This window comes from Pantoea sp. CTOTU50773, from assembly GCF_032082325.1.
GTDB lineage: Bacteria > Pseudomonadota > Gammaproteobacteria > Enterobacterales > Enterobacteriaceae > Pantoea > Pantoea communis.
In genome coordinates, this window is sequence record NZ_DAMDQC010000020.1 from 1 (window position 1) to 44,602 (window position 44,602).

Annotated in this window: 45 protein-coding genes and 1 pseudogene; 16 read left to right on the plus strand and 30 right to left on the minus strand. The window is 54.5% G+C overall.

Going from position 1 to position 44,602, the window contains the following annotated elements; translation table 11 throughout:
- The first annotated feature begins 23 nt into the window (after nt 1-23).
- Nucleotides 24-851: an ABC transporter ATP-binding protein gene (locus RT340_RS05165; protein WP_409566109.1), complete on the plus strand. Its 828-nt coding sequence runs from the start codon at nt 24-26 to the stop codon at nt 849-851.
- A gap of 18 nt (nt 852-869) precedes the next feature.
- Entirely contained in the window at nt 870-1,607 is a 738-nt protein-coding gene (locus RT340_RS05170; protein WP_160832985.1) for an ABC transporter ATP-binding protein, read from the plus strand.
- Nucleotides 1,608-1,713: 106 nt separating this feature from the next.
- On the opposite strand, the gene RT340_RS05175 is transcribed toward RT340_RS05170, so the two are convergent.
- The gene (locus RT340_RS05175) at nt 1,714-2,349 is read right to left on the minus strand and encodes an RpiB/LacA/LacB family sugar-phosphate isomerase (protein WP_313374567.1); all 636 of its coding nucleotides are present in this window, start codon (nt 2,347-2,349) and stop codon (nt 1,714-1,716) included.
- 128 nt (nt 2,350-2,477) lie between these two features.
- On the opposite strand from RT340_RS05175, the gene RT340_RS05180 reads away from it, so the two are divergent.
- On the plus strand, nt 2,478-2,807 hold the full coding sequence (locus RT340_RS05180; protein WP_313374569.1) for a cupin domain-containing protein: 330 nt from the start codon (nt 2,478-2,480) through the stop codon (nt 2,805-2,807).
- Nucleotides 2,808-3,072: 265 nt separating this feature from the next.
- Here the strand turns inward: RT340_RS05180 and RT340_RS05185 are convergent, their stop codons facing one another.
- From RT340_RS05185 to RT340_RS05205, 5 genes are all read right to left on the minus strand, one after another.
- Nucleotides 3,073-3,576 carry a protein disulfide oxidoreductase gene (locus RT340_RS05185; RefSeq protein WP_097117190.1) on the minus strand — a complete coding sequence of 168 codons (504 nt, stop codon included), beginning with the start codon at nt 3,574-3,576 and terminating at the stop codon, nt 3,073-3,075.
- Complete coding sequence (locus tag RT340_RS05190; protein WP_160832881.1) at nt 3,573-4,298, minus strand: DsbA family protein; 726 nt, start codon at nt 4,296-4,298, stop codon at nt 3,573-3,575. Before RT340_RS05190 ends, RT340_RS05185 begins: the two co-directional genes overlap by 4 nt.
- On the minus strand, nt 4,295-6,295 hold the full coding sequence (locus RT340_RS05195) for a protein-disulfide reductase DsbD family protein (protein WP_313374572.1): 2,001 nt from the start codon (nt 6,293-6,295) through the stop codon (nt 4,295-4,297). The genes RT340_RS05190 and RT340_RS05195 overlap by 4 nt, the downstream gene beginning before the upstream one ends.
- 49 nt (nt 6,296-6,344) lie before the next feature.
- A complete protein-coding gene (locus RT340_RS05200; protein ID WP_313374574.1) occupies nt 6,345-6,695 on the minus strand; it encodes a hypothetical protein in 351 nt (116 codons plus the stop codon).
- Nucleotides 6,696-6,885: 190 nt separating this feature from the next.
- Nucleotides 6,886-7,680 (minus strand): SDR family oxidoreductase, encoded by a 795-nt coding sequence (locus tag RT340_RS05205; RefSeq protein WP_313374576.1) that lies wholly within the window; start codon nt 7,678-7,680, stop codon nt 6,886-6,888.
- Nucleotides 7,681-7,974: 294 nt separating this feature from the next.
- Between RT340_RS05205 and RT340_RS05210 the strand changes: the two genes are divergently transcribed.
- Nucleotides 7,975-8,832 carry an NAD(P)-dependent oxidoreductase gene (locus RT340_RS05210; RefSeq protein WP_097117193.1) on the plus strand — a complete coding sequence of 286 codons (858 nt, stop codon included), beginning with the start codon at nt 7,975-7,977 and terminating at the stop codon, nt 8,830-8,832.
- Here the strand turns inward: RT340_RS05210 and RT340_RS05215 are convergent.
- The 7 genes from RT340_RS05215 to RT340_RS05245 all read right to left on the minus strand — a co-directional run bounded on the left by RT340_RS05215 (nt 8,805) and on the right by RT340_RS05245 (nt 13,661).
- Complete coding sequence (locus RT340_RS05215; RefSeq protein WP_097117194.1) at nt 8,805-9,389, minus strand: AAA family ATPase; 585 nt, start codon at nt 9,387-9,389, stop codon at nt 8,805-8,807. The genes RT340_RS05210 and RT340_RS05215 overlap by 28 nt on opposite strands.
- Nucleotides 9,386-9,823, minus strand: a complete 438-nt coding sequence (locus RT340_RS05220; RefSeq protein WP_097117195.1) for a PTS sugar transporter subunit IIA — start codon at nt 9,821-9,823, stop codon at nt 9,386-9,388. Before RT340_RS05220 ends, RT340_RS05215 begins: the two co-directional genes overlap by 4 nt.
- A gap of 9 nt (nt 9,824-9,832) precedes the next feature.
- Complete coding sequence (locus tag RT340_RS05225; protein ID WP_034827286.1) at nt 9,833-10,102, minus strand: hypothetical protein; 270 nt, start codon at nt 10,100-10,102, stop codon at nt 9,833-9,835.
- A 64-nt stretch (nt 10,103-10,166) separates the two neighbouring features.
- Nucleotides 10,167-11,009: a ketose-bisphosphate aldolase gene (locus RT340_RS05230; RefSeq protein ID WP_034827288.1), complete on the minus strand. Its 843-nt coding sequence runs from the start codon at nt 11,007-11,009 to the stop codon at nt 10,167-10,169.
- Nucleotides 10,996-12,363: a PTS sugar transporter subunit IIC gene (locus RT340_RS05235; protein WP_313374580.1), complete on the minus strand. Its 1,368-nt coding sequence runs from the start codon at nt 12,361-12,363 to the stop codon at nt 10,996-10,998. Before RT340_RS05235 ends, RT340_RS05230 begins: the two co-directional genes overlap by 14 nt.
- Nucleotides 12,356-12,670: a PTS sugar transporter subunit IIB gene (locus RT340_RS05240; protein WP_034827292.1), complete on the minus strand. Its 315-nt coding sequence runs from the start codon at nt 12,668-12,670 to the stop codon at nt 12,356-12,358. The genes RT340_RS05235 and RT340_RS05240 overlap by 8 nt, the downstream gene beginning before the upstream one ends.
- A 10-nt stretch (nt 12,671-12,680) precedes the next feature.
- Nucleotides 12,681-13,661 (minus strand): 6-phosphofructokinase, encoded by a 981-nt coding sequence (locus RT340_RS05245; protein WP_313374583.1) that lies wholly within the window; start codon nt 13,659-13,661, stop codon nt 12,681-12,683.
- Nucleotides 13,662-14,096: 435 nt separating this feature from the next.
- Here RT340_RS05245 and dld point away from each other — a divergent pair, with 435 nt between their 5' ends.
- A complete protein-coding gene (dld, locus tag RT340_RS05250; protein WP_313374585.1) occupies nt 14,097-15,791 on the plus strand; it encodes a D-lactate dehydrogenase in 1,695 nt (564 codons plus the stop codon).
- Nucleotides 15,792-15,899: 108 nt separating this feature from the next.
- On the opposite strand, the gene RT340_RS05255 is transcribed toward dld, so the two are convergent.
- A complete protein-coding gene (locus RT340_RS05255) occupies nt 15,900-16,454 on the minus strand; it encodes a YceI family protein (RefSeq protein ID WP_249221605.1) in 555 nt (184 codons plus the stop codon).
- Nucleotides 16,455-16,827: 373 nt separating this feature from the next.
- On the opposite strand from RT340_RS05255, the gene RT340_RS05260 reads away from it, so the two are divergent.
- Together RT340_RS05260 and RT340_RS05265 are read left to right on the plus strand one after the other, a co-directional pair.
- A complete protein-coding gene (locus RT340_RS05260; RefSeq protein WP_097117199.1) occupies nt 16,828-17,517 on the plus strand; it encodes a hypothetical protein in 690 nt (229 codons plus the stop codon).
- Nucleotides 17,518-17,716: 199 nt separating this feature from the next.
- Nucleotides 17,717-17,812 (plus strand): annotated as a pseudogene (locus tag RT340_RS05265) (transcriptional regulator); the annotation flags it as partial.
- On the opposite strand, the gene pqqF reads toward RT340_RS05265, so the two are convergent.
- The 8 genes from pqqF to RT340_RS05305 all read right to left on the minus strand — a co-directional run bounded on the left by pqqF (nt 17,803) and on the right by RT340_RS05305 (nt 25,522).
- The gene (gene pqqF / locus RT340_RS05270; protein ID WP_313374588.1) at nt 17,803-20,121 is read right to left on the minus strand and encodes a pyrroloquinoline quinone biosynthesis protein PqqF; all 2,319 of its coding nucleotides are present in this window, start codon (nt 20,119-20,121) and stop codon (nt 17,803-17,805) included. The pseudogene RT340_RS05265 and the gene pqqF overlap by 10 nt on opposite strands.
- Nucleotides 20,121-21,260: a pyrroloquinoline quinone biosynthesis protein PqqE gene (gene pqqE / locus RT340_RS05275; RefSeq protein ID WP_211727873.1), complete on the minus strand. Its 1,140-nt coding sequence runs from the start codon at nt 21,258-21,260 to the stop codon at nt 20,121-20,123. The genes pqqF and pqqE overlap by 1 nt, the downstream gene beginning before the upstream one ends.
- Nucleotides 21,247-21,525: a pyrroloquinoline quinone biosynthesis peptide chaperone PqqD gene (gene pqqD / locus RT340_RS05280; RefSeq protein ID WP_058960028.1), complete on the minus strand. Its 279-nt coding sequence runs from the start codon at nt 21,523-21,525 to the stop codon at nt 21,247-21,249. Before pqqD ends, pqqE begins: the two co-directional genes overlap by 14 nt.
- 4 nt (nt 21,526-21,529) lie before the next feature.
- Nucleotides 21,530-22,285, minus strand: coding sequence for a pyrroloquinoline-quinone synthase PqqC (gene pqqC / locus RT340_RS05285; RefSeq protein ID WP_097117203.1), 756 nt, complete (start codon nt 22,283-22,285; stop codon nt 21,530-21,532).
- Nucleotides 22,282-23,208, minus strand: coding sequence for a pyrroloquinoline quinone biosynthesis protein PqqB (gene pqqB, locus RT340_RS05290; RefSeq protein ID WP_211727872.1), 927 nt, complete (start codon nt 23,206-23,208; stop codon nt 22,282-22,284). Before pqqB ends, pqqC begins: the two co-directional genes overlap by 4 nt.
- 55 nt (nt 23,209-23,263) lie before the next feature.
- A complete protein-coding gene (gene pqqA, locus RT340_RS05295; protein ID WP_010617686.1) occupies nt 23,264-23,335 on the minus strand; it encodes a pyrroloquinoline quinone precursor peptide PqqA in 72 nt (23 codons plus the stop codon).
- Between the two features lie 150 nt (nt 23,336-23,485).
- A complete protein-coding gene (locus RT340_RS05300) occupies nt 23,486-24,511 on the minus strand; it encodes a dipeptidase (RefSeq protein ID WP_097117205.1) in 1,026 nt (341 codons plus the stop codon).
- Nucleotides 24,512-24,589: 78 nt separating this feature from the next.
- Nucleotides 24,590-25,522 carry an ABC transporter substrate-binding protein gene (locus RT340_RS05305; protein ID WP_160832872.1) on the minus strand — a complete coding sequence of 311 codons (933 nt, stop codon included), beginning with the start codon at nt 25,520-25,522 and terminating at the stop codon, nt 24,590-24,592.
- Between the two features lie 299 nt (nt 25,523-25,821).
- Here RT340_RS05305 and leuA point away from each other — a divergent pair, with 299 nt between their 5' ends.
- A complete protein-coding gene (leuA, locus tag RT340_RS05310; protein ID WP_313374593.1) occupies nt 25,822-27,507 on the plus strand; it encodes a 2-isopropylmalate synthase in 1,686 nt (561 codons plus the stop codon).
- Here the strand turns inward: leuA and RT340_RS05315 are convergent.
- Together RT340_RS05315 and RT340_RS05320 are read right to left on the minus strand one after the other, a co-directional pair.
- Complete coding sequence (locus RT340_RS05315) at nt 27,458-28,240, minus strand: AraC family transcriptional regulator (protein ID WP_097117208.1); 783 nt, start codon at nt 28,238-28,240, stop codon at nt 27,458-27,460. The two genes, leuA and RT340_RS05315, sit on opposite strands and share 50 nt — an antisense overlap.
- Nucleotides 28,241-29,104 carry an NAD(P)-dependent oxidoreductase gene (locus tag RT340_RS05320; RefSeq protein ID WP_313374595.1) on the minus strand — a complete coding sequence of 288 codons (864 nt, stop codon included), beginning with the start codon at nt 29,102-29,104 and terminating at the stop codon, nt 28,241-28,243.
- A gap of 299 nt (nt 29,105-29,403) precedes the next feature.
- Between RT340_RS05320 and RT340_RS05325 the strand changes: the two genes are divergently transcribed.
- The 4 genes from RT340_RS05325 (at nt 29,404) to pqqU (ending at nt 33,294) form a co-directional block, all read left to right on the plus strand.
- Entirely contained in the window at nt 29,404-30,021 is a 618-nt protein-coding gene (locus tag RT340_RS05325) for a TetR/AcrR family transcriptional regulator (RefSeq protein ID WP_097117210.1), read from the plus strand.
- Between the two features lie 89 nt (nt 30,022-30,110).
- Complete coding sequence (locus RT340_RS05330; protein WP_097117211.1) at nt 30,111-30,350, plus strand: hypothetical protein; 240 nt, start codon at nt 30,111-30,113, stop codon at nt 30,348-30,350.
- Nucleotides 30,351-30,628: 278 nt separating this feature from the next.
- A complete protein-coding gene (locus tag RT340_RS05335; protein ID WP_072017020.1) occupies nt 30,629-30,835 on the plus strand; it encodes a DUF3606 domain-containing protein in 207 nt (68 codons plus the stop codon).
- Between the two features lie 335 nt (nt 30,836-31,170).
- Nucleotides 31,171-33,294 carry a TonB-dependent receptor PqqU gene (gene pqqU, locus RT340_RS05340; protein WP_211727869.1) on the plus strand — a complete coding sequence of 708 codons (2,124 nt, stop codon included), beginning with the start codon at nt 31,171-31,173 and terminating at the stop codon, nt 33,292-33,294.
- 110 nt (nt 33,295-33,404) lie between these two features.
- Here the strand turns inward: pqqU and RT340_RS05345 are convergent, their stop codons facing one another.
- From RT340_RS05345 to RT340_RS05355, 3 genes are all read right to left on the minus strand, one after another.
- The gene (locus tag RT340_RS05345; protein ID WP_097117212.1) at nt 33,405-33,959 is read right to left on the minus strand and encodes an isochorismatase family protein; all 555 of its coding nucleotides are present in this window, start codon (nt 33,957-33,959) and stop codon (nt 33,405-33,407) included.
- Between the two features lie 17 nt (nt 33,960-33,976).
- Nucleotides 33,977-34,402 carry a MarR family winged helix-turn-helix transcriptional regulator gene (locus RT340_RS05350; protein ID WP_097117213.1) on the minus strand — a complete coding sequence of 142 codons (426 nt, stop codon included), beginning with the start codon at nt 34,400-34,402 and terminating at the stop codon, nt 33,977-33,979.
- An 88-nt stretch (nt 34,403-34,490) separates the two neighbouring features.
- The gene (locus RT340_RS05355) at nt 34,491-35,036 is read right to left on the minus strand and encodes a helix-turn-helix domain-containing protein (protein WP_034827330.1); all 546 of its coding nucleotides are present in this window, start codon (nt 35,034-35,036) and stop codon (nt 34,491-34,493) included.
- Between the two features lie 97 nt (nt 35,037-35,133).
- Here RT340_RS05355 and RT340_RS05360 point away from each other — a divergent pair, with 97 nt between their 5' ends.
- From RT340_RS05360 to RT340_RS05375, 4 genes are all read left to right on the plus strand, one after another.
- Nucleotides 35,134-36,312: a benzoate/H(+) symporter BenE family transporter gene (locus RT340_RS05360; protein WP_313374607.1), complete on the plus strand. Its 1,179-nt coding sequence runs from the start codon at nt 35,134-35,136 to the stop codon at nt 36,310-36,312.
- 153 nt (nt 36,313-36,465) lie between these two features.
- Nucleotides 36,466-37,809 (plus strand): SrfA family protein, encoded by a 1,344-nt coding sequence (locus tag RT340_RS05365; RefSeq protein ID WP_313374609.1) that lies wholly within the window; start codon nt 36,466-36,468, stop codon nt 37,807-37,809.
- 2 nt (nt 37,810-37,811) lie between these two features.
- A complete protein-coding gene (locus tag RT340_RS05370; protein ID WP_211727867.1) occupies nt 37,812-40,784 on the plus strand; it encodes a virulence factor SrfB in 2,973 nt (990 codons plus the stop codon).
- On the plus strand, nt 40,781-43,153 hold the full coding sequence (locus tag RT340_RS05375) for a virulence factor SrfC family protein (protein ID WP_313374612.1): 2,373 nt from the start codon (nt 40,781-40,783) through the stop codon (nt 43,151-43,153). Before RT340_RS05370 ends, RT340_RS05375 begins: the two co-directional genes overlap by 4 nt.
- Here the strand turns inward: RT340_RS05375 and RT340_RS05380 are convergent, their stop codons facing one another.
- The 3 genes from RT340_RS05380 to RT340_RS05390 form a co-directional block, all read right to left on the minus strand.
- Nucleotides 43,154-43,420 (minus strand): barstar family protein, encoded by a 267-nt coding sequence (locus RT340_RS05380; protein ID WP_058959999.1) that lies wholly within the window; start codon nt 43,418-43,420, stop codon nt 43,154-43,156.
- Nucleotides 43,421-43,422: 2 nt separating this feature from the next.
- Nucleotides 43,423-43,857 (minus strand): ribonuclease domain-containing protein, encoded by a 435-nt coding sequence (locus tag RT340_RS05385; protein WP_058960000.1) that lies wholly within the window; start codon nt 43,855-43,857, stop codon nt 43,423-43,425.
- A gap of 88 nt (nt 43,858-43,945) precedes the next feature.
- Nucleotides 43,946-44,293: a helix-turn-helix domain-containing protein gene (locus RT340_RS05390; protein ID WP_034827340.1), complete on the minus strand. Its 348-nt coding sequence runs from the start codon at nt 44,291-44,293 to the stop codon at nt 43,946-43,948.
- Between the last annotated feature and the right edge of the window lie 309 nt (nt 44,294-44,602).

The following is a 44,602-nucleotide window of genomic DNA, read 5'->3' on the forward strand; positions in this document are numbered from 1 at the left end:
CCGCAGCGAATAGCGTTGCTCCCCTGCTCGACGTGCAGGATCTTCAGGTTAATTTCGTTAACGGACGCCAGATTACCCCAGCAGTGCGCGGCATCTCTTTTCAGTTAGGCAAAGAGAAACTGGCCATCGTTGGCGAATCAGGCTCAGGTAAATCCACGGTGGGCCGCGCACTGTTGCAACTGCATCCGCGCAGCGCGCAGGTTACCGCCCAGCGCATGCAATTTGCTGATGTCGATCTGCTGCGGGCTTCTCCTGCACAAATGCGTGCCGTGCGCGGCAAGCGTATTTCGATGATCATGCAGGACCCCAAATACTCGTTGAATCCGTTGGTACGCGTGGGCGAACAAATTGCCGAAGCCTGGCGCAGTCACCATCCGGGGCAGTGTGAGGTGGCACGCCAGCGGGCGCTGGAGATGCTGGAGGTGGTGCAGATCCGCGATCCTCAGCGCGTCTATCAGTGCTACCCACATGAGATCTCCGGCGGACAAGGTCAGCGTGTGATGATCGCCATGATGCTGATTACCGACCCGGAACTGCTGATCGCCGATGAACCGACCTCGGCGCTGGATGTTTCCGTTCGCTTGCAGGTATTGACGCTGCTGGATGAACTGGTGCAACAGCGCGGACTGGGCCTGATCTTTATCAGTCACGACCTCAATCTGGTGCGGCGCTTTTGCGATCGCGTATTGGTGATGTATGCCGGTCGCGTGGTCGAATCGCTGTCTGCCGATCAACTCGACCACGCCCAGCATCCTTATACCCAGGGATTACTGGCCGCGCTGCCGGATATGGATGCGCGCCGTTCTCGGTTGCCAGTGCTACAGCGCCAGGCCAGCTGGTTACAACCTTAAGGAGTGAGCATGAACGAGATGATCCGTGTGAGTCACCTTAACCTCAGCTTTGGCGAGGACGAGCAGCGCAATCAGGTGCTATATGACGTCAATTTGTCGGTGCGTGAAGGAGAAATTTTTGGTCTGGTCGGCGAGTCTGGATCGGGGAAAACCACGGTGCTGAAATGTCTTGCCGGACTGTTTACCCATTGGGATGGAGATCTCGCCATTGCAGGACGAAAACTGGAGCATCGCATTGATCGTGCCCTCTGCCGCCAGGTGCAGATGGTGTTCCAGGATCCTTATGGCTCGTTGCATCCGCGCCATACTATTGGCGACATTCTTGAAGAGCCGCTGCATATTCACGGTATCGGACAACGTTCCCAGCGCGTGATTACCATGCTGGAAAAAGTGGGCCTCAACCGCGCCTGGCAAACTCGTTATCCGCATCAGCTTTCGGGCGGTCAGCGTCAGCGTGTGGCGATTGCACGTGCGTTAATCCTCGAACCGCGCGTGCTGTTACTGGATGAGCCGACCTCGGCGCTGGATGTTTCCGTACAGGCAGAGATCCTGAACCTGTTGAGTGATTTACAGCAGCAGGAGAATCTTACTTATTTAATGGTGACACACGATCTCGGTGTGGTGGCGCATCTGTGCCATCGGGTTGCCGTCATGCAGCACGGGAAAATGCTGGAGACGCTGGATGTCGATGCATTGGTGGGGAATCGCGCGCAAGTGGCGTATACACAGATGTTGGTGGAGTCGAGTAGGGCTTAAACGGTACGGGTTGCCATTAACGGGGATGGCGCTGAGGTGAGTTCTGATCAGGTGCGCAAGGGTGCGCACCTGATTTGAGTAGCAAGATCCGCTTAACAGCAGCGCATTAAAGCAATTCACGCACGTATCGCACGATATCCTGATTCTGTCCGTGTTCGAACAGGCACTCCTGCAAACGCGCCCCGCTCACTGCGGTTTTTACCAACTCAGGGTCCAGCGCGCGCAGTGAATCGAGGTAATTGTCTTTCATCAGCGCGGCTTTGACTTCATTGAGAATGCCCGCATTGCGCACCTGCGGCTCTTTGCGCTCTGGCGGGTAACCCAGACCTTTTTCGCCGGTAAAGGCCTTCTCAAAGATAAAGCGCAGATTCAGTTCAGCACCCCAGCCAAAACCTTTGGCGAACGGCAGCGAAAGCGCGTTGCCATTGTTGATCTGAGCAAACAGATAGGCATCAGCGGGATCGATACAATAGCCACACACCACGCCAGGATGCAGGTTGAGCGATACCAAGGCGCCCTGTCCGGTGCCACAACCGGCGACCACAAAGTCCACCGCTTTGCTGTTAAGCAGGACGCTGGCCATGATGCCGAGGTGAATATAAGTCAGATGGTGATCCTGCTCGTCGCTCATGCCGACGTTGAATACCTGATGGCCGAGCGGTTGCGCGACGGTTTGCAGCTCCTTCCATACGGTTGCGTTCTTAGCGGCCTGGCTATTTTCCATCATCAAAGCGATTATCATGATCCATCCTCAAATTAAATTGAAACACTGTTTCATTTTAATCAAGGTGCGCTAAAATGCAGCCCTGAAATGCCCTTTTCGGTGTGATTTACGTCACACATTGATGAAGTCACTGGTGAGGAGAACCCATGTTTATTTATAAAAGCGCAACCACTCAGGAAGACCTCGGTAACGGCGTGAAGAGGCGAGTCATGGCCCACGGGGGACGGATGATGGCGGTCGAAGTGACCTTTGAGAAGGATGCGGTTGGACCGTTGCATCATCATCCACATGAACAACTAACCTACGTGTTGTCGGGCCGTTTCGCTTTTACGATTGATGGGCTTACGCAGGAGGTCGGCGCTGGAGATACGTTGTATAAAGCGCCCAATGTGGTGCACGGCTGCGTTTGTTTGGAAGCGGGTACCCTGCTGGATACCTTTACACCGCATCGCGAGGATTTCCTCGGAGCGCGGTAGATAGCGGATACACATGCAGTTGCATCTCTGGATAGTGCATGCGTTCCTGCTGGATTGCCGCTTGTCTGTTAAACGATCAGCGTTAACGCAGTCTGGGGCCGCTTTGGGGCTGGCGGTCCTCGCGCCGCTAACACGGTGCCTTCATGTCATTCGTTTGCCTTAGCACGAAAAAAGCTGCCACTCCGAGAAGTGACAGCCTGGCTAAGCAGTAATCTTATCTGTCAGTCAATACGCTGTTTAGCGCGATCTGACATTCACTTACGCGCTAGCTAAATTTTTCCGCCCACCAGAGCCGCAATTTCAATCCCCAACTGCTGCTCCAGCCGGTGGTGGTGCTCACCACTTTGCCCTGCTGCAATACGATAAAGGTCGGTGTCACGCTGATATCCCAGCGTTGACTCACTGCACCGTTTTCATCGTTCACCGCTGGGCCTTGCAGCCCTTTCTTCTCCAACCAGGTCGCAACACGCGAGTCATCACCCGACCGCAATGCCACGCTCACCACCTGCGTACCGCTCTGGCTGAGCGCGGCTACCGTTGGCGTGGTGAGTTTGCACACCCCGCACCAGGTGGCCCACACATACACCAGCACCGGCTTGTCCTGGCTTAATGTGGCCAGATTGACTTCGCCTTGCAGCGTCGTTAGCGGCTGTTGTGCCAGATCGGCTGGCAGCTGCGGGGCGCGCAGCCAATCCATCCCCCAAATGACAGCAGCGGCGATCAGCACCAGCCAGAGCGCTTCACGCAGCCAGCGCTTAATGCGCATCATGGCTTCGCCTGCAACGCGCCCTTCACTGCCGCTTCGAGTTGCGCATACGGCACCGCGCCGCTGATCAGCTCATTGCCCACCAGCGTGGCGGGTGTGCCCTGAACACCTAACTGCTGCGCCAGCGTCAGGTTCTCGTTGATGGTATCGAGGCTGGCTTTGCTGGGTTCTTTCAGCTTAATGCCGGTTTTATCCAGCGCCGCGGCAATGCTCGCTTCGTCGTGGTTGCCCTTTTTCGCCATCAACCGCTCGTGGAGTTTCAGGAAGTTTTTAGGTTGCTGTTCCCAAACCGTTAACGCCAGACGCGCGGATGTCAAAGAGGTTTCGGCACGATACGGCAGCGGTTTTAATACCACCGCCACCTGTGGATAGGTTTTCAGCAGCTTCTCAATATCCGCATCGAATTTCTTACAGAACACGCAGTTGTAGTCAGTGAAGTACACCAGCGTCAGCGCGGGTTTTTCAGCGCCGATGCGTGGTGAACCCGCATCGTTGAACAAGGCATCGTGGTTTTTCTTCACCATCTGCGCGACAACGCTCTGCTGCTGTTTCGCCGCTTCTTTATCAAAGGCATCCGCTGCTTCGGCCAGAATCGCCGGATTCTGCACCAGCGTTTCTCGAATCAGCTGTTTGATGCGTGCCTCTTGTTCAGGTGTAAAAGGTGCCGCCGCCAGTACAGGCATAGCCAGGAACATCAGTGACAGTAACAGGGATTTCTTGATCATTTTTTGGCCTCAGAGAGAGTAGAAATCACCGCTTCACGACTCAGCAACGGTGACAAAATGTGGCCATGCGGCAGTGCCGGGCCATAAATTTGGTTAAAAGGGATGGCGACACGGTCGCGTTTACACAGGAATTCACCGATCGCCGGATCGGGCTGGGTCCAGTCACCGCGCAGCAGCACCACATCGTCGGCTTTCAGCGCGGCGTGCACGTCAGGTTGATTCAGCACGCGGGATTTATTCACCTTGCAGGTAATGCACCAGTCGGCGGTGACATCGACAAACACGCGTTTATCTTGCTCCAGCGCCTGATTGATTGCCGCTTCGGTCAGCGGCTGCCAGTAGAGCGTTTCCTCCTCTGGCTCAATGCGCGTCATCAGGAATACCGCCCCCACCAACGTCAGGGTGATAAATACCACACCGGCTTGTTGCAGCGCCCGACGCTGAATTAACCAGCCACACAGCACCAGCAGCAATACGCCACCCAGTACCGTGGCAACGGTGCTACCCCAATGCGGGATCAACAGCGTGACCAGCCAGAAGGTGGCGAGCAGCATTAACAGACCAAGCAGAGTACGCAGATGAATCATCCAGCGCCCCGGACGCGGCAGACAGCGCGCCAAACCTGGCAATGCCGCCACCAACAGCCATGGCAAGCTCATACCGATACCGAGTGCCGCAAACAGCAACCACAGCTGCGGCAAGGGTGCGGTTAGCGCATAGGCTACTGCGGTGCCCAGAAACGGCGCGCTGCACGGCGTCGCCAGTAAGGTGGCAAATGCCCCCTGACCAAAATGGCCCAGCAGTCCATTACCACCCTGCGTTGCCAGTCGGGTGTTAAGACCGGAAGGTAAACGAAAATGCAGCAAATCGAACAGACTGGCGGTGAACAGGAACATCACCAGTACCATCAATAGCAGGAAACCACTGCTCTGGAACTGGATGCCCCAGCCAAGTGCCTGGCCGCTAAGCCGCAGGCCAGTCATTAACGCCGCGAGCAGCAGGAACGAGAACAGGATTCCGGCGCTGGAGGCGAGGAACTGCTGGCGAGTCTGACGGCGTGATTGCCCCTGTTGCTGCACGAGACTACTGAGTTTGATCGCCAGTACCGGCAGCACACAAGGCATGAGATTGAGGATTAAGCCGCCCAGCAGCGCCAGCAATATCACCGACCATAGGGTTTGTGGGCTTCCGCCTGTGAAAAGTGGCTGCGCGCCGATGACCACCGAACTCTGCTGGGCAATTCCCGCGTCAACGACCACCAGCGACAAGGTTTTACCGCGCAAATCGGGTGCTGCTTCGCCCCACTCATCGGTGACCGCGACCCGAGCGCGGAGTATGTCGCCCTTCACCGTGATCTGCGGTGCAGCCAGCATGATGCCTTGTGGATAGTCGAAGAACAGCTCAGGTTTAGTCCATCCACCCTGACGCTGAGCGCGGATTTGCAGTTCGCCATTGACGTTGCTGACGTCCAGTTGATCGGTCAAACCGCTTTCAGCGGGGATCTGCCCCATCGCCTGGGCGTAATCGCGGGCAAAGTCGGGGTCAGCCTGCTGGTCGAGATCCAGCGTGAAAGGGAAATCGGTCAGAATGCAGACATCGCTACAGGTCGACAGCGTGAGCGTGCCGGCGAGGTGTTTATCTGACACCTTAGCCAACTCGATCGGCAGCGTGATATCGCCTTTATAGCCTTGGGTGGTAAGTCCGCTCACGTCAAAACGAGCAGGTGCTGGCCAATACCACGTGGCATTGACATCGGGCGTTTGCCAGCGAATTTCAGGGGCCACGCCGCCTTCGCCCGGCGACCGCCAGTAGGTTTTCCAACCCTTTTCCAGGCGGATATCCAGCAATATTTGCGCATCGGCGCCATTGTTTGCGTTGCGTAAGCGCACTTCTGCATGGCTGTTTTGTGCATTACGCAGCCAGCCTGTGTCGGCAGCGTGCACAATACTCGTGCAACTGACCAACAGGAGCAATAGGCTCCTGATAAAGAGATTCATTCATTTTTCTCCGGTGAATAACAAGGTTTACGCGATGGACAGCGTGGTGTTATTCCCGGAAGACACAGAAGGTAAGATGCCGCCGCTGTATCGGCGGAAAGAGGGGTTCGCGACGATAGCCGCTAACAGCATTGGACGGACATAGCGTGGTAAGCAGAGCCACGACCATCAATAAAACCGGCATGACGCTGTCGATAATCGGGGCAGCCGCGTGCAGTGATTTTCCGCTGATGGAGCAGAGTTTTTCGCCACCGAACGTTTCATGATCGCTGAACGACGAGGCGCTGATCTGCGCCTGAGGGGCACTCGGCAGATTAAAGCTACGCTGGGCGAGACAGAACGCCAGCACCAGACAAAGCAGTGCCAGAATCCATTTTGCGCGTTGTGCTGATTTGGTCATGCCATCGCCCCAGAGTAAAGTGCGGGCATTTTATGCACATGCAGCAGAAACACCAAGCTTTGCTGTGTAAACTTTTGTCTTGGTGTTTTGCGTGTCGATAGCGTAGCGGCGCAATACTTTCTGGCAGCTTGATTGCTGTCAGAAGGCGCGATAGATCTCGCCGCTACGGTTTTGTGCTTACCATTAAGGGTTAAACAATGTCATCCACCACACCGCCATCGACGCGCAATGCCGCGCCGGAGGTGGCCGAAGCTTGTTGCGAGCACACATACACCACCATATTCGCCACTTCCTCTACTGTGGCGGCGCGCTGGATCACCGAACTCGGACGCTGTGCCATCACGAACTCTTTTGCCAGCACCTCTAACGATTTTCCGGTACGTTTTACCTCGTCTTCCATCATCGCGGCAAAACCATCGGAGATCGTAGGGCCAGGCAGCACACTGTTTACCGTCACGCCGCTCCCTGCCGCGACTTTCGCCAGCCCACGCGCCAGGGAGAGTTGCGCGGTTTTGGTCACACCGTAATGCACCATATCCGCGGGGATATTGCGCGCCGATTCAGAAGAGATAAACACCACACGCCCCCAACCGCGTTTCACCATCTCCGGCAACAAAGCGCGAGACAGACGTACGCCCGACATCACATTGGTCTGCCAGTACGCTTCCCAGGTTTCATCATCGATGGCGTAAAAGTCCTGCGGACCATAAATCCCCGCATTGTTGACCAGAATATCGATGGGCGGTAACCCGTTAAGCAACTGCTTCACGCCCTGCGCGCTACCCAGATCGGCGATAAAAGTATGAATTTTGGCCCCCGCCACCAATCCATTCAGCTTCTCACGCGCGCGGCTTACCGAGGCTTCACTGCGACCGTTAAGCACCACTTCGGCCCCACTCTCAGCCAATCCCTGAGCGATGGCGAAGCCAATGCCGCCCGTTGAGGCAGTGACTAATGCGGTTTTACCGTGCAAATCAATTTTCATACAGGTCTCCTTGATGGATGCGCAATATCATGCAGAACATCCATCAAGCCTGGTTGAGCGTATGAAATAGGCCTTATCAAATCATGCGGTTATTATCACGATCCGGGATGACCATAAGCGCTTGCGGCCCGTTTTCTTCCCCGCCAAATCGTCCACAGCGCCACCGTCAGCAGTAATAAAAGTACCGGGGCAAAACCACATCGAGTTAACGGTTGTATTTGCTTGCACTTCCCTGCACACGATCCTTTTAACACGTTCCATACTGAGAACTTGATGCCTGAAGGAGTTATCGTGATGACGACTATTGCTATCGCCGCACCGGGCGCTATGGGCGCGGCCATCGGGGCTGTGCTTGCCCAGCACGGGGCGCAGGTGATTACCCCGCTAAGCCAACGCTCCGCCCAATCTCAACAGCGTGCACAACAAGCCAATATTGCCAACTGCAGCGCAGAGGCGATTTGCGAGGCCGATATTATCCTTTCAATCCTGCCGCCCGAATCGGCACTCAGCTGGGCGCAGCAGATGGCCCCGCTTCTGCAAGCTGCCGCACATAAGCCGCTGTATGTAGATTGCAACGCCATCAGTCCGGAGACGCTAAAGCAGGTGGCTCAGGTGATCGAAAGCACCGGCACACCCTTTGCCGATGCAGCGATTATTGGCTTGCCGCCGGGCGAGCAAAATCCCACCGGACCACGCTTATGGTTTGCAGGACCCCATGCCGGAAAACTGGCGCAGTTAAGTGATTATGGATTGCGGATACGGGTGATGAACGCTGAAAACGGCGCCGCCTCAGCATTGAAGATGGCGTACGCCGGTATCAACAAAGGCATTACCCTGCTGACCTCGGCGATGCTGATTAATGCCAGCCGCGTGGGTGCCGCCGAAGCGTTACGTGAAGAGATGCAGGAGAGCCAGCAGGCCCTGCTGAAACGAATGGAAAAAGCCGCCCCGGACATGCTGCCAAAAGCCTGGCGCTGGGCGGCGGAGATGGATGAGATTGCCACGCTCAATCAGGGCGAACTGGCCACCGACCAGCTTTATCGCGCATTAGGGGAAATCTGCCGCCAGCTGGCTGACGATCGTCAACACGATCAACAGTTCAGCGCCTTACTGGCGGACTTCTTTCAACCTGATGCAGACAAAGCGGGCTGAGCACTCACCGGCAGCCGCAGCTGACGCTGCAACCAGGCACACGCGGCCGCTTCATCCGGGTCGGCCGCATCAAGTTGCAGCACCGGTCCGAGCGCCATCGGCTGCGCCGTTTCCGCCAGCTTTCGCAGTTCCGGCAGGTACTCGGCACCTGGATGGCCTGGCATGCGATCAGTCAATCGTGACTGATAGCGCGCGACCGCTTCGTCCGGTGTGATGGAAAGCCACAGCTCCAGTACCCGGGTAATGCCCGCCTGCTGCAATCCTTGCTGCAGCACTTCTTTGGGCTGGAAACCAAACCAGGCGTCAATCAGGTAAACGCAGCAGTTGGGAGCCTGTCCGACCACCTTCCAGATCGCCTGATAGGCCGCGCACCCCAACTGCCGGTTACGCAGTCGGTCCACCGGCGCGAAACTGGCCATAAACGGTTCTTTCAGGCTGTCCAGCGTCAGCACTGGAAAACCAAACTGCTCCGCCATGGCGCGTGTCAGGGTGCTTTTCCCCGACGCGGGGATGCCGTTGACCAGCACCACCACCTTTTCTGCAGTGTGAGAAGTCATAGGATTTCTATCACCTCCGCCACACTACTGGCCTGGCGTAACCGCATCAGCGTCTCTTCATCTTCCAATAATGAGACGATGGCGCGAATGCCCTCTTCGATGTGCGCATTGCTGTCGCGCGCGCCGAACATGATCACGATATCGGCTTTGTCACTCCCTTCAAAAGAGATCGGCTCATCCAGCACAATCATGCTGAAGCAATCTTTCAGCACGCCCGTTTCCGGACGCGCATGCGGAATGGCTATCCCTTCCTCAAACACATAATAAGCGCCGTGCGTCAGGGTATTGGCTATCACCGCCTCCGGATAGGAATTCTTCACATATCCACCGCTAACCAACGGTTGTGCGGCCAGCGCGATCACTTCGCGCCAGTCCGTGGCGCTGATCCCCACCTGAATCGCATTCGCTTCTTGCAGCAGTCGCTTAATACTCATACTGCCTCCTTAAATTGATTTGCGGATGGTATTACGCAGTTCATCAATTTTAACGAACAGCGGATCAATTTCCTGACGAAAACGGCGGCTTTTCGCAAAGATATTTAATGCACGATTATATTCCAGCATTAATTGTTTCTGCGTATCAACTGCCTGCGGATTAACAGCGAGCTGTTGTTCCAACTCGCTAATTTTTCCACTGATGGTTTCTGCCTGAAGATCTATTTCTTGTGAATCCTGGCTCTTATTTTCTGAGCCCTTTTTCAAGAATCCAAACATAGCGTCTCCTGCCCCGAATGGCGCCGGGGCACCTCAGGTTTATTACGTCATGAGTGAGTCGTACTTAACGGAACAGTGAAATCTTTTCTACCAGCACATTGGTCACGGCATCATTAGCGGGCACCAGGAAGTTGCGTACGCTGTCATTCACTTTACCTTTTTCAAACGTCTGCTTGCAGTTTGCCACCCACTGCACATTCATTTCCGTGCCGACGTTCACTTTTTCGATACCGCTGCGCACGGCCAGGCGCATGTCTTCATCACTCACGCCCGTACCGCCGTGCAACACCAACGGGGTTTTAGTCGCTTCAGTAATATCGGCCAGACGCTGATGCTGAATATGCGCTTTACCGGTATACAGTCCATGTACAGTACCGATGGAGATGGCCAGCATATCAACGCCTGTTTCATCCACGAAACGCTTAGCATCATCTACGGTGGTAAAGGACGCATCGTTCATTTCGACTTCTTTACCGTCTTCTGAACCCCCGATAGCACCCAGTTCGGCTTCAACCGATACCTGCAATGGGCGCGCCATATCAATCACGCGACGCGTATTGGCAATATTCTCTTCAATCGGCAAATGCGAGCCGTCGTACATAATAGAGCTGAATCCGGCGTCCAGTGCCGTTTGAATCGCATCGAGATCTGAACAATGATCCAAATGCAGGCACGTCGGTACATTACGGCTTTCAGATAATGAGCGAATCGCATCGACTAATAATTTGTGTCCGAGATATTTCGCCGTGCCGGTTGAGATCTGAATCATTAATGGACTATTGGTTTTCTCTGCTGCTTTAAAAAAGGCCGGCAACATTTCCAGGCAGTGCAAATTAAAGGAACCAAGCGCTTTAAATTCACGTTGTTTAGCCACCTGTAACAGATCGGTAAAGTTATAAAGTTTCATGAAGCTTTTCCTCGTGGGATTTAGGGGATTTTCCGTTAACAAACCAGGCGATCAGAGTGATAAAGACAATAAAGAGTGCGACGAACAACCAGTTGCCCTGAAACGCATGACCCAATACCAGTCCGGTACTGATCACGTCAGAGTCACTGAAAGTCACACCGGTGAAGCCGTAGCTTTCGAGCATCGGAACCAGAATGGCCGGCAAAAAGGTGATAAACAGACCGTGTACAAAGCCGCCAATCATCGCTCCGCGGCGTCCACCCAGCGCGTTACCAAACACGCCAGCGGTGCCACCGGCAAAGAAGTTAGTGAGCAGCCCAGGCAGAATCATCGCCAGACCGAACATGGGGAACACCAGCATACCGACCACGGAACCCAGCGTTGTCGCCAGGAAGCCGACGATCACGGCATTTGGTGCGTAAGGGAACATCACCGGGCAATCGAGTGCCGGTTTGGCATCCGGCACCAGGCGCATAGCGATACCACGGAAGGCTGGCACCAGTTCGTTCAGCAGTAAACGCACACCGCTGTACAACACGAATACACCCGCAACAAACTGAATCGACTGCATAAAGGCATACATCAGGTAGTTCATGCCGTTGCTGTACTGGCCGATAAATTCTGGGCCTGCTGCCACTGCCGGGATCAGGTACATCGGTACCATCACCACTGCCATCGACAGATAGGTGTCCTGCAGGAACTTGAAGTTGTCTGGCAGCTTGAGATCTTCCGTTGAGCGCGAGCCTTTACCGACCACCTTCGCCACTGCCGCTGTCAACAAGTAGCCACTGGTGCAGAAGTGTCCGAGTGCCACATCATCGGAATCCGTGATTCGGCGCACCACCGGCTGAGCCAGCGCTGGCATCACGACCGCCATAATGCCGCCGAAGATGCCGCCCGTCAGGATCAGCGGTAAACCTGTCAGCCCGGCTTTGTAGCCAATCACCGCGCCGATGGTTGCCATCCACAGCAGCGCCTGGCCGGTGAGGAAGATGTATTTGAACGGCGTCAGACGCGCGATGATGATGTTGACGATAAAGATCACCAACAATGTCAGCGCCACTTCTGATCCCAACTCGCGGCTGGCTAATCCGGCAATGGCGGCCACATCGGTGATATAGCCCTTCATGCCAAAACCGTGGGTGAAGATGGTATTCAGGAAGGTCAGCGTACCGACAATAATGTTGATACCCGCCATCATAATTAAGAAGCCCAGCAGCGTTTTAAAGGTGCCTTCCACCACCTTACCTGCGGATTTTTTCTGCAGTAGCAGACCAATCAGGGCAATAAAGGCGATCAAAATCGATGCCTGCCCTAATAAGTCTTTTACCAGGAAGTTGATCACACTATTCATGGTTAGCAACCTTCAGATTACGTTCTTTCATAAACGCCACGATTTTTTCTTCAATTTCTGCCTTGTCGGTCAGCTTATTGAGAATAATCACCCGTTTGATTTGCTCGGGGCTGGCATCGGCATTCAGGACATCCGCAAAGGCTTTTTGGGTTAGAATCATGTCGGATTTAAAAGCATTGGCTTCTGAAATCGTGGTGTGATCAATATCCGCTTCAATTTCGAGTTTCTTTAATACGGATTTGGCACTCATTTCGATAGCGAAACTGGAGCCCAGACCACATCCACAGACACATAATATTTTCAGCATGGCGTTTTCCTCACAGAATATGCAGTTGTTTAGCGAGTTTGTAATGATGCCCTTCGGTATCAACCAGGCGTTTTTTCATGCTTATAAGATCAATCGGTATCGGTCGATTACTGCCATTAATAATCACCGCTTTGTTGCGCATCCCCGACTGAATACAGCGCGCAACTTCACTGGCCATAATGGTGCCTTGATAAATCTCTTCACAGGTCGGGTCACCACTACGCAAGCCGTAACCGATAATAGTTTTACGAATTCGTACCCCTATTAGCGGCTCAATCTGTTTAATTAAGGTATCAATCGCGCCCTGAAAGCCCGGCGAGTATTCGCGGGTGTAGCCTTCAGAGCAGAGGATTACCACACTGTTTTGTGCAGCAAGCCGTTGCGTGATGCGCTCTGCCAACTCTTGTGTTGGGATTTGGCACTCCGGAATCAGCGCAAAATCAGCATTGGATTTAATCGCTGACTGCAGCGTCAATTCACCACAATAACCGCCGAGCAACTCCACCATGAATACGCGACCGGTTAATGCACGGCCGGTATTTCTTAACTTCGAGACTTCTTTCAAGACTTGCTCACAAGCGGTAGAGAAACCAATGGTGTAGTCACTGCCAAAAACATCATTATCAATGGTCATGCCTACACCAAAGCAATTCACGCCGAATTCACTTAATGTATGTAAAAACTGTAATGAGCCATCCCCCCCGGCCATAATTAATACATCAATGCGCAGCGATTTGAGTTGTTTGGCGATCATCTCATACTCAGGGCGAATTAATTTTCGCGTGGTTCTTCCTGATTGCATCACGGGAATGGAAGTGATGGCATAGTCCACCAGATCGCGCTGTGACATTTCCTGATGGCAATTTTCTAATAAACCGGGAATGCCTCCATTAAATAACACCATATCCGCCTGCGTCATACGTGATATCTGAAACACAAAGTTATTTATTCCGGTAACATCGCCACCGCTTATCACTATGCCAATTCTCATTGTCATCACTCCGTATGCTGCGCGTCTGACATTCATTCTTCCGGTGAACGACTTTTCTATTTGCAACAGAGATCACATTTTTGCCATGTATTTCATTCCCTCTGACGTTGACAAGGATTAATAGCCACTGTTTTTTGTGATATTTATCACATTGCAATTCTTCCCCATTATTTAACAAAACCAATAAAATCATCCGGTTATATTTATTTCATGGTGTGAAACGCATTTAGCCTGCCATCACGTTTTCGCCTGAGTTTCTTTCGATCTGAATTGTGATTGCCCGCGCATTTTTATCGGTACGCCGACTTTTCCCCACGAAAGATAAAGGGATAATGATTCAGTGCGTTATTTGTTGATCAGTGCCGATGAATGATTGACGTCACGTTTATCTGGCTGTCCAATATCGCAGCAAATAAATGACGAAGAAGAGAAAACATGACCAACTCGCAGGAGATGTTGCGTCAGCTCGCTGGCATAGTGGGCGACAAACAGGTATTGACCCATGCTGATGATAAAGCCTGGTACACCAAAGGATTTCGTGTCGGTCGCGGTGAGGCACTGGCAGTGATATTGCCGCAAAACTTGCTACAAATTTGGCAAAGTCTACAGGTCTGCGTGGCACAGGACGCTATTATCCTGATGCAAGCCTCGAATACCGGTGTGACCGGTGGCTCAACGCCGGATGGCAATGATTATGACCGCGAAGTGGTGATCATCAGTACCCGCCAGCTCAAGGGCGTGCAGGTGATCGATCAGGCGCGTCAGGTCATCGCCTTCCCCGGCACCACCCTGACCGAACTAGAGCACACGCTGCAACCGCTGGGACGCGAACCGCACTCGGTGATTGGTTCCAGCTGCATTGGCGCTTCTGTCGTGGGCGGTATCTGCAACAACTCGGGTGGTTCGCTGATTCGCCGGGGCCCCGCCTTTACTGAAAAATCACTGTTTGCCCGTATTCATGATGATGGGCGCTTAGAAATGGTCAATCATCTGGGTATCGATTTGGGTGAAACGCCGGAAGCAATGCTGAAGAGTCTGACTGAGCAACAGTATCAGACCGGCGACCAGGCAGACTGGGACGGCAAAATCTGGGCCGATGATTACGCCGATCGCTTGCGTGATGTCAACGCTGACTCCCCTGCGCGTTTTAATGGTGATCTGCGCTATTTGCACGACAGTTCTGGCAGCGCGGGTAAAGTGGTGGTGTTTGCGGTGCGCTTGCCCACCTTTGAGGCCAGCGCGGGTAGCGATACCTTCTACATTGGCACAAACGATGAACGCGAATTGGTAGCACTGCGTCGTTTTCTCCTCACCGAGATGAGCGAACTGCCGCTGCAGGCAGAATACATTCATCGCAACGCCTTCGACTTAACCGTGCGGTACGCCAAGTATATGTATCTGGCGATCCGCAAACTCGGCCCGCAGGCTATTCCTAAAATGATGGGCAATAAAGCGAAGTGGGACGTGCGTGTCAGCCATCTGCCTTTCCTGCCGCGTAATTTTGTTGATCGGGCGCTGCAATGCTTTAACCAGCTCACGCCGAGCTTTATTGCCCCGCGCGTCATGGCTTATCGTGATGAATATCAACATCATCTGATGATTAAAGTCGATGCCCAGCAGACCCCTGAATTGCAGACGTTATTGCAGCAGTTCTTTGCCGGGCACAGCGGCGGCTTTTTCCATTGTGATGCCCGGGAAGGCGCAGATGCCTTCCTGGTGCGCTTTGGCGTGGGCGGGTGCACCATCTCTTATTGTGATGCGCTGGGTTATAACCCGAATGAAAGGCTGGTGGCCTTCGACGTGGCGCTACGCCGCAATGATGAGGACTGGCGTTTAACCTTGCCGGATCACTTAGCAGCGCAGGTGCAGGTTGATTCCTGCTGCGGACACTTTTTCTGTTATGTGAATCATCAGGATTATGTGTTGAAGGAAGGGGTCGATGCGAAGGCGTTTAAGGAGGCGGTGAAAGTCTATCTGGCTGAGCGTGGTGCAAAGTATCCGGCTGAGCATAATGTGGGGCATCTCTATCAGGCATCGTGCGAGCATGTGGATCATTGGAAGCAGTTGGATCCGACTAATAGCTGCAACCCTGGCGTGGGTAAAACCAGTAAGAAGAAGTATTGGGGTTAAGGTTACAGGGTAAAAAGACTTTAGCTGTAGCGGCTTGAGTTATCACGCATCCTGATGCTGTTTGGTGGACAGGATGCGTGATTTTGCGACGTTAATATGCAGTGTGAATTACTTCGCGTACGCTTCGGTAGACAAGGTCAGCGTCACATCATCGTTTACCGCTGGCACATATTTATCCAGTTTGAAGTCCGAACGTTTGATCACGCCTGTAGCATCAAAACCAATCGCCTGCTTCTTCACCATCGGGTGCATGCCCTGTTGATTCAACGTCGCGTGCAGCGTGACCGGCTTAGTGATGCCTTTCAACGTCAGATTACCTTCCACATCAAACTTATTGTCACCCTTCGCCACCACTTTGGTGCTGTGGAACACAGCTGAAGGATATTTAGCCGTATTGAAATATTCCGTACCGAGGAACTCTTTGGTCAGCGCGGGCACATGCGTATCAATCTGTGAAACCGGCAGCGTAACGTCGACGCGCGACTGCTCTGGATGATCCTTATCAAACACCAGCGTACCTTTGCTGTTGGGGATGTCAGCCGTTGGATGGGAAAAACCGAAGTGCGTCCAGGTCACAATAACCGAGGTATGCGCGGGGTCGAGGTCATAATGCATCGCCGCAGCCTGAGAGACAGGTGCATACAAAGCAGCGGCTGCCAACATTGGCAGGATTAAACGGGTAACGTTTTTCACTCAGCGTTCCTTTTAAATCGGGAGAATCTATTGAGTGTCTCGGAATCCCGGGCTGAGGAATAGTGAAGAGATTTGCCCGTGACCTTCAAATATATTCAAAAATATCAGTAGGTAATGGTTTAGTGTGGTGAAAGTTTTTTTGACTGATAGTATTCATAGCTTGTTAACTATGACATCTGTCATAGCAGAAAAAACTGTGGGATTGCGCACACAACACCGCATTATTTGATTGGCGATTCATTCAAGTAGTGTTCAATTAAAAATAGCGGCTTGCCCCGTATTTTGCTATGTTCTCGTTTATATACCTACAATCTGTAATGGAATTATTGATAAGGAAATCAACTTGCACAACGACTACATCATTTCTCAAATCGAGTCAGACAGGTCTCTAGCTCTGCGCTTAGAGAACGCCGTCAAAGGTGTGAGTGAAAATCTTGCAAAACAAATGAGCCAGATTGGCTCTGGTGTGACCCGGCTCAGCTGGTATACGTCATGTTTAACTGATAACTATCTCGACGTGTGTTCTAAATTGAAGGACGAAGATGTTAGATTTTTACTCGGCCTACGGGAAATTTACAAAAGGCAGAGCATTGCAGTTGATATAATACAAATATATGTGGAGCATGAAATAAAAAACCTTAACTCTCATGGTAGAGATAAAATAATTAAAGAGTTAAGCGGGTATGGTAGTCGAATAGCATCCAACTTTGGCTTAAGCAATGGAATTTCCCTATCCATTGCATTAGCTGTAACTCGTGGATTAAATATTTCTGGATTTCATGTCGGAAAATGGACGGCTATACCTGTAATGGCGACAGGGCTTTATGGTGTTGTTCAGGATGCTGCAGAATCAGCTGGAAGATTGAAAATGTTAAATCCATTATTTCATCATGTTCTTTACACTAAAAAATTAGAAATGATGTACTTTATAGTGGAACCGGTTCTTGGCCATGTCATCAAGGATTCATTTTTCGACGAAAATACAGTAATTAAAAATTTAAAACATTTGCTCACCATGTCAGGAAATATGTAATCTTATGAGAAATTTAAAAAGCTTACTAAAAGATTTCCTTTGGATGCAAGTATTTACTGTGATACCCATTATATTTCTGGTGATCATTACATCATTTACCTATGACAGATGGCCTGAGAAAACCTGGGCTACGTTAGCAATAAGTACATTTATACTGTATGGAATATTGATTTTCCTCGCTAAGAAATTTTGGAAGTAACTTCGGACTATAAGGCGTTACGTGGCTGCATTGGGCGGAGAGATAAGTATTGATGTGACTTTGCCTAACGGTAAGCACATCGCTTTTCAACTTTGATTAACGAGTATTCGCCAGCGGCGGCGTTCGCGCATTAAGCGGGTATGAAGCTGCTGGATAAGGGGCAACGTCAGGGATGCAACCGCATCGCGCGTGAGGGTCGGCAATCCCTGCTGTTGTCGTAACCCCTGCAGTGCGACTTCCGCGTTATCGCTGGCATCGCACTGTTCGCGCAGTGTGGCTTGCCAGGCCGCTAAGGTTTGCGGCGTGATGGCATCTAGCTCTGCCACGATTTCGCGTAAAAAGCGTTTGCAGTGTCCAAGCAGCGTTTGCCATGGAATCTGTGGCGACTGCAGTGCCAGCATTAGCCCATCGACATCCGCCACGCGCTGGTAGCGTGCCGACACCACATAGCCAATTTGCTGATCGACCCGTAATCGCTGGAAAAAGCGCGGTTCCAGCAACAACGACAGCGCGCGCAGTGCGGCTAATTGCCTGTCATCAGCTAGCGGCAGCGGAATAAACAGCAGCAGCGCCTGATCGCCTCCGGTACAAGGGACCGGCTTAATGCCCCGCTGCAAGCGCGGCGGCTGTGCACCACTTACTAAATCAGGCGTGAAGTCGCTGAGCAGATGCGATACTCGCTGATGCAATGACGTGTGCTTACCGCACCATGCTGCCAGCCATCGAGTGTCACTGGCCGGGGCAATCAATTGAGCGGGCAAGGCGGCAAGAAGCTGCCGAATCACAATCGTTTGGGCATGCGGCAGCGGTTTTGGCTGGGGCGTCAGGTTCAGTGCCTCAAGTGCATGAAGCACAGCCAGCAAAGCGTGTGACTCACAGGCAGGAAGATTCAGCACCAACTGCCAGACCCCCTGCTTCTGCTGCCAACTGCCACTTCCTCCAGCATGCCGCAACGCCGCCAGCACTGGACGCAGCCGGGTTTGCCGGGCCTGCGCTTCGGCATCACTCATCGTGTGATAAAAAGCGGGTCGCAACAGCAAGGTTTCAACCTGTTGCCGGGGCGCAAAACGCGGCAGCGGCATTGCTATCGGTGATAACAGTGGCAATACGGCCGGTTGCGCAGTGGGATAGAAAAAGAATGCCGGCGTTGAGAATGTGCTCGGACTTTGCGGCAGCCCTTTTTTGCGCAGCAGCGTGAAACCTTGCGTCTGGACGCTTTCTGGCGAGTCCAGTTGCTGCTGAGTAAGCAAGCTTGAGCAAGGCGCCTGCGCCAATGCGGCGATAAAAGCACTGAAACCCTGCGGCACATAATCGGCAGGCGCAAAGCCCAGCGCCCGGCCACGCAACTGCTCCAGTGGCGATAAGCAGGCAAAATCATGCCGTGCCAGCTGCGCATAATGCTGCTGTTGCTCCGAAGAGCAGAGTTTGATGGCGTCTAAATGCTGCCAGAAGCAGTGTTCAATGTGATGAGCCTGCTCCGCACTGATTTTAGGCCCGCTAAAGCGCAGTGCTAGCCAACCGTGTTGCGCATCCTGCCACAGCCATTGTCCCTGCAGCGTATCGCATAATTCAGCCTCTCTGAGCGCGCTCAGCAGGCTGCCCGGTGCCTCATCTTGCCAGAACACGCTGAGCAAGGTGACATTGTCACGTAAAGTCCGTTCATCGCCGGATAACATCAACGTCAGCCAGAAGCTTTCATCACCTGCCAGCAGCAACATCACGTCGCCTGGAGGCTGTGTGAGTGTGAGATTTGAAGGTAAGATTTTTGCCGAGCTGATCGAAGAAAAATGCAGCGCCAGTTCCGCCAGCTCATCTAACGATTGCGGTCCCTGCAACCACAACTCCATGGCATTCGCGTGATAAAAGCGCTGATGGAAGACGCGCAACGCAACCTGCAATGAAGTGACATTGTCACCAAAAACCTGCTGATTGCCGACGCGAAAACGTTGAAATGCCCCGCCCAACCTATCCACCAGCGCCGTTTCGCAAAGCGTGTCGGCATGCTGTTGCAGAAGTTGACATTCCGCATCAATCACCGCCACTTCCTGCCGAATAGCCTGCTGGCTTAACAGTGGTGCGGCGATCATATCGCTCAACCGCTGCACACCCTCAGACAGGTTCGTTGCGGGAAGCTGGAAAAAAAAGGCGCTGTGGCTAAGTTGCGTGGTGGCGTTGACCTGCCCGCCGAGCTGTTGCACCCACGGCATCAGGCGCTCGCTATCTTTAAAACGCTCGCTGCCGCAAAACAAAACGTGCTCCAGCAAATGCGCCAGACCCGGCCAGCGGTCGGGTTCATCCAGACTGCCCGCCTGCACGCGAATCAGGGCTGCAGCGTCGCGCGCATCGGCCTGATGATGCAGGTGGCAACGCAGGCCATTGGCTAACACCAGCTGGCGAGAGGTCATCAGGTGACTCGCTGCTTGAAGATCAGTTCAGAGTTGGAGCGATTGCGGAACTGAAGCTGGGCGATTCTGATATCGCTGCAGGTGGCTTCGCGGCGCGCTTCCAGGATCTTACCGTGATGGGGTGACTTACTGCATACCGGATCGGTGTTATCCGCATTGCCGGTCAGCATGTAGGCCTGGCAACGGCAACCACCGAAGTCTTTCTCTTTCTCATCACAGGAGCGGCACGGCTCCGGCATCCAGTCATAGCCGCGATAACGGTTAAAACCAAACGAGTTGTACCAGATGTCTTCCAGACTATGCTCAAGCACTGATGGGAACTCAACCGGTAACTGGCGTGCGCTGTGGCAAGGTAACGCCGTACCTTCCGGTGTCACACTGAGGAAAATTGAACCCCAACCGCCCATACAAGGCTTTGGTCGCTCTTCGTAATAATCCGGCGTGACGAACAGCAGATTCGTGAGGTTGCCGGTTTCGCTCATTCGCTCACGGTACTCCGCCACTACCGATTCGGCATGGGCAATCTGTTCCCTCGTCGGCAATAAGCCCTGGCGGTTAAGATGCGCCCAACCATAGAATTGGCAGGTTGCCAGTTCCACGTCGTCCGCTTCCAGCTCAATGCACAGGTCGATGATCTTATCGATCTGGTCGATATTATGTCGATGCAGCACGAAGTTCAGCACCATCGGATAGCCGTGCGCTTTAACCGCTTTCGCCATCTCCAGCTTCTGCTGGAAAGCTTTTTTCGAACCGGCCAGCGCGGCATTGAGGGTTTCATCACTCGCCTGGAAGCTAATCTGAATATGATCCAGACCCGCATCCGCGAAAGCGTCGAGTTTTTTCGCCGTCAGACCGATACCGGAAGTAATCAGGTTGGTGTAGAAACCGAGATCGCGCGCTGCCTTGATCAACTCGGGCAGATCTTTCCGCGTCAGCGGTTCGCCGCCCGAGAAGCCCATCTGCACACTGCCCATGGCGCGCGCCTGACGGAACACCCCGATCCACTGCTCAGTCGTCAGCTCTTTCTCCTGTTGCGAGAAGTCGAGCGGATTCGAGCAGTATGGGCACTGCAGCGGGCAGCGATAAGTCAGCTCAGCCAACAGCCACAGCGGCGGCGTGGCGGTTTTATTCAGGTTCACGACACTGGATCCATTTCTGTTCTACGGCGGATTGCAGGAATTCCTTCACGTCATCATCCACGCCGCCCGCTTCCGGGAAACGACTGTTGAGAATGGCGATGATGGCGGCCACATCCTGTTTGCCGGTGACCAGTTCAAGGATCGCCGTCGCGGTTTCATTCAGCTTCGCCATGCCTTCGGGATACAGCACCACATGGCTATCCTGCGCCGCTTCCCACTGCATGCGATAGCCACGACGGAAGGCGGGAATCAGATTATCTTTCATCATGTTATACCAGTCTTGTGCTGTGCCAGGACACCTGATCGGTGACCGTGTGATAAGGCGGGCGTTGCAAAGAATACGCCATGGTCATGGCATCCAGCAGCGTCCAGAGAATATCGAGTTTGAACTGCAGAATTTCCAGCATGCGATTCTGCTGCTCAGCAGTGGTGAACACTTCCAGCGCCAGCGCCAACCCGTGCTCCACATCGCGGTTTGCCTGGCTCAGGCGGCTGCGGAAATAGAAGTAACCCTCTTCTTTGATCCACGGATAGTGTTGCGGCCAGCTGTCGAGGCGCGACTGGTGGATTTGCGGTGCAAACAGTTCAGTTAATGAGCTACAGGCTGCTTCCTGCCAGTTGGCGCGACGGGCGAAGTTAACGTAGGCATCCACGGCAAAACGCACACCCGGCAGTACCAGTTTCTCAGACAGCAGGACTTCACGATCCAATCCCACCGCTTCACCCAGTTGCAGCCAGGCTTCAATACCGCCTTCCTGATCGTTGCTGCCGTCATGATCGAGAATGCGCTGCACCCATTTACGGCGGGTTGCGGGATCCGGGCAGTTCGACATGATCGCCGCATCTTTCAACGGAATATTGGTCTGGTAATAGAAGCGGTTCGCGACCCAGCCCTGAATCTGTTCACGCGTCGCTTCACCATTATGCATCGCGATATGGTATGGATGATGAATGTGGTAAAACGCGCCTTTGGCACGCAGCGCCTGCTCAAACTCTTGAGGCGATAAGGCTTCGGTGATAATCACGATGCGCTCTCCTGCAGATGAATCGCCATCCCGTCCCAGCTCACTTCAATGCCCTGCTGCGTCAGATACTGACGCTGCGGCGACTGCTCGTTGAGGATCGGATTGGTGTTATTAATGTGAATCAGAATTTTGCGTTGTGCAGGCAGTGACGCCAGCAGCGCCATCAGGCCATGCTCTTCCGCGAGGGCCAGATGCCCCATCGCTTTGCCGGTGTTTTTACCGACGCCAGTGGCGAGCAACTCATCGTCTTGCCAGACAGTGCCGTCAATTAACAGGCAATCGGCTTTCTCCAGCCACGGCATGATCACCGCATCGGGCTCGCCCAGACCTGGCGCATACAGCAGCGTCTGGCCATTGGCGGTGTTCTCAATAAATAGAGCGACGTTGTGGCCCGGTAACGGACGATCGCGATACGGCGAGTATGGCGGCGCGTTGCTGAGAATCGGGATGGCGGTGAACTGCAGGTTATGGCAGACATCGACGCGGAACGGTTCGAGTGGCGTAAGACCATGATGCTGCAGCCCGCCATTCCAGTGCTGCAACATGGTAAAAATCGGGAAACCGCTGGTGAGATCGGCATGCACCTCGGGCGTGCACCACACCTGATGCGGGCAGCCTTCGCGCAGACTGAGTAAACCGGTAGTGTGATCGATCTGACTGTCGGTAAGAATGATGCTGCCAATCGCCGTGCCGCGCAGCACCCCTTTTTTATTCAGCTCGGGTGTGTGGGCGATCTGCTGGCTGATATCTGGCGATGCGTTACACAGCACCCAATCTTCGCCGTTGTCACTGACAATGATCGAGGATTGCGTCCGCGCCTGAGCCTGAATCGTACCGTTGCGCAGGCCGCTGCAATTGGCGCAGTTACAATTCCACTGCGGAAAGCCGCCGCCTGCCGCTGAACCGAGCACTTTAATAAACATGAGAGATAACCAGAATGAAAAATAAAATGCCCGCACGAATGGCGGGCAGAAAGTCTTAGCGGTTGGAGATGTACAGAGTCACTTCCAGGCCCAGACGCAGGTCAACAAATTCAGGTTTTTTCCACATAACTTTCTTCCTCAAAACAAATAACGCAGAGCAGGCTCTGCTGGAAATGCTTGCACCAGTAAACGAATTTTCTGGCAGCAAGGCACGACGCGGGCTGATGTTGCGCCAATGTAGCGGGCAGATCAACCCTGATTCGGTAAGGGAATTGTGCTAATCCTGCCAAATCTGTTGCAGGACGCGCAGCCAGTTCCCCCAGGCAAACTGCTCAATCATGACTTGATCATAGCCGAGCGACGTGAGCAGCGCATAGAGATGCGGTAGCCCTGAAACATCTTTCAACGCATCGGGCACGCTAATGCCGTCGAAATCCGAACCAAATGCTACGTTTTCTGGCCCCATTATTTCAACTAAATGATCCAGATGTTTAACAATTTCAATCAATGGCGTATCACTATCGCGCTTGCCATCCGGCCGTAAGAAAGCGTTACCAAAATTAATCCCTACCACTCCGCCACGATCGCGAATGGCACGCAGTTGATCGTCAGTCAGGTTACGCGGCTGGGCGCAAAGCGCGTGCACGTTAGAGTGGCTGGCCACCAGCGGTGCCGTTGAGAGCCGTGCAGTGTCCCAAAACGCTTTCTCATTCATGTGCGACACGTCAATCATCATGTGATGGCGATTGGCAGCAAGGATCAACTGCTCACCGGCGGAGGTCAGGCCCGGTCCGGTGTCTGGCGAATGCGGGAAAGCACCGTTTACTCCCTCACCAAATCGGTTAGGTAAGTTCCAGAAAGGCCCAATGCTGCGCACGCCTGCCTGATAGAAGGCATGCAGATCTTCGCCATCGGCATCGAATCCATCCGCCCCTTCAATATGCGCGACCATCGCCAGCACGCCATCCTGGCGACAGCTGGCAATATCCGAAGCCGTCAGGCATAAGCGGGCGCGCCCGCCGGACTGCGCTGCCAGCGTCTTGAGGATGTCGAGTTGCTGCCAGATAATATCCAGCGGCTGCCACTGCTCGTTTGCACGTTGTGGTGCCACTTCGTTGATGTAACGCTGCGGCGGGACAAACAGCGCAAAGAGCCCACCGGCAAAACCACCCTGCTGCATACGTGGAAAATCCAGATGCCCTTTCTCAATGCCAGAAAAAAAGGCGCCAGCGGGATCGTCACGATGATGCAGCCACAGATTAAGCAGCAGGTCGTTATGACCATCGAAGGTTTTAAATAACATAGGGGATCACACAGCGAGATATATAGGCGCTATGCTACTCGCGCCCGGTTGATTCGCCAAACAAAGGGGCACAAAGCGTTAGTTTTGTGCAACCTTTAGGCCATGATAAAAGGTGGGTTTGACGTCGAGATGCTGCTTAATCAGGCCCTGTTTTTGATAAAAATCGGCGGTGTCCTGCTGCTGCGCAATGGTGGCGTCATCAATGGCTTGCCAATGCGACTGGCGGCGTGCAAAGGACTTCGCCGCGGCTTCTTTCGGGAAGCCGATGATTTTCGCCAGCGTGGTGGAGTACGCATCAACATGGCTGTTCGCCCAGCGATCCGCCGCCGCAAGGCGATTAACGTAATCCTGCAGCGCTGCACGTTTGGCCTCGTCATTGATTGCCGCATCGGTCGCCGCGAGGAAGCTGTTGCCGCTGGAGAGGCCAACGCCATTGATCAGCACACGTCCAGTATGCGTGACTTCCGCCAGCGCGGTATAAGGATCCCAGGTTGACCAGGCATCCACTGAACCGTTGGCTAATGCGATGCGCGCATCGGCGGGTGTCAGGAAACGAAAGTTGGCGTCCTTATCCGTCAAACCGGCCTTTTCCAGTGCTTTCAGCGCTTCAAAATGGCCGATGGATCCACGCCCGGTGGCAATATTTTTCCCTTTGAGATCGGCCACGGTTTTAATTTTTGAATCCGGGCTAACCAATACCGCTAAGCCTTCAGGCACAGATTTACTCACCGCCACCGCTTTCACCTGCGAACCGGCCGCCAGCGAAAACAGCAGCGGCGCATCACCGATGATACCCGCATCGACGGCGCCCGCATTCAGTGCCTCCGCCAGCGGTGCCGCTGCCGGGAACTCCGCCCATTCGATTTTATAATTGAGATTATTGAGCTGCTGTGCCGCTTCCATCTCGGCATGCATATTGCCCTTCTGGTCGGCAATGCGCAGTGTGACGGTTTCCGCCGCAGCGGTTCCACTGGCAAGCATCACTAACAGGGCTAAAGCTTTTCTTTTCATTCTATTTTCTCTTATATCGCAAAACCCCAGACTACCCTGTTGTGCTAAAAGCCCAGATGCCGATTTCGTCTGAGGAAAATCATCCTGCGCATAAGCAGCACAACGCTTTTGGCCGTCGATTCTCATCATCCCACATTTGTTGTGAACGGTTGGGATAGCGAGGGTTCACAGAATGTGGGCCTGGCTGCTGCGGCAACTTCGCAACGAAATGTCAGTTACGCAATGTGGCTTGTCAGTTATGCGTGAGCAGCGTGCGGCGATGTGGTCCAGACTGAGTACAGACCCATAAGGAGAACCTCATGCTGAACCACCCTGCTGAAAAATACCGCCCCTTTCCGGTGATTGAATTGCCTGACCGTCAGTGGCCCTCGCGCCAGCTCACCCAGGCACCGCGCTGGCTGTCCACCGATCTGCGTGACGGCAACCAGGCGCTGGCGACACCCATGGACAGCGCCCGCAAGCTGGAGTTTTGGCAGCTGTTACTGCGCTGCGGCTTCAAAGAGATTGAAGTGGCGTTTCCTGCCGCCTCACAAACTGATTTCGACTTTGTACGCCTGCTGATTGAGCAGCATCATATTCCGCAAGGCGTTGCGATTCAGGTACTGACGCAAGCACGCAGCGATCTGATTGATCGCACCTTTGAAGCCCTGCGCGGCGCACCGCAGGCGATTATTCATATGTACAACGCCACGGCACCGTTGTTCCGCGAACGCGTATTCCGCCAGAGCAAAGCAGAGATCATTGAGCTGGCCTGCGCTGGGGCACGGCAAATCCGCGCCCAATGTGAAGCACAAAACGACACCGCCTGGACCTTCCAGTATTCACCTGAAACGTTCTGCTTTACCGAACCTGAATTCGCGCTGGAGATTTGTGAAGCAGTCGCAGCGATCTGGCAGCCGGGGCCTGAACGCCCGATGATTATTAACCTGCCCGCCACGGTGGAAGTGAATACTCCGAACGTGTATGCGGATCAGATTGAGTATTTCTGCCGCCACTTTAGCCAGCGATCGCAGGTGGCGATTTGCGTGCATCCGCATAACGATCGCGGCACCGGCGTGGCCTGCGCCGAACTGGCGATACTGGCCGGAGCCGATCGCGTTGAAGGCTGTTTGTTCGGTAATGGTGAGCGCACTGGCAATGTCGATATCGTGACGCTGGCTCTGAATTTATATACTCAGGGCGTAGCGCCGGAACTCGATTTCAGCGATATCCAGCAGGTGCTGGAAGTGGTGACACGCTGCAACCAGTTGCCGGTGCATCCGCGCCATCCGTACGCTGGTGAGTTGGTGTTTACCGCGTTTTCGGGTTCGCATCAGGATGCGATTCGTAAGGGCTTTGCCGAACGCAATGAGCGTCAGGAGGCGATCTGGCAAATGCCGTATCTGCCACTTGATCCGATCGACATCGGTTGCAGCTACGAAGCGGTGATTCGCGTCAACAGTCAGTCCGGTAAAGGCGGTGCCGCCTGGCTGCTGGAGCAAAACCATGGCCTGCAGTTACCGCGCGGGTTGCAGCAAGACTTCAGCCGCACTGTGCAGCAGCAAACCGATGCTCACGGCCAGGAGATGACCCATCACGCGTTATGGCAGCTGTTCTGTCAGCATTACGGCTTAACCCAGCCTGCGCGGCGTTTGCTGGACGCGGAAAGTCATAGCGATGAGAAAGGGGAAACGCGGTTTAAAGCGCAGGTGCAGGATGGCGGACAAACGCTGACGCTGGAAGGCAAAGGCAACGGACTGCTGTCGGCGGCGGTCGCGGCACTGCGTCAGCGCTATGATCTGGCAATCAGCATTGAGGATTACCACGAGCATACGCTGGGTAAACGCAGTGATAGCCGCTCTGTTACCTACATTAGCTGTACCAATGCACGCGGCGAACGTGCCTGGGGTGTGAGCATCGATAATGATGTGACACGCGCCTCATTACAGGCGCTACTCAACGCAGCCCACGCTTTTCTGCCGCAGGAAAGTAGTTTGCCGGTGTAACGCCGAGCACGCGGCGGAACATCGCACTGAAGGCGCTCGGGCTGTCATAACCGAGTTCGAGCGCCACCGTTAACACCGTTTCGCCCTGCGCCAGCCGCGCCAGCGCCACGCTGAGGCGTGCGCGGCGCACCCAATCGCTGAACTGCAAGCCCGTTTCGCGGTTAAAATGACGCGCCAGCGTGCGTTCAGCGACACAGAGTTCGCTGGCCGCTCTCGCGAGTGTCCAGCTCTCGCCCGGTTGCTGATGAATTTGCTGGCACAGTGCACGCATCCGCTCACTTTCCGGCCACGGCAGGCCGAAGGGCAGCACATCCATTACGCGAATTTCATCGAGAATCAATTCATAAATGCGTTCCGCACGACTGCCAGAGGCGTAAGCGTCCGGCAATGCCAGAGCACTGACGATCAGCTCTCGCAGTAGCGGGGAAATCTGCACCACCTGACAACTGGCAGGCAGATCCGCTCGTGCGAGCGGATCGACAAACAGCGTGCGTGCCGCCACGGCACCCACAATCTGCAGTGCATGCCCGGTGCCCGCCGGTAACCACACGCCACGACTCGGCGGCACAATCCAGCTGCCCTGCCGGGTTTCGACTTTCACTACGCCGCTTAAGGTATGGATCAACTGTGCACAATCGTGGTGATGCCATGACTCAGCATCACCGTGCACATAATCGTGCGCATAAGGCACCAGCGGACGCTGGCTAAAATCGAAGTTGAGGCGCTGGCTCATTTAGCGCTTCAGGTATTGGTAAACCGCCGCCAGGTCCTGCTCGCCGTAACCGGCATCGACCGCCTGCTGCCAGACATCGACGATGTTCTCCAGCGCGGGCAGTTTGGTCTCACCCGCAGCATCCAGTGCCAGTCTGGCATCTTTCAAGGCCCACACCAGATGCATCTGCGGGGTGAAATCACCACTGGCGATCATACCCAGTTTCATTTTGGCGTACGGGGCTGCCAGCGGGCCACCATCCAGCACTTTCCACAGATCGTCGGTGCTGAAACCAAACTGCTCCGCCAGGCGTGTACTCTCCGCCAGACTTTGCATCAGGCCAATCAGCCAGCTGTTGACCACCAGTTTCATACGCGAGCTGGCACCCGCATCACCCAGCCACTGTGTGCCTTTTCCAATTGCAGCAAACACCTGCTCAGCGGCCTGCGCTTTGCTTTGATCGCCGCTGGCCATCACCAGAATCTGCGCATTTTCGGCAGGCGCTTTGGTACCGGAAACCGGCGCATCGATAAAGAGCACGTCCGGACGTGCGTGTTGCAGGTCGGCAATCAGCGCATCAGTCGCTTCCACGCCAATAGTCCCCATCTGGCAGACGGTCGCGCCCTGCTTCAATGCACGGCTTGCTTCGGTCAGCGTCTGACGCGAGGTGTCGCCGTCAGACAGCATCGCGATCACCACATCGGCACCCTCTACGGCCTGCGCCGCGCTGTCGCTGAGTTGCAAACCAGCATCCAGCAGGTCTTCACCTTTGGCACGCGTGCGGTTCCAGCCGCGCACCACGAACCCTTTTTTCAGTAAGTTTGCGGCAAAAGCGTGCCCCATTGCGCCTAAACCTAATACCGCCACGACGGGTTGCTGACTCATCTTGATTCCCTTTTATGCATTCAGACAAAACAGTCAGACTGACAGAAATTTCTGCGCGCAGCCAGGCGAGAGGTGCGCCGAAAGGCATTTTTTAATCTCAACCCCGACAAGGCACAGGGTTAATCAGCATGCTTTTAAACAACCCTGGGCGCTTTCTGGCGAGTAGGATGGGATAACGATTTACCGGGTTAATTTTATCATTCGGCAATGACACAAGAATTCGTCTTCATCGCTATTCGATTATTGGAAAAAGTTCGCATATGATAAATGGGAAACTAACACTCTATAAATAATTACCGATGTCATCAGAAAACCAAAGCTTAAAAGTCACTCGAGAACGTGGAAGACCCCGAGTCTTCGATATGGACGACGTTTTAGATAAAGCAATGATAGTATTCAGAAAGAAAGGTTATCACGCTTCATCAATAGCCGACCTGGGCGAAGCCATGAGTTTAACGGCTGGAAGTATATATAAGGCGTTTACTGATAAGCGCACCCTTTTTTTGCGGGTATTTGAACGCTACATTGCCCTCCGTAATGCCGATTTACGTCAGCGGTTGCAACATTTCCCGGATGGCAGATCGCGGATTGAGGAATTACTGCAATTTTATTTAGACTCTGCGGTTGAGATTGAAGGGCGTAGAGGTTGTTTGGTTGTTGGGAGCACGGTTGAACTGCAAACGCTGGATGAAGAACTTTCAGCGTTAGTCAGGCAGGCCGTGTTGCGTAATCAAAACTTTCTCGTTTCGCTTATTATTGAAGGCCAGAAAGACGGATCTATTTCCTCTCAACTGGATGCTGAAACTGCGGCAGGCTTATTGCTGTGCGTGGCATTCGGCATGCGTGTGGTAGGTAAAGTTCAGGATGTGACTAATGGGAAAAAAACCATTACTATGGTGATGAAGGTTCTGGAATGATTCATTTGCCATATTAGGAAATAGTCATTTCCTAATTAAATTTAATCATAGCGCTCTCCTGACGCCTGTGATCCCTAAGAGGAATTGATATGTGCATCAATGATGTAGCGAAGAATCACAGAATGGCTATGGAGCAGGATGTGGCACCTCCAAAAGATATTTCAGAAGAGGAAGCCCTGGGGCGCGTTGTGGGCGAAATTTTAAGCGCGGGAAAAACGCTCAGTCGTAAAACACTGTGTTTTGAATTGCTCAAAAAGCTGGATGAAGCTGAAGAATCATCAGTTAAAAGGCACTATTCAAATATTTTTAAGAAATTATTGTCTTGTTAGCTTATAAATAAAAAGCGCATCCGTTTGATTGCTTTTAATATCTCTATTTTGAGCAATCATCGTTTCGTGTCGCCGACATCCTTTTTGTATTCGATAACATCATGGGCCAGTGCTTGCCGTTACGCTTATTCTTCTCGTTTCTGTATAAGAAACATCCCAATCATGGCTCAAACAAAGTAATAGGGAATAATCTGCTTTCCCCAGCGCAGAAAAAAAACAAAATCACCTCCTCATCAGATAAGAATTAATTATGTTTTTAAGTCATGAGGATAATAAAAATGAAAGACCCTATACAGCGTCGCATCCCGTCAAATTTGTCGCGCATTGAATTATCTGAACAATGGCAAATCACTTACTGGACGCTCACTCTGCATACGACTCAGGAAAGACTTACCCGGGCGGTGCGAGAAGTAGGATCAGAGACCGAAGCTGTTCGCCGATGGCTCACTGAGCATCCTCCTGCCCGACAACCTCAGTCTTATTAAGGTGATAGGCTATCGTCATGACACTGGCGGGATAGACGCATAAGGACAACGTGAGCGCAGTTTCACTATCGTTATGGCTTATGAATCCATCCGGCAGCCGCTCAGTCGTTTGCGTTGTCCCTGTTCAGCCCATTGCCAACAAAATAGCCATGAGTCAACGGCCTTTACGCAGCAAACGTCACAGCCCTCTCCCTGCCTGAGGTATAAAACGCTAATAACAGCATTTATTTAATATAATGCGTGAAAATGTAATACCATTTATCGGCAAAACTATTAACATATGCGCGATTAATGTTCCATTTGGTTCATTCCACGTCTTTATACGGTCTTTCATAATGAAAATTGCTTTACTGCGACAGGCACCGTTGCTGATGCTGCCTGCATTATTCCCTTTGCAATTGATGGCGGCGGATAATGCCAGCAATACCATGGTCGTCAGTGCCGCGCCCGCGGGCACCGGTTTGTCAGAGCTGGATACGCCCGCGGCGGTGAGTGTGGTGTCTGGTGAGGATATGCGTCATGCGGCACCACGCGTCAACCTCTCGGAAAATCTCGCCAGCGTGCCGGGCATGCAGATTCAGAATCGCCAGAACTATGCGCAGGATTTGCAAATTTCCGTGCGCGGATTTGGCTCGCGATCAACCTTTGGCCTGCGCGGTATCCGCCTGTATGTCGACGGTATTCCCGCCACGATGACTGATGGTCAGGGACAAACCTCAAATATCGACATTGGTTCGATTGATCACGTTGAAGTACTGCGCGGCCCCTTCTCAGCCCTGTACGGCAACTCGTCGGGCGGTGTCATTAATGTTGAAACCCAAACCGGTCAGCAACCCACCACGCTGGAAGCCAGCACCTGGTACGGCAGCTACGGCAGCTGGCGCAACAGCGTCAAAGCCAGCGGTGCCACCGGTGATGGCACGCACGCCGGTGACGTGAATTACACCGTGTCGGCCTCGCGCTTTACCACCCATGGCTATCGCGATCACAGCTCGGCAGAGAAAAACCTCGGTAACGCCAAACTCGGTGTGCGCATTGATGATGTCAGCACCCTGACGCTACTGTTTAACAGCGTTCACGTGGATGCGCAGGATCCCGGCGGTTTGACCGAGGCGCAATGGAAAGATAATCCGCGTCAGGTTGCCAGTAACGTAACGCTTTACAACGCGCGCAAAACCGTCGACCAAACGCAGGCTGGGCTGCACTATCAGCGCCAGATGAGCGAGAATGACGATCTCAGCGTGATGATGTACGCCGGTGAGCGTGAAACCACGCAGTATCAATCGATTCCGATGGCGACCCAGCTGAAAGCAGGCTATCCCGGCGGCGTGATTTCGCTGGCTCGCCACTATCAGGGGATTGATACGCGCTGGACCCATCGCGATACCGTGTTCACCCTTCCTGTGACGCTGACCGCCGGTCTCGACTATGAAACCATGACCGAAAAGCGTAAGGGTTATCAGAATTTCACCACCAGCAATGGCGTGACGGATTACGGCGTGCAGGGTGATATGCGCCGCAATGAACGCAACCTGATGTGGAACCTCGATCCTTATCTGCAAACGGCGTGGCAGTTCACCGATAAGTGGTCACTGGATGCTGGTGTGCGTTTGAGCACGGTGAATTTCGACTCCAACGATTATTACGTCACTTCCAGCGATCCCGATGACAGCGGTAATCGACGTTATCACCGCTGGCTGCCTGCCGCCTCACTGAAATATGCGATTGATAATAGCTGGAATGCCTATGTGTCTGCGGGCCGTGGCTTTGAAACGCCTACGCTAAATGAGTTGTCTTATCGCTCAGCCGATCAGTCTGGCCTGAACCTCAATCTGAAGCCGGCGACCAGCGATACGGTTGAGCTGGGCACTAAAAAGCGTATCGGTAACGGTTTAATTACCGCCGCCGTGTTCCAGACCGATACCAAAAACGAAATCGTCTCTGACAGCAGCTATGAAGGCCGCACCAGTTATAAAAATGCCGGTGAAACCCGTCGTCGCGGGCTGGAGTTGGGTCTGGATCAGGAGTTTGGTTATGACTGGCACCTGAAAGCGGCGTGGACCTTGCTGGATGCGCGCTATCGCTCTAACGCCTGTGGCACTGAAAGCTGTGACGGCAACCGTATTCCAGGCATCGCACGTAATATGGCCTATGCCGGGTTAGCCTATGCGCCGGATCATGGCTGGTATGCCGGCGGTGATGTGCGCTACATGAGCGACATTGCAGCGGACGATGAAAATGATGTCAAAGCACCCTCTTATACCGTATTTGGCCTGAACTCGGGTTATAAGTGGCTGGTACAGAACTGGACGCTGGACTTGTTTGGTCGCGTGGATAACCTGTTTGACCGCACCTATGTGGGTTCAGTGATCGTCAATGAGAGCAACGGTCGCTATTACGAGCCGGCGCCAGGACGCAACTACAGTGTTGGTCTGACGGTAAGTTATGCGTTTCAGTAACTGACATCGCGCCTGATAAAAAGCCCTGCAACCTTATTCGGATTGCAGGGCTTTTTTTATGCCGTTTTGACAATGCGCATGCAGTGCATGAGCATGCCTGACCAGTCGGTTTACTTCAGCAGAGCCAGCACGTCGGTGGTTGAGCCGGTTTCGCCCAGACGCGGGAAGATACGCTCAACGCTGTTTTGGTGGGTATCAGCGTTCAGACAGGTCATCGCATCTGTTGCCAGCGTGACGTTGTAACCTAGCTCGTAAGCCTGACGCGCAGTGGATTCCACGCCAATGCTGGTGGCGATACCGCACACCACCACCTGAGTGATACCACGCTGCTGTAACTGATCGTGCAGATCCGTATTGTGGAAACCACCCCAGGTCTTTTTCGTCACGGCAATTTCATCGGCTTTCAGCGCCATTTCCGGTACCAGCACAGCCCAGTCGGCTGGCAGTTCGCCACTATGACGCGCCTGCTCGTTACGGCCTGGTGCGCCACCGGCGACATTCACTTTCACCACCGGCAGGTTTTTGTCATGAAACGCCTTAACCAGCTGTGCACAACGCTCAACCACGACATCGGCTGACAAAGGCGCAACAGGAAGACGGACAATGCCGTGCTGCAGGTCAATCACAATCAGGGCGGTTTTTGCGTCTAAGGTCGTTAAAGCCATGGGAATTCCTCTCAGGATTATTGGTCGGCAATACGTTGCAGTAAGGGAATAGCGGCCATTAAAATTTTCTGCTCCGCACTATTAAGCGTGGTTGCCATGCTCTGGAGTAGCCAGTCATCACGTTGTGCACGATTGGCGGCGATCAGCCTCAGGCAGCTTTCGGTCGGTAGATAGCGGGTTTTACGGCCGTCCAGCGGATCGGCTTCCCCTTTCACTAACCCCTGCGCCTGCAAGCTGGCAACGGTCGCACCCATCGACTGGCTGCGCACGCCTTCTAACCCGGCCAGTTCAGTTACTGTCATTGCGCCATCGCGCACCAGATATCCCAACACAGAAACCTGCGGCCAGGTAAGATCGCCCGGTGGGGCCGATTCGCGCAGACGTCGCGCCAGTTTGCCATTCACGCTGCGTAGAGTCGCAGCCGCGCTATTCAGGTCGCTCATGGCACCTTCTCCTTACTGATGAAGCGCGAGTATATAAATACGAAGGCAAACTGTGTAGTTTACCTTCGTATCAATTTGTAATTGGCACTCAGGGCCGCTTGATATAATGAATCAAACTGTGAAAACGCAGCGGCGTGCTGAGGGGATTGCGATAACTGTGCGCGACATCCGCCGCAAACTGGTGCGCTTCACCGTTGAGCAGGCGACGCCAGGTTCCCTCCACGCACAGCAGCAGCTCACCTTCCAGCACCACCACCTGCTCAATCACGCCACTTTCGTGTGCGGAAGAGTCGCTTTGTGCACCGCCAGCAAGGGTGACTTCCAGCAGATCAAAACGCAACGCGGCATCATATGGCAGCAGCGGCTTCACCTGCATTTGCGCATTGGGTTGGCTAAACGTCGCGGCGATACCCGGCGGTTGATCGCTACCCTGAACAAAAAACGAGAAAGGCACATTGAAACCGGTAGCGATTTTCCACAATGTCGCCACCGTCGGGCTGGATTCACCGCGTTCGATTTGGCCCAACATCGCTTTGCTGACACCGGTGCGATCCGCTGCCAGTGTCAGGCTCCAGCCGTTCGCCTGACGCAATTGTTTTAACGCCTGGCTCAAATGTTGATGCAGATTTTCCATGATATCTCCTGGCAAATTCGCGCGCAGTGTAGCACTTGTGCGTTATAACACACTCGTGCGATAGTGTGCGTTATAACGCACAGCAGGATGCAAACCGATGATCACCGCCACTTCGCGCAACGCTTTCTCTTTCCCTATGCTGGTTTCCGGCTTTATTGCGGTGCTGGTGGGATACAGCAGCACTGCCGCATTGATTTTCCAGGCCGCTCAGGCTGCAGGCGCCTCGCCGGAACAGATCGGCGGATGGCTGTCGATGCTCGGCATTGGCATGGGTCTCGCCTCTTTCGGTCTTTCGGTGTGGACACGCATGCCCATTCTGGCCGCCTGGTCGACGCCGGGGGCGGCACTGTTGGCCACCAGCGTGCAGGGCCTGACCTTAAATGAAGTGGTCGGCGTTTTTGTGGCGACCAATGCGCTGATCGTACTGAGTGGCGTAACCGGACTGTTTGCCCGCTTGATGAACCACATTCCGCAATCTTTGGCCGCGGCAATGCTGGCGGGGATTTTGCTGCGCTTCGGTATTGGCACCTTTATCGGTTTACAAGGCAACTTCGCCCTGTGCGGCAGTATGTGTCTGGTGTGGCTGTTAAGCCGACGCTGGCTGCCGCGCTATGCCATCATTCTGGCGCTGATCGCTGGCGTGCTGGTGGCGGTGGGTCAGCAGGCGATTCATTTCCCGCCGCATGCTCTGACGCTGAGCGTGCCGGAATTTATCATGCCGCAGTTCACGCTGGCATCGCTGATTGGGGTTGGATTGCCCTATTTTCTGGTCACCATGGCCTCACAAAATGCACCGGGCATTGCGACCTTACAGGCGCATGGCTACCAACCGCCGGTTTCCGCTCTTACTGGCTGGACCGGTTTTATTGCGCTGATCTTGTCTCCTTTCGGCGGCTTTTCGGTGTGCATAGCGGCCATTACCGCTGCCATTTGCATGGGAGAGGATGTGGATGCCGATCCGAAACGACGCTGGATGGCCTCCGCGATTGCCGGGATTTTCTATCTGCTGACTGGCTTTACCGGCGCGCTGATTGTCATTCTGTTAAGTGCCTTGCCGCAGGTGCTGATCGCCACGCTGGCCGGGCTGGCGCTGCTGGCTACCCTCTCCGGCAGCCTGCAACGCGCTCTCGCCGAGCCCGATCACCGTGACAGCGCCATCGTCGCCTTTTTAATCACCGCCAGTGGTATCTCTCTGCTGGGGATTGGTTCTGCCTTCTGGGGATTAATCGGCGGCATGATCACCCATCTGGTGCTGAGCCACCGCGCACGCGCTTAAAATTTCAGCAACCGACGCTTACACGCGGGAAAAACACCCTGTTTTTCCCCCTTTATCAGCCGTTTGATTCCCCTGCATTTGGCTTAAGATCACCAGTATCGCCAAATACACACACTATTTTGCTTCAGGCAACCACCGATAAGGGCCCTACGAGTGGCAAAAACTTTTCTGCGCAGCGGCAATCTGGATTCGGTACTGGCACTGGGTGAAAACGGCCAGCCGGTCTGGGCTTCTGCCCTGCAAATCCGTGAAACACTGCGTTTACGTCGCCAGACGGCGCTGGCAAACTGCCTTGCCATTCCCCAGGCTAACGAACGTGGGGACCGCCTCGACTGGTATGCGCCCTTTAACGGCAAAGTAAAATCCTGGCGCGGTGCCAGCGATCATGAGCGGCAAAAAGCGCTGGAACTCCTGACGCTCAACCAGCAGGATTTACTGGCCGCAAGTTTACGCGCGCGTGACGCGGAGAATCCGGCGATGCGCCTGTTTGGCGCCTTACTGAGCAAGACGTTGCAGTTCCCGGATCAGCAATATGTTTATCTGGTTGATGGCAAACCCGTCATCACCTTCTGGGGCTTTGTCGATCCGCAGGCGCGCTCACGCGATGACGCACTGGCCTGTCTGCGCGACAGCCTCGAAGAGGATTTACCGCCGTTGCTGCCAGAACCACCGGCTGCGGTTATCGTGGCGCCGGTTATTGCGCCTTTGATTGAAGTGCCTGCCGTTGTGGCTGCACCCGTGGTGGAAGAGCCCGTTGAGATCGCCCAGCCTGAACCCGAAGCGCCACAACCCGCACCTGAGCCTGAGCCTAAAGTTGAACAGCCGCCTGTTCGCCGCCCTTCCGCATTGCGTCCATTGGCATTGCTGCTGCCGGTTGCCGCCGTGGCTGCGGCTGGCGTAGCGTTCTGGCTGCACAGCTCAGCGCCTGAAGCCACACCGCCTGCCCAGGTTGCCGATGCACCGGCTCCCGTTTTCACGCCACCGCCAGTGGTCGCGAAAGCTGAGAAACTGGCCGCCACGCTGCCACAAAAAACCGCCACGGTCACCACTGCGCCTGTGCCTGCCGCGCCTCCTGCGCCGCCTGAGGTGATTGCTGAACATACGGAACCGGCCAAGGCCGATGACCTGGTGATGACCACCGAAGATGCGCGTATTGGCTCCGTGAAGTTTATCAACGGCACCTGGCGCGTGATATTACGACAAACTAACCTGCCAACCGGTAAGCCACCGAGCCTGCGTTACCAGCTCCGTAACGGCAAAGGCATCGCTACCATTACACAGGGCGACAATATCCGCTGTAAAGCCGATGTGACTGCCGCAATGACGGTGGACGGCACCATGGTGGTTCGCAGCCGCTATACTGCGACCTGCAGCGACAAATCGCGCTACCGCATGCCGGAACTGGTGTGTAAAGCCGGTGATGGCATTGCCAGTTGTACTGCGCAGTACGGCGCAGATCAGGTCTTCCCGTTGACGATTAAGCGTGAGAGTAAGTAAACATGTTGGCTCCCCTCATCGATGACAAACAAAAAATCACGCTGATTGAAGATAGCGGTGTGCAGTTTCTCGATTTTGGCTTACGTCTGCCTGCCTTGCAGGCGCGCCGCCAGTTCGTTCGTCAAACCGCTAACGGTCCGCTGCTGCGTCTGAACGTGGACGGTAACAGCGGCAAATTTTTGCTCTATCCCGAAGATGGCGGTGCAGCAGAGGTGGTACGTCCCGAGTCGGACATTGCACTGGCAGATTCGTTAACGCTGCTGGCACACCAGTGGCTGCCGCTGCCGGTGCTGCGCTGCACCAGCGGTCGCCGTTTTATTGGCGGCCCGGATAACTGGGCACGCCTGCACCTGGCACCGCTGGCACAGCCCGATGCCGCAGGTAACACCCATCGCATTACGCTGGCGTTTGACACCCGTATCGTGCCGGAACAGGACGGCGGCGAACAGCACGGTCTGAGCAAAGCCGATGCGCAAAACGGCGTGAGTTTCGCCCTTGCCTGGCACAACTATGAACTGGGTGAGTTTCTGGACCACACCTGGGTGGATGGCTGGCTGCGTGAAACCTTTACTCAGCAGGTCAACGCGCTGGAATCTCGCCGCGAGCAGGAGCTGAATCAGGCGCTGCGTGAGTTTGAGTATCAGGCACACTATCTCAACCTGCTGGAGCTGCTGGGTGAGCAGTTGGATCTGGCCGAGATCTACATTCAGGCCACCTCGCTGCAAACCCCGGCGGTGAATGTCGATATCATCCTCGACGTTGGCAACTCGCACACCTGCGGCATTCTGGTGGAAGACCACGCTGAAGAGAGCAACGGTCTGCGCCAGACTTACGAACTGCAACTGCGCGACCTTTCTGAGCCACATCAGGTCTACAACGAGCTGTTTGACAGCCGTCTCGAATTCGCAGAAACCCGCTTTGGTAAAGCAAACTTCTCACTGGAAAGCGGCCGCGAAAACGCCTTTATGTGGCCATCGCTGACGCGCGTTGGCCGTGAAGCCAGCCGCCTTGCCCTGCTGCGCGCGGGTACCGAAGGCAGCACCGGTCTCTCCAGCCCGCGCCGCTATCTGTGGGATGAAGCACGATATCAGCCAGGCTGGCGCTTTAACGCCCATGGCAGCAGTGATGAGCCACAGGCAACTGCGCTGCCTTTCACCCTGTTGCTGAATGACGAAGGCCAGCCGCTGCACGCGCTGGCGGAAGACGATCGCCTGCCGGTGTTCTCTGCCAGCTACAGCCGCAGTTCGCTGATGACCTTTATGCTGTGTGAGCTGCTGGCTCAGGCGATGATGCAGATGAACAGCGTGGCACAGCGTCAGCGCATGCCGCAGAGCCAGGCTCCGCGCCAGCTGCGTCATGTGATCCTCACGCTGCCTTCCGCGATGCCGAAACCGGAACGCGAGATTTTCCGTCGTCGCATGCAGGAAGCCATCGCGCTGGTGTGGAAAGCCGAAGGCTGGCATCCGGCTGAGGAAGATTTCAGCGTGCAGAGTCAGGCGAAAAGCCTGCGCCCGGTGCCGGATGTGCAGATGGAATGGGATGAAGCCACCTGCGGACAAATGGTGTGGCTGTTCAATGAAACCCAGGTGAACTTTGCCGGGCGTGCGGAAGATTTCTTCAGCAGCATGGCGCGTCCGGATCGTCCACGTGAAGTCGACGAAGTACCGGGTAAAAGCCTGCGCATCGCTTCTATCGATATTGGCGGCGGCACCACCGATCTGGCCATCACCCAATATCGTCTCGATGACGGCCAGGGTAACAACGTTAAAATCACCCCGCGCCTGCTGTTCCGTGAAGGCTTTAAAGTCGCAGGCGACGATATTCTGCTGGATGTGATTCAGCTTTGGATTCTGCCTGCACTGCAACAAAGTCTGCAGAAGGCTGGGCTGACGCTGGCTGAACCGCTGATGAACAAGCTGTTTGGTCACGACAGCCGCATGGATGGGCAAGCCACGCTGCGTCAGCAAGTCACCCTGCAGCTGTTCATCCCGCTGGCGCAGGCCGTGCTGGAACGCTACGAAAATTGGGATCCGCTCGACAGCCACAGCGAAATCAATGCGCTGTTTGGTGAGCTGGTGCCACAAAAACCGGCCAGCAGCGTGCTGGCGTTTGTTAACGGTGAGATTCAGCGCACGCTGGGCGGCGACAACCGCTTCGATCTGCTGGATGTGCCTTTGGTTGTCAGTATGGCGCAGCTGCACGGTGAGTTCCTGCAGCATCGTATGGCGATCATCCCGGCCCTGCGTGCCATGTGCGAAGTGGTGTCGCTGTATCAGTGCGATGTACTGCTGTTAACCGGCCGTCCTTCGCGCTTCCCCGGCATTCAGGCACTGGTACGCCATCTGCAGCCGCTGCCGGGCAGCCGTATTTTGTCGCTGGAAGGCTATCACACCAGCGACTGGTATCCGTTCAACAAACAAGGCCGCATTGATAACCCGAAATCCACTGCTGCCGTCGGCGCGATGCTGTGCCTGCTGGCGCTCGATCTGCGTCTCAGCAGCTTCTGGTTCCGTGCGGGTGATTTCGAGCCTTACTCCACCATTCGCTATCTCGGCGTGCTGGATGAAACGGCCACGCTGAGCGATGACAACCTGTGTTACAGCGAGATCGACCTCGACAAAGGGGATTTTGCACTGGATCGTAAAAGCAGCTTCCGCATTCGCGGCAACGTCTGCCTCGGTTTCCGTCAGCTGGATAATGACCGCTGGCCAGCTTCACCGCTGTACAGTCTGAGCATCACCGATCCGCATCTGGCACGTAAAGTCGCCGGCGAAAGCATCCTGCGTATCAAGCTGGCGGTACAGCCGGGGCCGGACAACTTTGGTCCGGAGCGTCTGGTGCTGAGCGATGCCCGCATGGATGACGGCACTCGCGTGCCGCTTGAACAACTGAGTCTGAAACTGAATACGCTGTCTGCGACCGGCAATGCCAACGCGCAGTATTGGATTGACAGCGGGAGCGTCTGCAAACGATGAGAACTGCCAAGAGAGCCACCTCTGTTACGCCCGCCAAACGTCTGAGCCTAATGCAGGAGACGCTGGACGGCGCACTGAACTGGATTGAAACCCATCAGGCGCAGGCACCGCGTCTGGCACTGGAAGCGGATACGCTGCGGCTGCAACTGCGCCGCGCGCGCGTGGAAAGTCATGCGCTGGCGCGTCAACTGGGACGTCCGGTGACGCTGGCGATGTTTGGCCAGTCACAGGCGGGCAAAGCCTGGCTGTTGAGTGAAATGGTGGGCGATGCGCAGGGCCAACTGATGGCGCGTCTGGGCGATAGAATTGTGAACCATTTCCAGAACATCAATCCCGGCAATCTCGATTTTGCCATTGCCACCCGCTTCAGCCACCAGCGTGAAACCCAGTCCAGCGCCTGGCCACTGGAGATGACGCTGCTCAATGACGTGGAGCTGATTCGTCTGGTGCTGGCCTGTGCCAAAACTGAAGCACAGCCAGACAGTGCGGTGATCGATGCCGCGCTGCAGCGTTTACAGCGCCATCGTCAGGACGAGCCACAGCCGGGCCTCGACAGCGATGCTTTGATTACATTGTGGGCGTGGAGCCGCCGCCAGCATCGTCACGCCGAGGTACTCGATCGTCACTTCTGGCCACAGGCGGTGGAACTTGCTCCGTGGTTAAACGTCGATGACCGCATTCAGCTGTTTGCGTTGCTGTGGCCTAATCAGGTGGCACTCAACGAACAGCTGCGTAATCTGATGCACCTGCGTCATCAGCTGCGCCAGGCACCGCGCCTGCTGGCACCTCTGAGCCTGTTAACCGATGACGCCTCGCTGCCTGCGGAAAAACTGATCAGCAACGATGCCGACTGGCAGGAAATGATTGAAGTCTGCCCGATTGTCGCCAATCGTGTCGCTAAACCACAGCAGGTGCCGTTGGGCCTGCTGGCGTTGCTAACGCTGGAAATCACCGTTCCGCTGAATTCAACGCCGCGTCAGGCACTGTATGACGAAGCCGATATGCTGGAGCTGCCAGCGCCCGGCCAGCCTGCCGATGTGGGTCAGCAAGAAGATTTAGCCCAGCTGCGCAAACGCGATCCTCTGCGGGCGGCGCTGCTGGAGCAGAAACGCGCACTGCTGCCGGGACTGTATGCCGCGCGTCAGGGCATCGACCTTATGCTGATCTGTACCGCCGCCAGCCAGCGTCAGGATACCGACATTGCGGTTAACGCACTGCGTGAATGGCATATCCATCAAACCGTAGCGGCCAGCGGCGAGAAGCCACGCCTGATTTGGGCGATTACCCCGCACGATGCGCGCTATCAGCAGCAGCAGATTAATGTTGATGAAGCCGTACAACGTCAGATCGGGCAACCAGGACAGAGCTGGGGTTCCATGCTGGCACTCGATCGTGCCGGTGTCGATCGCATGGGCAGCTGGTTGCAGGATGAAATGCAGCCAGAAGCACGTCGTGATCGTCTGGCCCAGCAATTAAGCACTTTGCAGCAAAAGCTGGTAGAGCGTTTGCAACCGTGGACCGAATCCACTGCCACGCCAGAACAGGCGGCACGCAAGCAGGCGATTTCCGATACCTTGCTGAAATGCTTGCAACATCGCACTGGCCTGCACGGCGAACTGCTGGAGCGCTTGCAGCCTTCGCGCGAAGCGGTGCGTCAGCTGTGGCTGAGCCAGAGCAGTGGCACTGTCGTGCAGCACAGCGCGAAAACCGCTGCGGCTGAGCAGATCTATTTTGGTATTGGCTTCGAGTTTGACCTGTTTAAAGATGAACCGGTGGCCCCTGCGGAACCGCGTAACAGCAGCGGCCAGCGCGATCAGCAATTCCCGCAGCAGGTGTTTGCGCTGTGGCTTGAACATCTGCGACAGTTGCCGGAAAGCCGGAGTTTGCTGACGCTGCTGAACGTGGATAAGCCGACCATGGAATTGCTGGTAGAAGAGCTGATTACCGCCAGCTTCCGCCTGAAGGTATTAAGTAAGCTGCAAAGCGCGCTTAACGAACCGGATGCGCAGGCCAGCGCGCATGAAGCGCGGACCGATCGTCAGGTCTCGCGCGCGATGACGGTGTTGGGTGATTTTGTCGCCTGGCTCGGCTTCCTGCAGCGTCCGGAGAGCGAGCGGCCTGAGAGTCGTGTTAATCGCGGACAAACCATCTTCGCCCGACCACCTGCGCCGAGCGTGAGCTTCTCGCCAGGTCAACGTTTAACACGTTTGTCAGCCGCACCCGCCAATCATACCGCCTATTATATCTATGACTGGCTGGTGGGATTAAATTCGGTCATTGTGGAAAACAACGGCTATACCGGCGGCAGCGACCTGCCCGCCAATGCCCGTCAGATGCTGGCGATTCTACTGCTGCCGCTGCACGCGTAATCAGTCATGAATCAGGCGCAGCTCGCCTCGCAGCTGCTGCGCCGCCTCTTCCATCAGCGCCAGCACCGGTGCAAATTCCGCCTCACTGGCCAGTGCAACATGACGTAAATGCAGTTCAGCCGGCAACGCAATCCCGCCTGTCAGCCAATCCCACAGCGCATCCAGATTACAGCCAAACTCCCCGCTGCAGCCGCTTTGCGCCACAAACTCACTGTAAAACGCCTGGCGATCGGCCAACTGCTGGAAATCAAAAGAGAGGGTCAACATGGTTAGTTCACCTGTTTGAAGCTGCGATAGTGATCGGTGGTGAGAAAGATCAGTCCATCTGAAGAGTAAAGCAGACGATCGGCGTCGCGGTGGCCGCAATCGTAATTCACATCGGCTTCATACCACTGACGCCCTTGTTTCATCGGCAGACGCTGCTCACGATTGCTAAAACGATCGCCACCAATCGCCCGGCCAGGCAATACGTTGCACAAGTCGCCTTTGCTCGGGTTCCAGCCCTGACGGCGTGCTTCACTTTTGGTGAGATAAAGATCCGGCAACTGATGATTTTGCTGTAACCACTGGGCCACCGTGTGGGCATCGGTGAGTTTGGCAATATCTGTGCCCTGTGCAGCGGTTTTACCGGTTAAATGCGGCTTAAGCCCGGCCCAGGTAGCGGCCAGCGCGAGAATAAGTCCAATCCAGAGTTTCTTTGACATAGTGACATCCCGAAGTGCAGGACGCCGATAATAGCAGGATTATCGTGAAGAAGAACGCGGGCCAGCATGGCTGGCCCTGGCGGAGGTGTTACTGCATCGCACTCGCGGCTGGCACGGCATGTCGACGCCATGCGCCTGGCGCCACGCCATACTGACGTTTGAAGCTGCGATTAAACGACTGCTGCGAATCAAACCCCAGTGAAATCGCCACATTAAGGATCGGTTCGTTGGTGGTCGTTAAACGGTCCGCCGATTTTTTCAGTTTCTTATTACGAATGTACTCGCCCAGCGGATAGCCGGTGTGCTCTTTGAACATACGCTGCAGGTGCCATTTCGAATAACCGGCGCGCCCTGCTACGGTGTCCAGATCCAGACGTGCTTCAATGTTGTTATCAATCCAGTCGATCAGATCGTGAATAAATGCGTCGCTCATCATCCCATTTTCTCCCGTCGCCTTAACGAACAGTATCAGTATCAGTTGCAATTACACTTTAAGGGTGACTGACTATGACATTTAATGCAAGTTTTATTATTGCATTAAATGCCGCACTCGCCGTAGGGGCTTTTCCCCACTGAAACGAATCGATCAAAACAGCACATAAAGTGTATCAGATATTCTTGCAGATGCAGTTTGCAGCAGCCTACACTCATCGCGTTTTAATGCAATCTTAAAAGTTGCAGATTTTTCGTACATGTCCTTTCTTTTTTCACACCAACGCGGAATAACAACAATGCATCTGCAAAC

Coding starts and splice junctions, on each gene's coding strand:
- RT340_RS05205 (WP_313374576.1), bottom strand. CDS start 7,680: ATGAAAATTGATTTGCACGGTAAAACCGCATTAGTCACTGCCTCAACG.
- RT340_RS05190 (WP_160832881.1), bottom strand. CDS start 4,298: ATGATCAAGAAATCCCTGTTACTGTCACTGATGTTCCTGGCTATGCCT.
- RT340_RS05200 (WP_313374574.1), bottom strand. CDS start 6,695: ATGACCAAATCAGCACAACGCGCAAAATGGATTCTGGCACTGCTTTGT.
- RT340_RS05245 (WP_313374583.1), bottom strand. CDS start 13,661: ATGAGAATTGGCATAGTGATAAGCGGTGGCGATGTTACCGGAATAAAT.
- RT340_RS05195 (WP_313374572.1), bottom strand. CDS start 6,295: ATGAATCTCTTTATCAGGAGCCTATTGCTCCTGTTGGTCAGTTGCACG.
- RT340_RS05225 (WP_034827286.1), bottom strand. CDS start 10,102: ATGTTTGGATTCTTGAAAAAGGGCTCAGAAAATAAGAGCCAGGATTCA.
- RT340_RS05385 (WP_058960000.1), bottom strand. CDS start 43,857: ATGTCAAAGAAACTCTGGATTGGACTTATTCTCGCGCTGGCCGCTACC.
- RT340_RS05240 (WP_034827292.1), bottom strand. CDS start 12,670: ATGCTGAAAATATTATGTGTCTGTGGATGTGGTCTGGGCTCCAGTTTC.
- pqqU (WP_211727869.1), top strand. CDS start 31,171: ATGAAAATTGCTTTACTGCGACAGGCACCGTTGCTGATGCTGCCTGCA.
- RT340_RS05175 (WP_313374567.1), bottom strand. CDS start 2,349: ATGATAATCGCTTTGATGATGGAAAATAGCCAGGCCGCTAAGAACGCA.
- pqqD (WP_058960028.1), bottom strand. CDS start 21,525: ATGAAAGATAATCTGATTCCCGCCTTCCGTCGTGGCTATCGCATGCAG.
- RT340_RS05350 (WP_097117213.1), bottom strand. CDS start 34,402: ATGAGCGACCTGAATAGCGCGGCTGCGACTCTACGCAGCGTGAATGGC.
- RT340_RS05305 (WP_160832872.1), bottom strand. CDS start 25,522: ATGAAAAGAAAAGCTTTAGCCCTGTTAGTGATGCTTGCCAGTGGAACC.
- RT340_RS05185 (WP_097117190.1), bottom strand. CDS start 3,576: ATGATGCGCATTAAGCGCTGGCTGCGTGAAGCGCTCTGGCTGGTGCTG.
- RT340_RS05360 (WP_313374607.1), top strand. CDS start 35,134: ATGATCACCGCCACTTCGCGCAACGCTTTCTCTTTCCCTATGCTGGTT.
- RT340_RS05320 (WP_313374595.1), bottom strand. CDS start 29,104: ATGAGTCAGCAACCCGTCGTGGCGGTATTAGGTTTAGGCGCAATGGGG.
- RT340_RS05390 (WP_034827340.1), bottom strand. CDS start 44,293: ATGATGAGCGACGCATTTATTCACGATCTGATCGACTGGATTGATAAC.
- RT340_RS05300 (WP_097117205.1), bottom strand. CDS start 24,511: ATGTTATTTAAAACCTTCGATGGTCATAACGACCTGCTGCTTAATCTG.
- dld (WP_313374585.1), top strand. CDS start 14,097: ATGACCAACTCGCAGGAGATGTTGCGTCAGCTCGCTGGCATAGTGGGC.
- RT340_RS05355 (WP_034827330.1), bottom strand. CDS start 35,036: ATGGAAAATCTGCATCAACATTTGAGCCAGGCGTTAAAACAATTGCGT.
- leuA (WP_313374593.1), top strand. CDS start 25,822: ATGCTGAACCACCCTGCTGAAAAATACCGCCCCTTTCCGGTGATTGAA.
- RT340_RS05220 (WP_097117195.1), bottom strand. CDS start 9,823: ATGAGTATTAAGCGACTGCTGCAAGAAGCGAATGCGATTCAGGTGGGG.
- RT340_RS05210 (WP_097117193.1), top strand. CDS start 7,975: ATGACGACTATTGCTATCGCCGCACCGGGCGCTATGGGCGCGGCCATC.
- RT340_RS05345 (WP_097117212.1), bottom strand. CDS start 33,959: ATGGCTTTAACGACCTTAGACGCAAAAACCGCCCTGATTGTGATTGAC.
- RT340_RS05375 (WP_313374612.1), top strand. CDS start 40,781: ATGAGAACTGCCAAGAGAGCCACCTCTGTTACGCCCGCCAAACGTCTG.
- RT340_RS05230 (WP_034827288.1), bottom strand. CDS start 11,009: ATGAAACTTTATAACTTTACCGATCTGTTACAGGTGGCTAAACAACGT.
- RT340_RS05170 (WP_160832985.1), top strand. CDS start 870: ATGATCCGTGTGAGTCACCTTAACCTCAGCTTTGGCGAGGACGAGCAG.
- RT340_RS05215 (WP_097117194.1), bottom strand. CDS start 9,389: ATGACTTCTCACACTGCAGAAAAGGTGGTGGTGCTGGTCAACGGCATC.
- RT340_RS05330 (WP_097117211.1), top strand. CDS start 30,111: ATGTGCATCAATGATGTAGCGAAGAATCACAGAATGGCTATGGAGCAG.
- RT340_RS05235 (WP_313374580.1), bottom strand. CDS start 12,363: ATGAATAGTGTGATCAACTTCCTGGTAAAAGACTTATTAGGGCAGGCA.
- pqqB (WP_211727872.1), bottom strand. CDS start 23,208: ATGTTTATTAAAGTGCTCGGTTCAGCGGCAGGCGGCGGCTTTCCGCAG.
- RT340_RS05180 (WP_313374569.1), top strand. CDS start 2,478: ATGTTTATTTATAAAAGCGCAACCACTCAGGAAGACCTCGGTAACGGC.
- RT340_RS05335 (WP_072017020.1), top strand. CDS start 30,629: ATGAAAGACCCTATACAGCGTCGCATCCCGTCAAATTTGTCGCGCATT.
- RT340_RS05315 (WP_097117208.1), bottom strand. CDS start 28,240: ATGAGCCAGCGCCTCAACTTCGATTTTAGCCAGCGTCCGCTGGTGCCT.
- RT340_RS05255 (WP_249221605.1), bottom strand. CDS start 16,454: ATGTTGGCAGCCGCTGCTTTGTATGCACCTGTCTCTCAGGCTGCGGCG.
- RT340_RS05380 (WP_058959999.1), bottom strand. CDS start 43,420: ATGTTGACCCTCTCTTTTGATTTCCAGCAGTTGGCCGATCGCCAGGCG.
- RT340_RS05370 (WP_211727867.1), top strand. CDS start 37,812: ATGTTGGCTCCCCTCATCGATGACAAACAAAAAATCACGCTGATTGAA.
- pqqF (WP_313374588.1), bottom strand. CDS start 20,121: ATGACCTCTCGCCAGCTGGTGTTAGCCAATGGCCTGCGTTGCCACCTG.
- RT340_RS05325 (WP_097117210.1), top strand. CDS start 29,404: ATGTCATCAGAAAACCAAAGCTTAAAAGTCACTCGAGAACGTGGAAGA.